51 protein-coding genes (2 of these 51 only partly in view) are annotated in these 56858 nt (G+C 72.2%); 22 read left to right on the top strand and 29 right to left on the bottom strand.

Translation table 11 applies throughout. The annotated features are described in order from the left end of the window. Both cynR and QIS96_RS15710 read left to right on the top strand, forming a co-directional pair. Positions 1–73, top strand: partial view of a transcriptional regulator CynR gene (gene cynR, locus QIS96_RS15715; RefSeq protein ID WP_282543200.1) — the 3' end only. The gene continues 866 nt to the left of window position 1, outside the view; only the last 73 of its 939 coding nucleotides appear in the window; the start codon falls outside the window, past its left edge; the stop codon is at positions 71–73. Positions 74–268: 195 nt separating this feature from the next. Continuing rightward, entirely contained in the window at positions 269–919 is a 651-nt protein-coding gene (locus tag QIS96_RS15710) for a GntR family transcriptional regulator (RefSeq protein WP_282543199.1), read from the top strand. A gap of 123 nt (positions 920–1042) precedes the next feature. On the opposite strand, the gene QIS96_RS15705 is transcribed toward QIS96_RS15710, so the two are convergent. Then, entirely contained in the window at positions 1043–1972 is a 930-nt protein-coding gene (locus QIS96_RS15705) for a carbamate kinase (RefSeq protein ID WP_282543198.1), read from the bottom strand. Between the two features lie 112 nt (positions 1973–2084). Between QIS96_RS15705 and QIS96_RS15700 the strand changes: the two genes are divergently transcribed. The 6 genes from QIS96_RS15700 (at position 2085) to QIS96_RS15675 (ending at position 11714) form a co-directional block, all read left to right on the top strand. Continuing rightward, positions 2085–3122, top strand: a complete 1038-nt coding sequence (locus QIS96_RS15700) for an oxamate carbamoyltransferase subunit AllH family protein (RefSeq protein WP_282543197.1) — start codon at positions 2085–2087, stop codon at positions 3120–3122. After that, a complete protein-coding gene (fdrA, locus tag QIS96_RS15695) occupies positions 3119–4663 on the top strand; it encodes an acyl-CoA synthetase FdrA (RefSeq protein WP_282543196.1) in 1545 nt (514 codons plus the stop codon). Before QIS96_RS15700 ends, fdrA begins: the two co-directional genes overlap by 4 nt. Further along, positions 4660–6099: a YlbE family protein gene (locus QIS96_RS15690; RefSeq protein ID WP_282543195.1), complete on the top strand. Its 1440-nt coding sequence runs from the start codon at positions 4660–4662 to the stop codon at positions 6097–6099. The genes fdrA and QIS96_RS15690 overlap by 4 nt, the downstream gene beginning before the upstream one ends. Before the next feature lie 33 nt (positions 6100–6132). Then, positions 6133–7461: a purine-cytosine permease family protein gene (locus QIS96_RS15685; protein ID WP_282543194.1), complete on the top strand. Its 1329-nt coding sequence runs from the start codon at positions 6133–6135 to the stop codon at positions 7459–7461. Further along, positions 7462–8871, top strand: a complete 1410-nt coding sequence (locus QIS96_RS15680) for an MFS transporter (protein WP_282543193.1) — start codon at positions 7462–7464, stop codon at positions 8869–8871. 212 nt (positions 8872–9083) lie between these two features. Beyond that, on the top strand, positions 9084–11714 hold the full coding sequence (locus QIS96_RS15675; RefSeq protein WP_282543192.1) for a DUF6333 family protein: 2631 nt from the start codon (positions 9084–9086) through the stop codon (positions 11712–11714). A gap of 27 nt (positions 11715–11741) precedes the next feature. Here the strand turns inward: QIS96_RS15675 and QIS96_RS15670 are convergent, their stop codons facing one another. The 3 genes from QIS96_RS15670 to QIS96_RS15660 form a co-directional block, all read right to left on the bottom strand. Continuing rightward, positions 11742–12077 carry a YnfA family protein gene (locus tag QIS96_RS15670; protein WP_282543191.1) on the bottom strand — a complete coding sequence of 112 codons (336 nt, stop codon included), beginning with the start codon at positions 12075–12077 and terminating at the stop codon, positions 11742–11744. A 60-nt stretch (positions 12078–12137) separates the two neighbouring features. Further along, on the bottom strand, positions 12138–12497 hold the full coding sequence (locus tag QIS96_RS15665) for an ArsR/SmtB family transcription factor (protein ID WP_282543190.1): 360 nt from the start codon (positions 12495–12497) through the stop codon (positions 12138–12140). A 73-nt stretch (positions 12498–12570) separates the two neighbouring features. Further along, a complete protein-coding gene (locus tag QIS96_RS15660; RefSeq protein ID WP_349017384.1) occupies positions 12571–13647 on the bottom strand; it encodes a LacI family DNA-binding transcriptional regulator in 1077 nt (358 codons plus the stop codon). Positions 13648–14065: 418 nt separating this feature from the next. Between QIS96_RS15660 and QIS96_RS15655 the strand changes: the two genes are divergently transcribed. From QIS96_RS15655 to QIS96_RS15640, 4 genes are all read left to right on the top strand, one after another. Then, positions 14066–15418: an extracellular solute-binding protein gene (locus tag QIS96_RS15655; protein ID WP_282543189.1), complete on the top strand. Its 1353-nt coding sequence runs from the start codon at positions 14066–14068 to the stop codon at positions 15416–15418. Beyond that, positions 15415–16449, top strand: a complete 1035-nt coding sequence (locus QIS96_RS15650) for a carbohydrate ABC transporter permease (protein ID WP_282543188.1) — start codon at positions 15415–15417, stop codon at positions 16447–16449. Before QIS96_RS15655 ends, QIS96_RS15650 begins: the two co-directional genes overlap by 4 nt. Next, complete coding sequence (locus tag QIS96_RS15645) at positions 16446–17294, top strand: carbohydrate ABC transporter permease (RefSeq protein WP_282543187.1); 849 nt, start codon at positions 16446–16448, stop codon at positions 17292–17294. Before QIS96_RS15650 ends, QIS96_RS15645 begins: the two co-directional genes overlap by 4 nt. A 110-nt stretch (positions 17295–17404) precedes the next feature. Then, on the top strand, positions 17405–19048 hold the full coding sequence (locus tag QIS96_RS15640; protein ID WP_408907191.1) for a glycoside hydrolase family 13 protein: 1644 nt from the start codon (positions 17405–17407) through the stop codon (positions 19046–19048). A 99-nt stretch (positions 19049–19147) separates the two neighbouring features. Here QIS96_RS15640 and pstS read toward each other — a convergent pair whose 3' ends face one another. From pstS to QIS96_RS15625, 3 genes are all read right to left on the bottom strand, one after another. Continuing rightward, positions 19148–20233: a phosphate ABC transporter substrate-binding protein PstS gene (gene pstS / locus QIS96_RS15635; RefSeq protein WP_282543185.1), complete on the bottom strand. Its 1086-nt coding sequence runs from the start codon at positions 20231–20233 to the stop codon at positions 19148–19150. Positions 20234–20467: 234 nt separating this feature from the next. Then, positions 20468–21067, bottom strand: coding sequence for an O-methyltransferase (locus tag QIS96_RS15630; protein ID WP_282543184.1), 600 nt, complete (start codon positions 21065–21067; stop codon positions 20468–20470). Positions 21068–21144: 77 nt separating this feature from the next. Next, positions 21145–21504, bottom strand: coding sequence for an ArsR/SmtB family transcription factor (locus tag QIS96_RS15625; protein WP_282543183.1), 360 nt, complete (start codon positions 21502–21504; stop codon positions 21145–21147). A gap of 157 nt (positions 21505–21661) precedes the next feature. Between QIS96_RS15625 and QIS96_RS15620 the strand changes: the two genes are divergently transcribed. Further along, positions 21662–23023 carry an MFS transporter gene (locus QIS96_RS15620; RefSeq protein WP_282543182.1) on the top strand — a complete coding sequence of 454 codons (1362 nt, stop codon included), beginning with the start codon at positions 21662–21664 and terminating at the stop codon, positions 23021–23023. A gap of 46 nt (positions 23024–23069) precedes the next feature. Here QIS96_RS15620 and QIS96_RS15615 read toward each other — a convergent pair whose 3' ends face one another. Further along, the gene (locus QIS96_RS15615) at positions 23070–23207 is read right to left on the bottom strand and encodes a hypothetical protein (RefSeq protein ID WP_282543181.1); all 138 of its coding nucleotides are present in this window, start codon (positions 23205–23207) and stop codon (positions 23070–23072) included. A gap of 428 nt (positions 23208–23635) precedes the next feature. Further along, positions 23636–24208 (bottom strand): GNAT family N-acetyltransferase, encoded by a 573-nt coding sequence (locus QIS96_RS15610; RefSeq protein ID WP_282543180.1) that lies wholly within the window; start codon positions 24206–24208, stop codon positions 23636–23638. Positions 24209–24300: 92 nt separating this feature from the next. On the opposite strand from QIS96_RS15610, the gene QIS96_RS15605 reads away from it, so the two are divergent. Both QIS96_RS15605 and QIS96_RS15600 read left to right on the top strand, forming a co-directional pair. Further along, the gene (locus QIS96_RS15605; protein ID WP_282543179.1) at positions 24301–24849 is read left to right on the top strand and encodes a GNAT family N-acetyltransferase; all 549 of its coding nucleotides are present in this window, start codon (positions 24301–24303) and stop codon (positions 24847–24849) included. Positions 24850–25184: 335 nt separating this feature from the next. Continuing rightward, positions 25185–25766 (top strand): TMEM165/GDT1 family protein, encoded by a 582-nt coding sequence (locus tag QIS96_RS15600; protein ID WP_282543178.1) that lies wholly within the window; start codon positions 25185–25187, stop codon positions 25764–25766. Positions 25767–26010: 244 nt separating this feature from the next. Here the strand turns inward: QIS96_RS15600 and QIS96_RS15595 are convergent, their stop codons facing one another. From QIS96_RS15595 to QIS96_RS15580, 4 genes are all read right to left on the bottom strand, one after another. Further along, a complete protein-coding gene (locus tag QIS96_RS15595; protein ID WP_282543177.1) occupies positions 26011–26868 on the bottom strand; it encodes an NAD(P)H-binding protein in 858 nt (285 codons plus the stop codon). A 516-nt stretch (positions 26869–27384) separates the two neighbouring features. Further along, complete coding sequence (locus tag QIS96_RS15590; RefSeq protein WP_282543210.1) at positions 27385–27567, bottom strand: DUF6193 family natural product biosynthesis protein; 183 nt, start codon at positions 27565–27567, stop codon at positions 27385–27387. Between the two features lie 51 nt (positions 27568–27618). Continuing rightward, on the bottom strand, positions 27619–28470 hold the full coding sequence (locus tag QIS96_RS15585) for an NAD(P)H-binding protein (RefSeq protein ID WP_282543176.1): 852 nt from the start codon (positions 28468–28470) through the stop codon (positions 27619–27621). A 75-nt stretch (positions 28471–28545) separates the two neighbouring features. Then, positions 28546–29241: an ArsR/SmtB family transcription factor gene (locus QIS96_RS15580; RefSeq protein WP_282543175.1), complete on the bottom strand. Its 696-nt coding sequence runs from the start codon at positions 29239–29241 to the stop codon at positions 28546–28548. Between the two features lie 64 nt (positions 29242–29305). Here QIS96_RS15580 and QIS96_RS15575 point away from each other — a divergent pair, with 64 nt between their 5' ends. Both QIS96_RS15575 and QIS96_RS15570 read left to right on the top strand, forming a co-directional pair. Continuing rightward, entirely contained in the window at positions 29306–30178 is an 873-nt protein-coding gene (locus QIS96_RS15575; protein WP_282543174.1) for an isocitrate lyase/PEP mutase family protein, read from the top strand. 55 nt (positions 30179–30233) lie between these two features. Further along, positions 30234–30737 (top strand): DinB family protein, encoded by a 504-nt coding sequence (locus QIS96_RS15570; protein WP_282543209.1) that lies wholly within the window; start codon positions 30234–30236, stop codon positions 30735–30737. A 22-nt stretch (positions 30738–30759) separates the two neighbouring features. Here the strand turns inward: QIS96_RS15570 and QIS96_RS15565 are convergent, their stop codons facing one another. From QIS96_RS15565 to QIS96_RS15535, 7 genes are all read right to left on the bottom strand, one after another. Further along, entirely contained in the window at positions 30760–31227 is a 468-nt protein-coding gene (locus QIS96_RS15565; protein ID WP_282543173.1) for a GNAT family N-acetyltransferase, read from the bottom strand. Continuing rightward, positions 31224–31847, bottom strand: coding sequence for a maleylpyruvate isomerase family mycothiol-dependent enzyme (locus QIS96_RS15560; protein ID WP_282543172.1), 624 nt, complete (start codon positions 31845–31847; stop codon positions 31224–31226). The genes QIS96_RS15565 and QIS96_RS15560 overlap by 4 nt, the downstream gene beginning before the upstream one ends. A 59-nt stretch (positions 31848–31906) precedes the next feature. After that, positions 31907–32620 (bottom strand): TetR/AcrR family transcriptional regulator, encoded by a 714-nt coding sequence (locus QIS96_RS15555; RefSeq protein WP_282543171.1) that lies wholly within the window; start codon positions 32618–32620, stop codon positions 31907–31909. A gap of 205 nt (positions 32621–32825) precedes the next feature. After that, positions 32826–32945 carry a carboxymuconolactone decarboxylase family protein gene (locus QIS96_RS15550; RefSeq protein ID WP_282543208.1) on the bottom strand — a complete coding sequence of 40 codons (120 nt, stop codon included), beginning with the start codon at positions 32943–32945 and terminating at the stop codon, positions 32826–32828. Between the two features lie 15 nt (positions 32946–32960). Then, complete coding sequence (locus tag QIS96_RS15545) at positions 32961–33872, bottom strand: SDR family oxidoreductase (RefSeq protein ID WP_282543170.1); 912 nt, start codon at positions 33870–33872, stop codon at positions 32961–32963. Positions 33873–33942: 70 nt separating this feature from the next. Continuing rightward, positions 33943–35535: a DUF6114 domain-containing protein gene (locus tag QIS96_RS15540; protein ID WP_282543169.1), complete on the bottom strand. Its 1593-nt coding sequence runs from the start codon at positions 35533–35535 to the stop codon at positions 33943–33945. 71 nt (positions 35536–35606) lie between these two features. Beyond that, positions 35607–36236, bottom strand: coding sequence for a DUF6230 family protein (locus tag QIS96_RS15535; RefSeq protein WP_282543168.1), 630 nt, complete (start codon positions 36234–36236; stop codon positions 35607–35609). 424 nt (positions 36237–36660) lie between these two features. On the opposite strand from QIS96_RS15535, the gene QIS96_RS15530 reads away from it, so the two are divergent. Together QIS96_RS15530 and QIS96_RS15525 are read left to right on the top strand one after the other, a co-directional pair. Further along, positions 36661–39084, top strand: a complete 2424-nt coding sequence (locus QIS96_RS15530) for a LuxR C-terminal-related transcriptional regulator (RefSeq protein WP_282543167.1) — start codon at positions 36661–36663, stop codon at positions 39082–39084. Between the two features lie 136 nt (positions 39085–39220). After that, the gene (locus tag QIS96_RS15525) at positions 39221–40444 is read left to right on the top strand and encodes a low temperature requirement protein A (RefSeq protein ID WP_349017385.1); all 1224 of its coding nucleotides are present in this window, start codon (positions 39221–39223) and stop codon (positions 40442–40444) included. Positions 40445–40565: 121 nt separating this feature from the next. On the opposite strand, the gene QIS96_RS15520 is transcribed toward QIS96_RS15525, so the two are convergent. Then, positions 40566–41702 carry a DUF4436 family protein gene (locus QIS96_RS15520; RefSeq protein WP_282543165.1) on the bottom strand — a complete coding sequence of 379 codons (1137 nt, stop codon included), beginning with the start codon at positions 41700–41702 and terminating at the stop codon, positions 40566–40568. Between the two features lie 226 nt (positions 41703–41928). Here QIS96_RS15520 and QIS96_RS15515 point away from each other — a divergent pair, with 226 nt between their 5' ends. After that, the gene (locus QIS96_RS15515) at positions 41929–43272 is read left to right on the top strand and encodes a tetratricopeptide repeat protein (RefSeq protein ID WP_282543164.1); all 1344 of its coding nucleotides are present in this window, start codon (positions 41929–41931) and stop codon (positions 43270–43272) included. A 363-nt stretch (positions 43273–43635) separates the two neighbouring features. Here QIS96_RS15515 and QIS96_RS15510 read toward each other — a convergent pair whose 3' ends face one another. Continuing rightward, positions 43636–45834 carry a hypothetical protein gene (locus QIS96_RS15510; protein ID WP_408907189.1) on the bottom strand — a complete coding sequence of 733 codons (2199 nt, stop codon included), beginning with the start codon at positions 45832–45834 and terminating at the stop codon, positions 43636–43638. A 306-nt stretch (positions 45835–46140) separates the two neighbouring features. On the opposite strand from QIS96_RS15510, the gene QIS96_RS15505 reads away from it, so the two are divergent. Beyond that, on the top strand, positions 46141–47508 hold the full coding sequence (locus QIS96_RS15505) for an alpha/beta hydrolase (protein ID WP_282543206.1): 1368 nt from the start codon (positions 46141–46143) through the stop codon (positions 47506–47508). Positions 47509–47581: 73 nt separating this feature from the next. On the opposite strand, the gene QIS96_RS15500 is transcribed toward QIS96_RS15505, so the two are convergent. Beyond that, positions 47582–48556 carry a zinc-binding dehydrogenase gene (locus QIS96_RS15500; protein ID WP_282543163.1) on the bottom strand — a complete coding sequence of 325 codons (975 nt, stop codon included), beginning with the start codon at positions 48554–48556 and terminating at the stop codon, positions 47582–47584. Positions 48557–48894: 338 nt separating this feature from the next. On the opposite strand from QIS96_RS15500, the gene QIS96_RS15495 reads away from it, so the two are divergent. Continuing rightward, positions 48895–49368 carry a carboxymuconolactone decarboxylase family protein gene (locus tag QIS96_RS15495; RefSeq protein WP_282543162.1) on the top strand — a complete coding sequence of 158 codons (474 nt, stop codon included), beginning with the start codon at positions 48895–48897 and terminating at the stop codon, positions 49366–49368. Between the two features lie 97 nt (positions 49369–49465). On the opposite strand, the gene QIS96_RS15490 is transcribed toward QIS96_RS15495, so the two are convergent. The 6 genes from QIS96_RS15490 to QIS96_RS15465 all read right to left on the bottom strand — a co-directional run. Beyond that, a complete protein-coding gene (locus tag QIS96_RS15490; protein WP_282543161.1) occupies positions 49466–50686 on the bottom strand; it encodes an LLM class flavin-dependent oxidoreductase in 1221 nt (406 codons plus the stop codon). Between the two features lie 354 nt (positions 50687–51040). Further along, positions 51041–52543 carry a hypothetical protein gene (locus QIS96_RS15485; RefSeq protein ID WP_282543160.1) on the bottom strand — a complete coding sequence of 501 codons (1503 nt, stop codon included), beginning with the start codon at positions 52541–52543 and terminating at the stop codon, positions 51041–51043. A 313-nt stretch (positions 52544–52856) separates the two neighbouring features. Further along, positions 52857–53645 carry a thioesterase family protein gene (locus QIS96_RS15480; protein WP_282543159.1) on the bottom strand — a complete coding sequence of 263 codons (789 nt, stop codon included), beginning with the start codon at positions 53643–53645 and terminating at the stop codon, positions 52857–52859. Between the two features lie 244 nt (positions 53646–53889). Beyond that, the gene (gene alc, locus QIS96_RS15475) at positions 53890–55005 is read right to left on the bottom strand and encodes an allantoicase (RefSeq protein WP_282543158.1); all 1116 of its coding nucleotides are present in this window, start codon (positions 55003–55005) and stop codon (positions 53890–53892) included. A 182-nt stretch (positions 55006–55187) separates the two neighbouring features. After that, the gene (locus QIS96_RS15470; protein ID WP_282543157.1) at positions 55188–56729 is read right to left on the bottom strand and encodes a hypothetical protein; all 1542 of its coding nucleotides are present in this window, start codon (positions 56727–56729) and stop codon (positions 55188–55190) included. A gap of 87 nt (positions 56730–56816) precedes the next feature. After that, on the bottom strand, positions 56817–56858 hold the final stretch of the coding sequence (locus tag QIS96_RS15465; protein WP_282543156.1) for a branched-chain amino acid transporter permease. Its footprint extends 288 nt past the window's final position; only the last 42 of its 330 coding nucleotides appear in the window; the start codon falls outside the window, past its right edge; it ends in the stop codon at positions 56817–56819.

Below are 56858 nucleotides of genomic sequence, written 5' to 3'. Positions count from 1 at the left end.
GAGCGCGGCGGCGCGAGCCTTCACGAAGCTTGCACACCGCCTGGTGCAGGAACGGGGATATGCGCCCGCATGACCGGTTCGATCGCCCACTTCTGCCGCCGCGGCACCGGCACGGCCGAACTTCCGCAGGATCCCGCCGGGTTGAGGGCTGAATGAGGCCCGATTGAGGCCGGAATGAGGCCGGACCGGGGTCCGATCGGGGCCGGACTCCGCACAGGATTTCCGTGGTATACAAAACTGGCTTCTCCCTGATGAGAGAATGTGCGGCATGGCAGGTAGTGAAGGCTTCGAGCCCGAATCGGATCGGGTCACGCGTCAGCTTCGGGACGAGATCCTCGACGGCGTGCGCTGCCCCGGCAGCAAGCTTGTCGAGCGTGAGCTCGCGGCCGAGCTCGGTGTGAGTCGGCTGCCCGTCCGTGACGCCCTCAAGGCGCTCGTGAACGAGGGGCTCGTCACCCCTCGCCCGCGAACGTGGGCGGTCGTACGGGAATTCAGCCCCACCGACATCTCGGATCTGGACGAAGTGCGGTGCGCGCTCGAGACGCTCACGTTCCGGCTCGCGGCGCAGCGCAGCACTCGCGCCGGCCTCGAACGGCTCCGCGCCGACCTCGACGCCGAGTTGGCGGCCGCGCGCGAGGGCGACGCCGTACGAGCGCGCCGGGCCGCGGCGGACTTCCACGAGACGGTGACCTGGCTGGCGGCGAACGAGCTGCTCAGCGAGTTGGAGCGGACCCTGCGCAGCCGGATGCGCTGGCTGCTCAGCAGACACGACGACCTGCTCGCCGTGGCACAGGAGCACGAGGAGCTGTACGACGCGATCGCGTCCCGGGACGTGCCGCGCGTCGAGGAGCTGGTGCTGAAGCACCTGGAGACGGGCCGCAGCGCGGCGGCCGCACATATGCGGGCCGCGAAGGAGTGAGCGCGCCCCGCCCTGCGGGAAGACGACTGGGCCGCCACCGGAGAATGACCGGTGGCGGCCCAGTCGTATGCGCGGCCCGGCCACCCGCGCCACGGACGTACGAGGCGCCAGCGTGCGCGCTGCTCAGACGAAGACGATGCCTTCCGGCACGTCGGGGCGGATCTCCGTGCCGACCCGGCGCTCGAGCAGGTCGTCGAGGCGGTCCAGGGGGCCGATGAGAGCGCGGCCGCCCGCCTGCGCGACCCGGATCGCCGCGTCGACCTTGGGCTTCATCGAGCCCTCGGCGAAGGCGAGTTCGGAGATCGCCTCCGGGGACGCGGTCAGGATATCGCGCTGCTCGGGCGTGCCCCAGTTCTCGCTGACGTAGTCGCCGTCCGTCAGCATCACCAGCATGTCCGCCTCCAGCTCGGCCGCCAGGGCCGCGCTCGCGGCGTCCTTGTCGACGACCGCCTGGAGCCCGGTCTGCCGGCCCTTGCTGTCGGTCTTGACGGGGACACCGCCACCGCCGACGCACACCACGAGCCGGTCGTTCTCCAGCAGAGTGCGTACGAGCGGGGCCTGCATGATCCGCACCGGGTGCGGCGAGGGCACGACCCGGCGGAAACCGGCGCCGTCCCGGGCGATGGTCCACCGGTACTCGGCCGCGGCGTCGGCCGCGTCGTGTGCCGAGTACATCGGGCCGATGAGCTTGGTCGGCAGGCTGAACGCGGGGTCGGACTCGTCGACCTCGGTCGTGGTGAGCACCGCCGCGACCTCACGGGCGCCGCCGAGCGCGTTGCTGAGCTCCTGCTGGATGACGTACCCGATCATGCCCTGCGTCTCCGCGCCCAGGATGTCGAGCGGATACGCGGCCACGTCCTGGTAGGCCAGGTTCTGCAGCGCGAGCAGGCCGACCTGCGGGCCGTTGCCGTGGGTGATGACCACCTCGTGCTTCCCGGCCAGGTCGGCGAGCGCCTCGCAGGACGCCTTGACGTTGGCCCGCAGGTGGTCCGCGGTCATCGGTTCGCCCCGCCGGGCCAGTGCGTTGCCACCTAGGGCCACGACGATGCGCATGTATGTCCTCCTTGACTGGTTCGCTTCTGGCTGCGAAATGGTATACCAATTTCTTGTGAGGTGACCGAAGGGTGGACAGCGACCCGGTGGTCCGTTCGGAAGGAGAGTGGCGATGGGGCCGGTGCGCGCATCCGTGGTGCTGCGCTCGCAGTCGGGCGACGCGGTGCTGCTCGCGCGACTGCGCGCGCTGCGCGGGCGCGGGCGCGTGGAGAGCGTGTTCCGCGGCGTCCTCAACCTGCTGCTGCCGGACGGCGAACTCATGGCGCTCGCCGCACGCGGGCGTGCGGACGCACCCCGGACCCTCGTCGTGGACGTCCCGCACTGGGGCGACAGCGGGGTGCGCCCGGGGGAGCCGGTCGACTTCGCTCCGAGCGGCGTCACGCTGCCCGGAGCCGACGGTGGCATCCGGATCTGCATACGGGAATCCGAAGAATGGAATCCCATTTTGCCGAGCCTTGACCAGCTGACGTCGGCCGAACTCGACACCGCGGCTCACGCCCTCAGGCAAGTGACGTACGCGCACGGAGAGTTGGGCGGCATGCTCGGCGCATCGCCGACCGCCGCACCGATGGAGACGGCCGTCTGCGCCGCACTCGACCACGGCCGCCGACGGCTCGTACGGGCGGTCCGCTCGTCGTGCGGGGACACTCCCCACGCCGACGGCCGCACCGCTCCCGCCGAGCCGCTGCACGAGCACGACGGCGGGCCCGCCTTGAGCGTTCCCGCCTCGCACGACGGGGCACTGGCCCTGCGCGAAGCGGTCCTCGCCCTCCTGGGCCTTGGCCCCGGCCTCACCCCGGCCGGCGACGACTTCCTCGTCGGCATCGCCGTGCTGTCCGCGATCGACGGCAGCAGGCTCGACCTGTTCGCCCAGACCCTCGGTCAGGTCCTCACCGAACACCCGGGCCGCACCACGCTGTTGAGCACCACCACCCTGCGTGAGGCCCTCGCGGGGCGCGTCCGCGCCCCGTTCGTCGACGTACTGCACTCGCTCGCCGCCACCCGCGGCCAGAGCGAGGCGCAGGCCGTCGACACCATCCGAAGCCCGGTCCGCCGCGCGTTGGCCCATGGCCATACCTCGGGCGCCGACACCCTGTCCGGTCTGGTGACCGGGCTCCACCTGGAGAAAGAACTGCGAGGTTCGCTGTGAGCAGCACAGCAGTCGTCAAGAAGAACACCTACTTCGACTCCGTGTCCCTGATGGCCATCTCGACGAAGGCCAACGGCCTCGACGACGTGGAGCAGGCCTTCGTGGCCATGGGCACGGAGATGAACAAGGGGGTGCTGGGCAACCTCGGCCTGCTCACACCCGAACTCGAGGCCGCCGGCAACGGCGATCTCATGGTCGTCGTGGAGGCCCGTGAGGGTGCCGACGTCGACGCGGTGCTCGCCGCTGTCGAGGAACTCCTCACCCGCAAGGCGCCCGCCGCCGGCGACACGACGGTCACCCACCGCACCATCGCCGCCGCCGCGCAGGACAACCCCGCGGCCAACCTCGCCGTCATCGCCGTCAACGGCGCCTACGCCGGCCGCGAGGCCCGCAAGGCCCTGGAGAACGGCCTGCACGTCCTGATGTTCAGCGACAACGTCTCCGTCGAGGAAGAGATCTCCCTCAAGGAACTCGCCCACGACAAGGGCCTGTTGATGATGGGCCCCGACTGCGGCACCGCGATCATCAACAACGTCGGCCTCTGCTTCGCCAACGCCGTCCGCCCCGGCTCGGTCGGCATCGTCGCCGCCTCCGGCACCGGCTCGCAGGAAGTCAGCGTCCGCATCCACGCCCTCGGCGCGGGCGTCTCGCAGCTCATCGGCACCGGCGGCCGCGACCTCAGCGAGGAGGTCGGCGGCATCATGATGATCGACGGCATCCGCGCGCTCGCCGCCGACCCGTCCACCAGCGTCATCGTGCTCGTCTCCAAGCCGCCGGCCCCCGCCGTCGAGCAGAAGGTGCTCGCCGAGATCGCCACCGCCGGCAAGCCCGTCGTCGTCTACTTCGTGGGCGGCTCCGAAGAGGCCGTCGTCGCCGCCGGCGGACACTTCGCCGCCGGCAGCCAGGACGCCGCACTGCAGGCCGTCCGTCTCGGCGTGGACCCGAAGGCAGAGGTCGAGCCCCTCGACACCACCCGCGTCGACGAGGTGGCCGCTCTCCTCAAGCCGGAACAGCGGTACGTCCGCGGCCTGTTCTGCGGCGGCACCCTCTGCGACGAGTCGATGTACGCCATGTTCGACCTCGGCGACGAGGTGTGGAGCAACATCCAGAAGGACCCCGAGCGCCGCCTCACCGCCGACAGCGCCAGCGCCGCCCACACCTTCCTCGACTTCGGCGACGACGACTTCACCAACGGCCGTCCGCACCCGATGATCGACCCGTCCCTGCGCCTCGCCCGTCTCGTGGAGGAGGCCAAGGACCCCGAGGTCGCCGTGATCGTCATGGACTTCGTCCTCGGCTTCGGCGCCCACGAGGACCCCGCCGGCGTCACGCTGCCCGCGATCGAGCAGGCCAAGCAGATCGCCGCCGACGCCGGCCGCCACCTGGAGATCGTCGGATACGTCCTCGGCACCGACCTCGACACCCCGGCCCTCGACGAGCAGATCGCCGCTCTGAAGGCGGCCGGAGTCACCGTCACCCGCAGCAGCACCGAAACGGGCCAGTTCGCCCGCGCCATCGCCCGGAAGGCCTCGAACGCATGAGCAACCCCCTGACCACCCCGATCAACGACCTCTTCGCCGGCGACCTCGACGTCGTCAACGTCGGCCTCGCCATGTTCGAGCAGGACATCGCCAAGCAGGGCGCCAAGGTCACCACGCTCGACTGGACGCCCCCGGGCGGCGGCAAGCCCGAGATCCTCGCCGCGCTCGACGCCCTGGAGGTACCCGAGGTCGCCGCGCGGATCGAGGCGGCCAACGCCGAGGCCGTGCAGCGCATCGCCAACTCCCAGCCGATGCTGACCGGCTTCGGGCGCGCCATCGACGTCGTGCCCGGCATGACGCCGACCACCATCCTCCACTCGGGCCCGCCCATCACCTGGGACCGCATGGCCGGTGCGATGAAGGGCGCCGTCACCGGCGCGCTGGTCTTCGAGGGCCTCGCCGCCGACCTCGACGAGGCGGCCGAGCTCGCCGCGTCCGGCGCGATCACCTTCTCGCCCTGTCACGAACACGACTGCGTCGGCTCCATGGCGGGCGTCACGTCCGCCTCCATGTACATGCACGTCGTGCACAACGAGACGTACGGCAACACCGCGTACACCAACCTCTCCGAGCAGATGGCGAAGATCCTCCGCATGGGGGCCAACGACGAGTCCGTCATCGAGCGGCTCGTGTGGATGCGCGACGTCCTCGGCCCCATGCTCAAGGAGGCCATGGAGATCGGCGGCCCGATCGACCTGCGGCTGCTGCTCTCGCAGGCCCTCCACATGGGCGACGAGTGCCACAACCGCAACATCGCGGGCACCGTGCTGCTTCAGCAGGCGCTTGCCCCGTCGCTGCTGCAGACCAGCTTCACCACCGAGCAGAAGAAGGAAGTCTTCGACTTCATCGCCTCCTCGGACTACTTCTCGGGCCCGACCTGGATGGCGCTCGCCAAGGCCGCCCTGGACGCCGCCCACGGCATCCCCGGCTCCACCGTCGTCACCACGATGGCCCGCAACGGCGTCGAGTTCGGCATCCGCGTCAGCGGCCTCGCCGGCAACCAGTGGTTCACCGGACCCGCCCAGCAGGTCATCGGCCCGATGTTCGCCGGTTACAAGCCGGAGGACTCCGGCCTCGACATCGGCGACAGCGCCATCACCGAGACCTACGGCTTCGGCGGCTTCGCCATGTCGACCGCGCCTGCCATCGTCGCCCTGGTCGGCGGCACCGTGCAGGAGGCCATCGGCTTCACGCGCGAGATGGGCGAGATCACCACGGCGCAGAACCCCAACGTCACCATCCCGGTGCTCGACTTCCAGGGCATCCCCACCGGGATCGACGTCCGCAAGGTCCTGTCCACCGGGATCATGCCGGTCATCAACACCGCCATCGCCCACAAGGAAGCGGGCATCGGCATGATCGGCGCCGGTATCACCAACCCGCCCGTAGAGGCCTTCGAGAAGGCCGCCAAGGCCCTCGCAGCCTCCTTCAACTGACCCGCGCGCCAGCCCACTTCGGAGACCCTTTCCATGGACAGTCGTGAACCCCTCGCGGACGATGCCGCACACGCGAGTGCTGAGCCCGAGCTCGACTCGGAGTACGAGCACAGCCCTGTTCCCCCGGAACGCCGCAAGTCCCTGCTGACCGTGTCGGCCGTCTGGTTCGGATTCCCGATGATCCTCACCAACGCCGTGCCCGGCGGGGTCGTCGTCGCCGTCCTGGGCTTCTGGCGTGGGCTGGCCGCCATCCTTGTCGCCAACCTGGTGATGTTCGTCTACGTCGGGCTGCTCAGCCACCGCGCGGGCAGCACCGGCGAGAGCTTCTCCCTCCAGGCCACCAAGACCTTCGGCCGCGTCGGCTACATCGTGGCCTCCGGCTTCCTCGCCACCATTGTGGTGGGCTGGTTCGCCTTCAACACCGGCGCGACCGGCGCCACGCTGCACCAGGCCTTCGGCTGGCACGAACAACTCGTCGCCGTCGTCGCGGGCGCCGCGTTCGTCGCCATCACCTACCTGGGCATCCGCGCCCTGTCCTGGCTCGGCGCGGTCGCCGCCCCGCTGTTCATCATCGTCGGCGTCATAGCCATCGTCCTGGTGGCCCGGGACCACGACCTCGGTTCGATCCTCGACTACCAGGGCGTCGGCTCGGCCGGCGGCGCCATGACCTTCGGCGCGGCCGTCTCGCTCATCATGGCGACGTTCGCCGACTCCGGCACGATGACCGCCGACTTCACCCGCTGGTCGAAGAACGGCAAGCAGGCCGTCATCGCCACCGCCACCGCGTTCCCCCTGGCCAGCCTCGTCGCGCAGATCACCGGCGGCGTCGTCGTCGCCGCCGGAGCCATCGCCTCCGCCGAGACCGTCGGCGGTAACTTCCTGCCCATCCTCACGGGCGACCACGGAGCCTTCCTCGACGCCCTCGCCGCGGTCTTCGTCTTCGTCAACCTCGGCTCCGTGTGCAGCCACTGCCTCTACAACGGGGCGCTCAGCTGGTCGCACCTGACCCGCACGAAGATGCGGATCATGACGCTCATCCTGGGCGTCATCGGCACGGCCGCCGCCCTCGCCGGTGTGTGGAACCACTTCCTCGACTGGCTGGTCATCCTCAGCGTGTTCGTCCCGCCGCTCGGCGGTGTCCTCATCGCCGACCAGGTGATCCTCCGCCGCAACGTCGAAGGCCGGCCCACGGGCGCTGTCCGCCCCACCGCCTTCGTGGCCTGGGGCGCCGGCGCCCTGGTCGGCGGGCTCGTCCACTGGTACGCCCCGCAGTTCTCGGACGCGGTCAGCGGACTCGTCGTCGCCGTGATCGCGTACGTGATCCTGGAGCGCACCGTCTCCAAGCCGACGGCAGCGCTGTAGATGGCCGCCGAGGATCAGCGGAAGACGGGACTCCAAGGAGAGCCGGGCCCGGCGGACGAGCCGGGTCAGCACGGCACGCCCGGCCGAAGAGGCACCTCGGGCAAGGCAGGCAAGGCGGGCAAGGCCGGCAGGACGGACGGGCCGGGAACGGTGGGCGCGCCTGCGGCCACCGGGGCCCTCTCGTCCCTGCGGAACAGCCCGCCGTTCCGCCGCCTGTGGGTCTCCAACCTGTTCTTCTTCTGCGGCACTTGGACGCAGACGCTGATCCTCGGCTGGCTCGTCTTCGAGTCCACGCACTCGGAGATGCTGCTCGCCGTGTTCACGGCCGCGCGCCTGGCGCCGATGCTGCTCGGCCCGTTCGCCGGGGTCCTCTCGGACCGCCTCGACCGGGTCCGGCTGCTCACCTTCGCCTGTTCCTGGGCGCTGGTGGCCGTGGCCACGGTGGCGACCATGGAGTCCTTCTTCCATGTGCCCTACTGGGCGCTGGTCCTCGGCGGCCTCGCCATCGGCCTCGCCCAGTCCCCGTCCCAACCGGCCCGCTTCGCCCTCGTACTGGACCTCGTGGGCCGCGAGAGCCTCAGCAACGCCAACGCGCTCAACGCGATGGCGATGAACATGACGCAGGTACTCGGACCGGCCATCGGCGGCGCCATGATCAGCGCCGTCGGTGCGCCGATCGCCCTGTGGATCTCCACCGCCTGGTACGGCATCTCGCTGATCGCCCTCTGGCCGCTGCGCCACCAGGCCCGGCGCACCCCGCACTCCAGCCCGCGCGAGCGACCCGAGTCGGTGGGCCGCATGCTCACCGAGGGCTTGCGCACCGTCCTCACCAACCGGCTCGCCGCCGGCGTCCTGTTCGTGACGCTGGCCGCCAACATTCTGCTGTGGCCCGTCTACCAGGGCTTCATGCCGGTGTTCGCCGACGAGGTGCTGCACCTCGATGCCGCCGGCCTCGGCTGGCTGCTGACCTGCAGCGGCGCGGGCGGCCTCGCCGGATCCCTGATCATCGCGGGCCTCGGTGACTTCCGCGCCAAGGGCGGCCTGTTCGTCATCGGCACGGCCACCTGGGCTGCCCTGTGGGCACTGTTCTCGCTCTCCCACCACACTGCCCTTTCCTTCGTCCTGATGGCGTGCATCGGTCTGACGAGCGCCACGTTCGGTGTGCTGCAGTCCACGCTGCTGCTGATGGTCACGGAACCCTCCGTGCAGGGCCGCGCCCTCGGCATCCAGGAACTCGCCATCGGCGTCATGCCGTTGGCGTCCCTGGTACTCGGCGCGGCAGCCCAGCAGTTCGGCGTGGGCACCACCACGTTCGTCAGCGCAGTGCTGCTCGTGGTGTTCCTCAGCGTCCTGGCACTCCGCCTGCCGCAGCTCCTGCGCTACAGCGGGCGCGGGGACTCACAGGCCTGAACGACCCGACGGTCCGCACGCGGCGGCTTCGATATCTGCTGCTCGATGTCCTGCTGGTGACGTGTGAACGCACCTGATCCGTACGAGAGTTCCCGCCCTCGAAGAAAACTTTCGGAGATCCGGAACGGGCCGCGAGCCGGACGGAGCGATCGATCGGCGGTCCGGTTCGGCCCGTCGGGGGATTGTCAGTGCGATGCCCTACGTTCGGATGCATGGACGCCTATCTCGCGGGCCTGCACGCTCAAGAGGGCTCGCCCGCCCACACGTTGTACATCTGGATCGAGACCCTCCATGAGCGGATGAACCTGCTCGTGGACGAGTTCACCGGCGGGGACTGGAAGCACGACTATTCGATCGACTCGCTCAGAGAACTCGAAGAGGAACTGGTCGAGCAGGGACTCGACGACGGCACGCACGCGCAGGGTTTGTTCATGGAGTGCCTCGCGGGCTACGTCGGCGAGGTCCTGCTCGACGAGGGCGGCGGACGCTGGGTGTGGGACGCCGACGCGGGCTCCGTGGGCCTGCCCGCGATCCAGCCGGACCCGGTGCTCGGCCTTGAGCCCATCGTGCCGATCCTCCTGGTCGGACAGGCGGCCTACGAGAAGACGGAGAGTATTTTCGCGACGGTCGCCCTGCGCCTGCGCAAGGCGGTGATCGAACGCAAGAAGGCCGAGCCGGGCTGGAAACCCGACCGAGTCCCCACGCCCTGGGTCCAGTTCGACGAACTGGAAGCCTTCCGCCACACCTGGAAGTACTGGCCCCCTGACCGCTTCCGCGACTACCACGACTGGTGGGCGAAAAAGGCCGGCGGCGGCCGCAAGCGCTGGAACTTCACCCCCGACTCCCTGGACGCCCTGGAGGAGCTGCTGCGGGACCGCCTCGGCACGGTCGAGGCCTACGACAGAGTCGCGCACCGCCCCTTCTGGGTCGTAGTCGCCTGGTACCTGGGGGAGTACGTGGTCCGCCGCAAGGAGGCCAGCTGGCAGATGCGCTACGTCAACCCCGAGGCCCCGCCCGGGACTTGGTACGCGGAGGACTCGTACTGGACGGGTTCCATATACGTCACCCAGCCGCTGCGCTACGAGGGATGGTCCGAGCACCCCGCCGAGATGATCCGGGCTGTCCTGCGCGGCGAGAGCGTGCGCGATGTGGTCGACAAGTTCCCCGATCCCGGCGAGGAGCACCGGCCCGGCGGCCGACCGAGGTGGAGGACGTCGGGCGAGCCCTGGCCCGAGATCCTCTGGCCGCTGGTGGCCCCGGAACACCTGCCGCCGCCCCTCACCGACGAGCAGCGCCAGGAACTTGCCGACGAACTGCGGGAGTTGGAGGCAGACCCGGAACTCAAGGAACCGGGCTGGCACCACAACCTGCGGCTGCGCGCTTACCTCGCCGAACGCCGCGAAGCCTTCCCCGCCTGGGCGGAGGAGGCCGGCGGGGGAGTCGAGGCCTGGGACTTCTCACCGGAGAGCCTGGACCGCCTCGGCGTCCTGATCCGAGAACGCTTCTCCACAAGCGAGGACTTCGTGGCCGCACAGCACGAGCCCTTCGTCCGGGGCGCGGGCTGGTACCTCGGCGAGGTCCAGGTCATCCACCGCGACGCCCACTGGAAACTGCGCCCCGAACCGGACGAATGCGACGACCACGACGAGCCCACGGTCACGGAACGGAACTGGGACGAGAGGGACTTCGACTCGGAGGACGACGAGTTCGAAGAGCGGGACGAGGACCTGGACGAGGACGCGGGCGACGACGAGGGCGACGACGATGAGGGATACGTCTGCGAACCGGTGGGCCACCTGTGCGACTTGCTCGCCCGCAACAATCCGGAGGAGCGCCTCAGTGCAGTCCTGGACAACTACAGGACCCGCGCCAGTGGTCGCGATAGCACCGGAAGTGCGTTGTCAGTGGCCGGAGTTAGCCTCCCAGCAGGGGTCGCAGCAGCGGGAAGCACGGGGGACGCAATGAGTGACACAACGCGAGACACAACGCGAGACACAGCGCATGAAACGGCGCACGGCACGGCGCGCGAAACAGAGCCATGCGTGACGGCGGCGAAGTACGGCAGCGAAGCCCGGGGTGCCGAGGAGGTGGTCCCCAAAATGGGCAGCAGGGCCACGCTGACGCTGCAGTTCCCACCGTTTCCCGAGCCGGACGCGGACGCGGACGTGGGCGCTGGCGCGGGTACGGGCGAGGGCGCGGAAGAGGACGGGCAACGCTCGGTGGACGTGTCCCGGACGCCGCACGACCCGGAGCGGGCAAGGCAGTTCGTGGCGGCGCTGGGCACCGTGGAGGCGGTCGTCGAAGAGCTGCCGTCCGTCTCCCTGCAGGACTTCCCGGACCCGGAGACCCGGGCAGACCTGGACCGGGTCGCGGTCGGCTGCTGGGGCAACGTCGTGCACATCATCGAGCCGGCGCTCGGCAGTGACCTGCTGACGGAAGCCCTGACCAGTGAGATAGACCGGCAACGAACGCAGCACCCCGAGGCCCGCATCGTCGGCTCGGTGGAGATGGACTACGGCAACAGCTATCTCCAGGACGCCGTGATCCTTCCCGACGGCGAGGAAGTGATCGCCGGAGGCTGGGACTGCGACGACGACTGGGAGATCGTCGGCGACGCCGCAGCGGTGTTGCGCAAGCTCGGCGTGGATCCGGCGAGAGCGGAAGAGGCGGGCTTCGACCTCGACGAGGAGCCCAGCCAACGGGACTGGTCGGCACTCGGATCCCTGGCCCTCGGCGGAGACGGGTACCAGGCCTCGAGCTTCGGCGAGAAGGTGTCGGTGTTCCACGTCCGCCGTACGGAGTCGGCCGAATTCAACCTGGACGAAGTGTGGTTCTGCGAGTGAGACCTGTGCCGTGACAGGGCCGGTGGTTCAGTGGCCGCGCGGCGCGTACATGATGACGGCCATCCCGGCCAGGCAGATCAGAGCTCCGATGACGTCGAAGCGGTCCGGCCGGTAACCGTCGGCGACCATGCCCCAGGCGATGGACCCGGCGACGAAGATCCCGCCGTACGCGGCAAGGATCCGACCGAAGTTGTCGTCGGACTGGAGCGTGGCCACCACGCCGTACAGGCCGAGGGCGATCACACCCGCGCCGATCCAGACCCAGCCCTTGTGCTCACGGATCCCCTGCCACACCAGCCAGGCACCACCGATCTCGAACAGGGCGGCGACGACGAACAGAGCCACAGAACGGGCGACGAGCACGACGGAACGATCCTTAGCGAGGGGAGCAGAGCGGAACAGGGGGCGCAGCCGCCGAGGGGCTCAGGGAGCGGCCGGGGTCAGAAGATGCCCCATCGAGGCGAGCACAGCCGGTTCGACCCGGTAGTAGACCCACGTGCCCCGGCGTTCGGAGGTCAGCAGTCCGGCCTCCTTCAGCTTCTTCAGGTGGTGGGAGACGGTCGGCTGTGAGACGCCGACGTCCGAGATGTCGCACACGCAGGCCTCGCCGCCCGCGTGTGAGGCCACGAGGGAGAACAGCCGCAGCCGTACCGGATCGCCGAGGGCCTTGAACATGGGTGCCGCTCGCTCGGCCTCCTCCGCCGAGAAGGGGCGCTCGGTGAGGGGAGGGCAGCAGGGAGCGGAAGCCACGCCTTCCAGGGGGACCGCCTCAGCATTCGACATACATCTATTTTGGCATACGTCGAATCAGCGCCCCCGGTGAGCGCCGCCCGCCCGGCCTGTCGCCCTACCCCGCCTACCCCTCAGAGCCGGGCTCGACCGAACCGACCGACTCGCCCGCGCCGACCGACCCGACCGGCCCCGTGCTTCCGCGGGGGATGAGGCTGGTGGGGAGTTCGCGGTGGGCGGTCGGGTCCGCGTTGGGGTCGTCGATGAGGGCGCGGGCCAACTCGCCTGCGACACGGCCGAGTTCGACGGCGGGCTGGGCGACGGTCGTCAGCTCCATCCACTGCGCCATGTCGTGGTCGTCGAAGCCGAGGACGGAGATGCGGTCAGGTACGGGGATGTGGGCGGATCTGAGGACGCCGATGGCCTCGATGGCTATCTGGTCGACCTCCGCGAACACCGCGGTCGGCGGCTCGCGCAGGCCGAGGAGCGTGCCGATCGCCTCTTCGGTGCCGCGGCGGCCGGGCGCTGAGACATCGACGACCAGCTCGTCGGACGGTTCGACGCCCGCCTCCCGGAGGGCCTCGCGGTAGCCGTCGATGCGGCGTCGCGAGCTGAACGTGAAGCCCGCGGCACCGCGCCTTGACCGTAGGAACGCGATGCGGCGGTGGCCCAGGTTGACCAGGTGCCGTACGCCCGCGCGCGCACCCGCGACATCGTCGACGTACACGCTGGGCCGGCCAGAGGAGCGCTGGCTGACGTAGACGACGGGTACGCCGAGGCCGTCCAGGCGGGCGCTCTCCTCGGCGGTCAGGTCGAAGGACACCACGAGGAGCGCGTCGGCGTTGCGCCGGGCGGGCAACTGCTCGAAGAACTCGGCGCGTTCGGCCAGGTCGGAGGCGCTGTAGACGAGCAGGTCGAGGCCGGCCGTGCGCAGGACGGGGCCGAGCCCGGCCAGGACGGAGCCGGTGAACCAGGAGTTGAGGGTCGGGGCGAGGACGGCCACCGAGCCGGTCTTGCCGGTGACGAGGCTGGACGCCTGCCGCGAGATGACGAACGACAGCTCGCGGGCGGCGTCCTCGACGCGGCGCTTCGCCTCGGGGGAGACCGTGGCGAGACCGCGCAGGGTGCGCGAGACGGTGGAGACGGAGACCCCGGCGCGCTCGGCCACGTCGGCCATCGTGGGGTGACGCTGAGCTGGCGGCATGGCGGCATGGCGGCAACGTAACACAGGGTTGCCGGTTCTGAACCCGTACCGTGACAGCGCTGTCACGGTAGCCAGTCACCCTCCTCGGCCGCGCAAGCGACGTGAACACCCGCCTGCACCAAGCACACAGGCGAAGCCCACCTCAAGATTCCCCCGTGCGCGATCCATTGACACCGACCCGTCACCTTCCTACCTTGCAAGCGTTGTCACGCAGCACGCAGCACGCAGCACGCAGCACGCAGCACGCAGCACGCAGCACGCAGCACGCAGCACGCAGCACGCAGCACGCAGCACGCAGCACGCAGCACGCAGCACGCAGCACGCAGTCATGCCGAGCGCCGAGCGCCGAGCGCCGAAACGAGGCCGCAGCCCGCAGATCCCCTGGACCGGAGCCGTCTGGAGTCCCTCCCGTATGACGATGAGCCGCAGAACCCTTCTGGCAGCCGGAGGGGCGGGTGCGGCGGGTGCGGCCGCAGCCGCCCTCGCCGGCTGTGGACCCGCAGGACCCGCAGGAACCGCCGCCCGAACCGGACCCGACCTCGCCGCGGCGGCAGTCGTGCCGAAGCGTCCGACCACCGTCCGATGGTGGGCCGCACGCGTGGCCCGCAAGGACGGCGGAGACCTCCGACCGCTTCTGATCAGGGAGTTCAACAAGAAATACCCGCACATCACGGTCCGCATGATCGGCGCGCCCGCGCAGACCGACACGGCCCGTGCAGCCCTCGCGACGCAGATCGCCAGCGGCAGTCCCTCGCCCGACGTGTTCATGGGGGACTCGGTGTGGCCGGCGCAGTTCGCGTACAACGAGATGGCGCTGCCGCTGCGTTCGCTGGTGGGCGAGGACTACTGGGGGCGCTATCCCGGACCGCACGTGGACGCGCTCAGCTACGAGGACGAGGTCTACGCCTTCCCGCTCTACCAGGACCAGCCCTACCTCTTCTACCGCAAGGACCTGCTGCGCAAGCACGGCCTTCCGGTGCCGCGGCACTGGGAAGAGCTGGCCGACAGCGCAGCCGAGGTGCAGCGCGCGGGCGACGCCGACTACGGCTTCGTCTGGCAGGGCTCGGTCTACGAGGGACTGACCTGCAACGTCACCGAGTTGGTCGCCGACGCGGGCGGCAGCATCCTCACCGAGGACGGTGCGGGCGTCACGTTCGACGGGCCGGCCGGGGAGCGTGCGCTGACGTATCTGCGCGACCTCGTAGCGCGCGGCATCACGCCCGGATCGGTCACGACCTTCATCGAGCAGGACAGCCTCGACGCGTTCACCAGCGGCCGCTCGATCTTTCTGCGCAACTGGAGTTACGCGTGGGGCGTCGCCAACAACCCCGACTCCTCCGCAGTGGCGGGGAAGATCGGCTGCGTCGTACGACCGGGGTTCGAGGGCGAGGAGGGCGGCTGGGGCTGTCTCGGCGGCTGGTGCAACTTCGTCAATCCGCACTCGCGCAACCTGGGCGCGGCCGTCGCGTTCGCCCGGTTCCTCTCCGACGAAGAGGGCCAGATGGTGCTCGCCCGTGAGGCTGCCGTACTGCCGCCGCTGGACGAGGCGTTGGGGAGCCGCTTCGTGCGCGGCTCCGACAATCCGGCGTTCTCCGAGGCGCACCGGGTGCGCCTGGTGGCCAGGCCGGTGCACTCGCCGCACTATCCGGCGGTCAGCAAGGCCGTCTACACCCGGGCCAACCAGGTGATCAGCGGCGGGAGTTCGGTGCGGACGGCGCTCGCCTCGGCCCGCCGTGATCTGCAGGCCGCGCTGAAGGGGGAGGCGCTGTGAGGGCAACGCCGGACTTCGTCACGGACGCGCACCGCAAGGGCGGCGTGCACCCCACGGCCCGGTCGGCCAAGCGTTCAGGAAAGGGCCCACGGCGCGCACCGGAACCCCGCCCCGGCGGCAAGAGCATCCGCGACCGCCAAGCCCGCACCGGCTGGCTCTACACCACCCCGGCCCTGCTGGTGGTCGCCGCCGTGACGATCTTCCCGGTCGTCTACTCCGTGGTGATGAGCTTCACCAAAGTCCGCCTCACCCACGCGGGCACCCAGGTCACCGACTGGACCACCGCCAACTACACGACGATGCTGGGGAGTTCGGCCTGGCGCGAGGCGCTCCTGTTCACCGTCGGCTACACCCTGGTGACCGTCGCCGTGGAGCTCGCCCTCGGCACCGCCGTCGCCGTACTCCTGGAGCGGCTCGAAGCCGGGCGCGGCTGGCTGCTTGCGCTGCTGCTCATCCCCTGGTCGCTGATCACCGTGGTCTCGGCGCAGCTCTGGGACTATCTGTACGACGCCACGTACGGGGCTGTGACCTGGCTGTTCGGGCTCGTGCTCGCCGAGCCTCCGGTGATACTCGGCACGCCCGTCCCCGCCATCACGGGCATGGCCGCCGCGGACATCTGGAAGACGACCCCATTCGTCGCGGTCATCGTGCTCGCCGGGCTCGTCCGCATCCCGCGCGAGCAGTACGAGGCGGCCGAGATGGACGGCGCGAACGCCTGGACGACGTTCCGGCGGATCGTGCTGCCCGCGCTGCGCCCCGTCGTGGCCGTCGCCGTGCTGTTCCGGGTGCTGCAGGCCTTCGGCATCTTCGACCTGCCCTTCGTCCTCACCCAGGGCGGTCCGGGAACGGCCACGCAGTCCCTGGCGATCCTCGGCTACCGCGCGCTGTTCCAGGACCTCAACATCGGCCTCGGCGCGGCCATCGCCACGAGTACCGGGCTCCTCGTCGTCCTCGGCTGCCTGCTGTTCCTGCGGGTCTTCCGCTCGCAGGTCGACTCGGCCGCAGAAGCCGGAGAAGGAGGTGCGGCATGAGCCGCTACCGTCGCCGCACCGGGGTGCGGCGCTATCTGAACGTGGTCAACATCGGTGCGCTCGTCCTTGCCGCGGCCACCTCGCTGCCGCTGATCTGGATGGCCCTCACCTCCTTCAAGAGCCCCGTCGAGGCCGGTGCCGTACCGCCCACGTTCTTCCCCGACGACCCCACCCTCGCCAACTACGGCAACGCACTCGGCTCCGCCGGATTCGGCCGCTATCTGCTCAACAGCACGATCGTCAGCGTCAGTTCGACGGCGATCGTGCTCTGCCTGGCCCTGTTCGCCGGGTACGCGCTCGGCCGGCTGCCACTGCGCGGACGCGGCCCCATCATGGTGGCGCTCCTCGTCATCTCGGTGTTCCCGACGATCGCCGTGGTCACCCCGCTCTACCTGGTGGAACGCCAACTCGGCCTGCTGAACGGCTACTGGGGCCTGATCATCCCGTACGTCGCGTTCCATCTGCCGTTCGCCATCTGGATCCTGCGGAACTCGCTGCTCGACATCCCGTACGAGCTGGAGGAGTCCGCGACCGTCGACGGGGCCTCGCCCGCGCGCACCCTGCTCTCGGTGATCCTGCCGCAGGCCAGGCCCGCCCTGTTCACGGCCGGGGTGTTCACGTTCACCGCGACGTGGACGGAGTTCCTGATGGCGCTCACCTTCAACGCGGAGGACTCGCACCGCACCGTGCCGGTCGGCATCGCGCTCTTCAGCGGCCTGTACGAGATCCCCTTCGGCACGATCTTCGCCGGAGCGATGGCCGCCACCGTGCCGATCGCCCTGCTCGTCCTGATCTTCCGCCGCTCGGTCCTCTCCGGACTGACGGACGGCGCGGTGAAGGGCTGACAGCCCGGCTGTCCCTCGCGAGCACACCGATTCCCGTACGAGACAACCCTCTTGAAGTACGAGACAACCCTCTTGAAGGAGTACGAGTGACCGAGCGCACGCCCCTCGACATGTCCCCGCAGGACCCCGACTGGTGGCGTCAGGCCGTCATCTACCAGGTCTATCCGCGCAGTTACGCCGACGCCGACGGGGACGGCATCGGTGACCTCCCCGGACTCACCCGACGCCTGGACCACCTCGCCGCGCTCGGCGTGGACGCGGTGTGGCTGAGCCCCTTCTATCCGTCCGAGCTGAAGGACGGCGGCTACGACGTCGCCGACTTCCGGGACGTCGACCCGCGCCTCGGCACCCTCGACGACTTCGACGCGATGGTCGCCGAGGCCCACGGTCTCGGCATCAAGGTGATCGTCGACATCGTCCCCAACCACTCCTCCGACCAGCACGTCTGGTTCCAGGAGGCGCTGAAGTCGCCGCCCGGCTCGGCCGCCCGCGACCGGTACGTGTTCCGGGACGGCCGCGGCGAGCACGGTGAACTCCCGCCCACCGACTGGGAGGCCAACTTCGGCGGCAACGCCTGGCGGCGCGTCCCGGACGGGCAGTGGTACCTCCACCTGTTCACGCCCGAGCAGCCCGACTTCAACTGGGACAACGAGGAGGTGCGCGCCGACTTCCGCACCACCCTGCGGTTCTGGTCGGACCGGGGCGTCGACGGCTTCCGCGTCGACGTCGCCCACGGCCTCGCCAAGGACCTCGCGGAACCGCTCCGCGACCTCGGGCCCGCGCAGTACCGCGGCCTGCACGACGATCTGCCCGACGGCACCCACCCGTTCTACGACCGCGACGCCGTCCACGAGATCTTCCGCGACTGGCGCACCGTCCTCGACGCGTACGACCCGCCCCGCATCGCCGTCGCCGAGGCCTGGGTGAAGAACTCCCGCCGGGTCCTGTACGCGAAGCCGGACGAACTCGGCCAGGCCTTCAACTTCGAGTATCTGGAGACCGGTTGGTCCGCGCCCAGGCTGCGCGAGGTCATCGGCGCCTCCCTGGAGACCGCCCGAGCGGCGGGCGCCTCCGCGACCTGGGTGCTCTCCAACCACGACGTCGTACGCCACACCTCCCGCCTCGCCCTGCCCGAGGGCGCCGATCTGCAGGCGTGGCTGCTCTCCGACGGCACGGAACCGGCGGTCGACGCGGCGCTCGGCCTGCGCCGGGCACGGGCCGCGACGCTCCTGATGCTGGCGCTGCCGGGCTCCTCGTACCTCTACCAGGGCGAGGAGTTGGGCCTGCCGGAGGTCGCGGACCTCGCGCGGGCCGACCTGCAGGACCCGGTGTGGGAGCAGACCGGGCACGGGCGCAAGGGCCGGGACGGCTGCCGGGTGCCGCTGCCGTGGACCTCGGACGCGGCCGGCTCGTACGGCTTCGGACCCGGCGGCTCGTGGCTGCCGCAGCCGCCGGTCTTCGCCGAGCTGTCGGTGGAGGCGCAGGACGGGGTGGCGGGTTCGACCCTTGAGCTGTACCGGGAGGCGCTGAAGCTGCGCCGCAAGGTGCAGGGCGACGAGTCCCTGACCTGGTTCTCGTCCCCGGACGACGTGCTGCACTTCGGCCGCTCCTCGGGCTGGCAGTGCGTCACCAACCTGTCGTCCGCGCCGGTGCCGCTGCCGGAGGGCGAACTGCTGCTCAGCTCGGGCGAGAGCCCCGCCGACGGCGAGCTGCCCCCCGACGCCACGGTCTGGCTGCGGGCGCCGGGCGTCTGACGGCACCTGGCCGTACGGTCCCGGAGCGTGCGACCGGCACAACTCCGGGACCGAACCGCCCACTTGGCCGAGGGGCGCGGGCGGAGGGGCGAGGTCTGCCTACTTGAGCGTCCGGATGACCTGCCGCACCTCGGACGCCAGCTCCTTCGGCAGTGGCGCGTAGTGCAGTCGCGGCAGTGCCCGCTGGCCCTCCTCGCTCGCCGTGTACGCGAGGAAGGACTTGAGGCCCGGCAGGGTGGCGGGCTCGCTGCCCCGGTCGCAGACGATCTCGTACGTGACGAGGACGATCGGGTACGCGCCCTCGGCGGACGTCCCGTAGTCGAACTCCAGGGACAGGTCCTTGCCGCGGCCGACGGTCCGCGCCTCGGCGATGCCCTTCGACGCGCTCTGCGGAGTCGGCTCGACGGGCCGCTCTGCGCCGGTGTCGACGCTGACCGTGTCGACGTGCCGCTCGACGGCCACCGACAGGTCGAGATAGCCGATGGCGCCGGTCGTCGACGCCACCGACGAGGCCACGCCGTTCGATCCGGACGCCGAACTGCCGCCGCGTCCCTGCCAGTTCTTCTCCGCCGGGTACGGCCAGGAGTCCCCGGCGGTCTCCGACAGATACGACTGGAAGTTCTCCGTCGTGCCCGAGTCGTCCGAGCGGTGCACCGGGTGGACGGGCGTGGCCGGCAGGTCGACGCCCGGGTTGAGCGCCTTGATGCGGGCGTCGTCCCAGCTGTCGATGCGCCCGTCGAAGAGCTTGGCGAGGGTCGGCGCGTCGAGGACCAGCTCGGGAACGCCGGGCAGGTTGAAGCCGATCGCGACGGGCCCGCCCGCCATCGGCAGATTGACGGCGCGCCCGCCCGTGCAGGTCTTCTCGGAGAGCCGCACCTCGTCGTCCGTCAGGGCGCTGTCCGAGCCGCCGAAGGCCGTCGCCCCCCGCAGGAACTGCGCGACGCCCGCCCCGGAGCCCAGCGGGTTGTAGGCGATCTGCACGCCGGGGCAGGCCCGTTGGTACTCCTTCATCCAGTACGCCATGGCGTTCTGCTGCGCGCTCGACCCCGCGCCCGCGACCTGACCCCGCTCGGCGCAGTCCAGCTCGACGACGGAGGCGGGCGACGCGGCGGGCGGCGGTTTCGCCTTGTCGTCGGACGACCCGACGAGGCCGCAGCCCGCGAGGAGCAGGCCCCCCACCACCACGGCACTCGTGCTCGAAACGGCCCTGGGGCTGCTGCGTACCCTGCGACGGCGCTGCACCTGTGTCCTCTGTCCTCTTGTCCTCATCGGTCCTGTGATCGATCACGGATGATCGCGGACGAGGGGAGCGGGGGAGCGGCATCCAGGGAAACGCAAGGTTACGTACACCTCAATGACGGGTGCCGTGGGCGGGTGCTGCGCCCCGCGAGGTGGCCATCGGGCGCGCGAACCCCCTGGTCAGCGGGTTGTCGCCCGTACGGCCAGATGCAGGCCCTTGCCGACCGCGGCGGTCGTCGAGGTGAACTCCGGGTCGGCCTCCACGAGCCCGAGGAACTCCGCTGCCTCGTCCGCGTGGGACAGGACGTTGTCGACGATCAGGAGCCCGCCCGGCCGCAGCACCCGCCGGGGGTGCGGCCACCAGGCGGCGTACTCGGTGCGCTCGGAGTCGAGGAACAGCGCGTCCAGGCCGCCGTCGGGCAACTCCCGCAGCACCGTGCCCCCGTCGGCCTCGCGCAGTTCCACGTACCCGTCGAGCCGGGCCGCCGCGAGGTTGGCGGCGGCCTCGCGCTGCGCCGCCCCGTCGAGGTCGACGCTGAGCAGGGGTTGGCCGCCGGTGGCGCGCAGGGCGTCGGCGAACCAGATCGCGGAGTAGCCGTTCGACGTGCCGATCTCGACCATGCGTCGCGCGCTCATGGCCCGAAGCAGTACGGCGAGCAGTGCGGCCGACTCCGGTTCGAGGTTGCGCCGCCGCCGCAGCCGGTCGCTCTGCGCCGCGTCGTGCTCGACCCCGGAGCGGTGCAGTGCGCGCACGAGGTCCATGTCCAGGTGGGTGTCCATGAACAGCCAACGTACGCGGGGGAGTTGAGGTACGCCGGAAGCTGCGGGTTGTGGTCCGTGGGTCGTGGGCCAGGAGGTCAGGAGTGCCAGGGTTCCCCGGTGACCTGGTGGTCGGCATGGCTCAGGGCCTCGACGACCAGGCGGCGCAGATGCCCGTCGGTGAGGGCGTAGACCGCGCGCCTGCCCTCCTTGCGGGCGTGCACGAGACCCGCGAGCCGGAGTTTGGCGAGGTGCTGGCTGACGGCGGTGCGCGCGGCGCCGCTCGCGGCGGTCAGCTCGGTGACGTCCCGCTCGCCCTGCGCCAGGAGCCACAGCAGATGCAGCCGGGTCGGGTCGGCGAGAAGCGCGAACACGGACGAGGCGGTCCGCAACTGCTGGGGCCCCGGCGCGCGTTCATGCGCACTGCTCGCAACTGGGGTCTGTTCGCGTCCTGGCATGGCCTCATCGTAGACCGCCCGCATCCTCGGATGCATACGTGCGCAGTTGCGCACATGTCGTTATGGTGGAGGGGTCCCGCTCGTTCGAGATCCGACATTCGACACTCGATATCCGAGTTCGCCGGCGCCGCTCGCTCCCGGCGCGAGAGGAGTCCCCGTGCTGGACGTGCTGCGGCACCGCACCTACCGCCGCCTGTTCACCGCCCAGGTGGTCGCACTGGTCGGCACGGGTCTCGCCACGGTGGCGCTCGGCCTGCTCGCCTACGACATCGCGGGCGAGGAGGCCTCGGCGGTCCTCGGCACCGCCCTCGCGATCAAGATGGTGGCGTACGTGACGGTCGCGCCCCTCGTCGAGGTCGTCGCGCACCGCATATCCCGGCGCACCCTCCTCGTCACCATGGACCTGACCCGCGCCACGGTCGCCCTGGCCCTGCCGTTCGTCACCCAGGTCTGGCAGGTCTACGCCCTGATCCTGCTGCTGCAGGCCGCCTCCGCCGCGTTCACGCCCGCCTTCCAGGCCTCGCTGCCGACCGTCCTTCCGGACGAGCGGGACTACACCCGCGCCCTGTCGATGTCCCGGCTCGCCTACGACCTGGAGAGCCTGTTCAGCCCGGCCCTGGCGGCGGGGCTGCTCTCCCTGGTCTCGTACAACTGGCTGTTCGCGGGCACCACTTCGGGCTTCCTCGCCTCCGCTGCCCTCGTCGTCTCCTGCGTCCTGCCGAAGCCCGCCCCGCAGGAACGCGGGACGCGCGGGGCCGTCGCCAGAGCCACGCTCGGGGTTCGCCTCTTCACGGCCACGCCCCGGCTGCGGGCGCTCCTCGCACTCGATCTCGCGGTGGCCGCCGCCGGTGCGATGGTCATCGTCAACACGGTGGTCCTGGTCCGCCACGACCTCGGCCGCTCCGCCGGCGCGGTCTCGGTCGCGCTCGCCGCGTACGGGGCCGGGTCGATGCTCGTCGCCCTGCTGCTGCCTTGCGTACTCGACCGGGTCGGCGACCGTGCGGTGATGCTGCCCGCCGCGTTCGCCCTGCCCGCCGTGTTCGCCGCGTACGGGATCGCCACGCTCGCGGGCCCGTCCTGGCCCGCGCTGCTCGCCGCCTGGTTCACGTTCGGCGCGGCCTGCTCGGCGCTGCTCACTCCGACGGGACGGCTGCTGCGCCGCTCGGCCGCACCCGGCGACCTGCCGGCGGCGTTCGCGGCGCAGTTCTCGCTGAGTCACGCCTGCTGGCTGGTCACCTACCCGCTGGCCGGCTGGCTCGCGGCGACCGCGGGGCAACCGGCCGCCGCGTGGACGCTCGGCGCGCTCTCCCTCGTGGGCGCGCTCACCGCCACGCTCCTCTGGCCCGCGCGCGACGCCGCCCGCCTCCCGCACCACCACCCGGACCTGCCGCCCCACCACCCCCACCTGGCATCGGCCCACGCGACGCCCACCGGCTTCCGCCGCACCCACACCCACACGTACGTCATCGACGAACTCCACCGCCGCTGGCCGCACCCGTACGGGGCGGCTCGGGGGTGAGGGCTCAGTCGTCGATCGGCGTGAGCGGATCGGGCCGGGCGAGCACCTAGGCCCACGGCAGCCCGTACCGCTCCGCGACGACCCGTCGGGCCCGCACCTCGGCCCGCGCCCGCGGCCGGTACTCGGGCTCCTTGCCGCAGCCGCACCCGCTGAGCCCGTCGTACCGCAGCCCCTCGTCGAGCACCGCCCCCACCACCGACCACGCCCGGACGTCCCGCCTCCGCGGCGCGGCGCAGTCATACCCGGCACACCGCAGTCGGCTTCCGCAGTTCGGGCATGGGTGCCCCCACATCCGGACACGGTACGGACGGGGGCTTCGCGTTTGTTTTGATCCCCTTCCCGCCCCTTCCCGCCCCTTCCCGAAAGCCTGCCGTCGGCACGGGGGCCAGCCCCCGGACCCCCGCTCCTCAAACGCCGGAGGGGCTGGATTTGCCGGGGTGGGGCGGGTTTTTAAGGGGCGCGGGGCTGTGACATCAGCGGCTCCGCCGCGGGGCGCGACCAGCCACGACGGTGGGGCAGCCGAACACCAGCGCCGCAGGCTTTTGGGAAGGGGCGGGGAGGGGATCCGGTAGCGACAGCGTGACCCGGTCGCCGGCTCGCAGCCGACGATGCTCAGCGCAGATCGAGCCGCATGATCACCCGAGGATGTCCGGCCAGGACGGACGTCGTGTCGGCGGCGTGGGTGAAGCCGGCTCGTTCGAAGTTCTTGCGCAGGCCCGGGTACGCCATCGTCAGGTCGACCTTGGCGTTCCCGTTGTCGAGGGGGTACGCCTCGATCGCCGGGGCGCCGTGAGCTCGGGCGAAGTCGACGGCGCCCGCGATCAGGGCGTGCGAGATGCCCTGCTTGCGGTGGCCGGGCCGGACGCGGATGCACCACAGGGACCACACCGGCAGATCGTCGACGTGCGGGATCTTCCGGCTGTGCGCGAAGGCCGTCGCCGAGCGCGGCGCGACCGCCGCCCAGCCGACCGGCACGTCCCCGTCGTACGCGAGCACCCCCGGCGCGGGCTCGGCGCGGCACAGCTCGGCCACGTACGCGCCGCGGGCCGGGCCGCGCAGCTCGTTGTTCAGCTTCGACGGGATGCGGTAGCTGAGGCACCAACACACGTTGGCCTGCGGCGACTTGGGGCCGACCAGGGCACGGACGTCCTCGAAGGCGGCGGCCGGGCGGACTTCGACGGTCATGCCGTCACGATGCCACGGCCCGCGCCCCCACGCCGCTCCGCCCGCTTCGATATCCCGTCGCGTCCCGTGCCGGCCCCGACTACCTTGGCCCGATGCCAGAGATCCGTACCGACCGTCTCCTGCTGCGCAGTTGGCGCGAGTCCGACCTCGCGCCCTGGGCCGCCCTCAACGCCGACCCGGTGGTCCGCGAGCACTTCCCCGAGGTGCTGACGCCCGAGCGCAGCGCGGCTTCCGCGGCCGCCTTCCAGGCCGACCTCGACGAGCGCGGCTGGGGCTGGTGGGCGGTCGAGGCCGTGGACACCGGGGAGTTCATCGGGTTCGCCGGGCTCGACCCGGTCGAGGATGGCCTGCCGTTCACCGGGGTCGAGGCCGGCTGGCGGCTCGCCCGCTCCGCCTGGGGGCACGGGTACGCGACCGAGGCCGGCCGCGCCGTCATGGCGTACGGCTTCGAAACGCTCGCCCTGCCGGAGATCCTCGCCATCACCACCGTCAGCAACGTCCGCTCGCAGGCGGTGATGCGGCGCCTCGGCATGACCCACGACCCGGCCGAGGACTTCGACGACCCGACCGTCCCGGAGGGCCCCTGCCGCCGCAGCGTCGTCCACCGGCTCCATCGCCAGGAGTGGCGCCGCACCGGGTAGTGGCCGGGAGGGGCGGGAGTCGCGAATACCGTCCCTGACCTGCGCAGACCTCGGCCGGGTGAGGGGACGGCGGCAGGGCTGTGTAGCATGGATGTTCGCGAAGGGGAGTAGTCCCGAGAACCGTTGGTCGACACACTGGCCGTCCCAGGACGTCCCGGCCACCGGGCCGCCGCACGCAGTGCGGGGGCGGACGAGACCTTCGACCAGGCAGGACCCTGCCCGCACCACCGTGCGGGCGGATTCGTCGTGCCGGGTCGAAAGGGTTCTCCCCGCCGCCCTACTGGGTGCCGTACGAGCCCGCCGGCCCGGCCCCAGCAGAAAGCACCCGTACCGGAATGACACTCGACCCCCTGGCGATCCTCACCGCCTTCGGGCTGATCTTCCTCGCCGAACTGCCCGACAAGACCATGTTCGCGTCGCTCGCCATGGGCACCCGGATGCGCCCCTTGTACGTGTGGTTCGGCACATCCACCGCGTTCGTCGTGCACGTCGCCATCGCCGTGGGCGCCGGCAGCCTCCTCGGACTGCTGCCGACGATGGTCGTCAAGCTCGTCTCGGCCGCCCTGTTCGCCTTCGGTGCGTTCGTGCTGCTGCGCGGCGGGGACGACGAGGACGAGGACGGCGCGAGCCGCGCCGTCACCGGGTTCTGGCCCGTCTACACCACGGCCTTCATGGCGGTCTTCATCAGCGAGTGGGGCGACCTGACGCAGATCACCACCGCCAACCTCGCCGCCACCAACGGCTGGCTGCCCACCGCCATCGGCTCCGCCATCGCCCTGATGTCGGTCTCCGCCCTGGCGCTCCTGGTCGGCAAGTTCATCGCGCAGCGCGTCCCGCTGAAGACCGTGCAGCGCATCGGCGCGGCCTGCATGGCGGGCCTCGCGATCTGGACCCTCGTGGAGGCGTTCACGGGCTGAGGCCAGGGCCGGGTCGAGGTCACGCGCCCCGCCTGACCGGCGCGCGACGACTCCCGCCCCCCCCGTACGCCCCCCCCGGGACCCCCGGACCACCCTGGTCCGGGGGTTCCGTCGTTGCGCCTTCGCTGCAGGGGCACGTAGAGCGGGAGAAACGTGACCGGTTCCCGCGCGCGGGTATCCGTCGCCGGTCGCCGGTCGCCGGTCGCCGGTCGCCGGTCGCCGGTCGCCGGTCGCCCGTCGTTCGTCAGTGGAAGAGGTCCGCGTGCTCCTCGGCCCAGGAGCGGAAGGTCCGGGCGGGCGTGCCGGTGAGGTCCTGGACGGTCGACGTGACGAGGTCCGAGGCCGGGCGGTCCGTGGCGGCGGCGAGCAGGGCCTCGACGAGGGCGGGCGGGCGTCCGTCGGCCAGCATCCGCTCGCGTGCGAGCTCGACCGGCACCGGCTCGAACCGCGTCGGGCTGCCGATCGCCTCGCCGATCGCGTGCACCAGGTCGGCTCGGCTCAGCACCTGTGGGCCGGTCAGGACGTGCCGGGCGCCCTTGTGGCGGTCGTCGGTCAGTGCGAGCGCCGCCGCCTCGGCGACGTCCCGCTCGTGCACCACCGCGGTCGCGGGCGTGTCCGGCCCGCGCACGGCCCGCGTGGACCGGATCTGTTCGGCCCAGCCGCGCGCGTTGGAGGCGAGCGTGTCGGCCCGCAGGAAGGTCCACTCCAGGCCGGAGGCCTCGATCGACTGCTCCATGTCGGCGTGGAGTTGGTTGATGGGGTCGCTCTGCCGTGCGGCGCGTGAGTCGACGCCCGACGAGGAGACGTACACGACGCGGCGCACGTGCCGGGCCAGGACGTCGAGCACGGCGGGTGCGTGCTCGGCGGTGAGGAACGGCCAGACGAGGAACACGGTGTCGCACCCCTGCACCGAGCCCTCCAGGCCGCCGCCCGGCGCGGACAGGTCACCTGCGGCGAGGGTGACGCCGGGCAGTCGGGCGGCGGTCCCGGGTTCGCGTACGAGTGCCCGTACGGACACGTCGTACGCCGTGAGGCGGGCCACGACTTCGCGGCCCAGGTTGCCGGTCGCGCCGGTCACGAGAATGTCGCTCTTTATGGTCATGACGGGGACAGCCCGGAGGGAGGGGAAGGTATTCCGCACCGGCAGTCGCGGCACGGCGGCGCGGTCAACGCGTCGGCCAGGCAGGCGGGTTGAGGGCAGTGCCGCTCGGCTGCACGCGGTACGGCGACCACGGTCCGGGCGGCTGCCGCGGCGAGCGCCGCGCGCAGGAGCGCGCGCCGGGTGGGAGCGTTCAGGGTCGGTCTCCTCACGGTGGTCTGACGCGCGCGGCGCACACAACGGGCATGCGGGGGTAGGGAGTTGACGTACGAGGGGATGGGGCCCGGCGCCGCTCGGGGAGGGGAAGGGGACGCCGGGCCGGCTGCGGTGCGGGTATGTCGCCTGGTTGCTCAGCTATTTGCTCAGCTATTTGCTCAGCCGGTTGCTCAGCTGGTCGTCGAGTCGGTCACTCGGATGGTGCCCCGGAAGATCGCGTACGGAGCGTCCGGTACGCGGGTGATCCGTTGAATGCGTTGAACCAGGGCGGGGAGCAGCGCCTGGCCCGGCGGGAAGGGCAGGTCAAGCCCTCTGCTCGAACGCCGCCAACTCCTCCGGCGTACCGACGAAGGCCGCTCCACAAGGCGACGGCAGGCGCTCGACGACCAGCGCCACAGCGGCCGACGCGCTTCCCGTCTCGGCGATGCGCGGGCTGCTGCGGCTCGGCCCTTCGACGTAGTAGCGGCCGTCTTGGAGCGTGCCGATGTAGTGCCGGTGAGGTCAACCAGCAGCTCCGGTCTGTCCGTTGACGGTCCCTCAGTGGAAGGATGCGACGTTCTCCCTGGCCCACTGGTGGAACGGGCGGGCCGGGGTGCCGGTGATGTGGGGGACCGTGTCGCGGACTGCGAGGAGTTCGTCGTTGACGTCGCCGCCCGTGACGTCGAGCACCGCGTCCGCCGCCTCCTCGCCGAAGACCGCGGCCATCTGCTCGTACGCCTCCTGCCGGCTGATCTCGACGAAGGGCAGGGGCGTCCGGCGTCCGAGGGCCGTGCCGATCGCCTCCACCTGCCCGCGGGCGCTGATGGGTTGCGGGCCGGTCAGGGCGTACGTCCGGCCGCAGTGGCTCGGCTCGGTGAGGGCGACGCGGGCCACCGACGCGATGTCCGCGGGGTGGATCGTCGGCAGGCCCGTGTCCGCGTACGGCGCACGGATCGGCGTGCCGTCGCGGATCGACGCCGCCCACATCAGCGCGTTGGACGCGAACTGCGTCGGCCGCAGGATCGTCCACGCCATGCCGCTGTCCTTCAGCAGCCGCTCGACCGCGAGGTTTTCCTGCGCGGGTCCGAGGTGCGGATGGGTCTGGGCCGTGATGGACGAGACCAGCACCACATGCTCCACACCGGCCTGCCGCGCGGCCGCGACGACCTCCGCGTCCGGCCCGAGCCGCGACACGAGGAACAGCGAACGCACCCCGTCCAGTGCGCGCTTCAACGACTCCGGCTCCTCGAAGTCGCCCTCGACGGCCTCGACCCCGGCAGGGAACGCCGCGAGGGACGCGCTGCGTGCGGCATCCCGCGTGAGGGCTCTCAAGGGACCCGCGCCGCGGGCGTGCAACTCGCCGAGCAGGGCCCGGCCTGTGTTCCCGGTGGCTCCGGTCACGAGGATCATGCGCGTTCTCCTGTCGTCCGGTGATCGACCTGTCCAGTGATCAACTTGACGACACGCTAGAAACTCAAGCGCACTTCAGGTCAAGGCGTCGCCGTCGTCGACCACCACGCCGAGCAGCTTCTCGAACGCCTCGCGCCCCGCACCGGTCACCCGTACCGCCCGACCGGAGCCCACACGTCGTACCCAGGAACGCTCCAGCGCCGTGGCGCACAACGCGGCGCCCAGCGCACCGGCGAGGTGGGGGCGGCGTTCCGTCCAGTCGAGGCAGCTGCGGACGAGGGGGCGCCGGCTGCCCGCCGGGTGGTCGTAGCGCAGGGTGCCGGTCAGCCAGGCGCGGCCCTCCGGGGTGACGGCGAGGCCGGCGTCGTCGGCGACCAGGTTCCGGCCGATCAGCGCGTCCGCCAGGGCCACGCCGAGGCGCCCGGCCAGGTGGTCGTAGCAGGTGCGCGCCCTGGCCTCGGCGCTGAGGCGCACGGACTGGCGCAGGCTGCGCGGGCTCGGGCGGTCCGGGGCGTACGCGGCGAGGGCCTCGATCAGCGCGGCCGCCTCCGGGCCCGCGAGCCGCACGTACCGGTGCCGGCCCTGGCGCTCCTCGGCGAGCAGGCCGCCTTCGACGAGCCGCGAGAGCTGCTCGCTCGCGGTGGACGGCCGCACCCCGGCGTGCCGGGCGAGCTCGCCCGCGGTCCAGGCGCGGCCGTCGAGCAGGGCCTGGCAGAAGGCGGCCCGGGTGGGGTCGGCGAGGAGCCGGGCGGTATCGGCGAGGGGCGACATACGGCCATGGTGCCGCAGCCACGGTTCGGCCCGCGCCGAACTGTCCCGGGCCTACGGTCGGGGCATGACGTACACGAGGGGTGCAAGGGACGAGACGGGTGCGGTCGAGGGGGCGCGGGCGGCGTTCGCCCGGCTGCACCACCGCGGCGAGCCGCTGCTGCTCCCGAACGCCTGGGACCACGCCTCGGCGGCGGCGCTCGCGGCGGCCGGGTTCGAGGCCGTCGGCACGACCAGCCTGGGCGTCGCGGCGGGGCTAGGCGTGCCGGACGGCGCGGCCGCCAGCGCGGACGCGACGCTTGTGCTCGCCCGCAGGCTCGGCCGCGACGGCTTCCTCTTCAGCGTCGACGCGGAGGGCGGGTTCAGCGACGATCCGCACCAAGTGGCCGCGTACGCACGGCAGTTGGCGGATGCGGGCGCGGCGGGGATCAACCTGGAGGACGGCCGCCCGGACGGCACGCTCGCCCCGGTCGAGCTGCACGCGGCGAAGATCACGGCCGTCAAGGGGGCCGTACCGGACCTGTTCGTGAACGCCCGCACCGACACCCACTGGCTGAGCCGCGACAGCCGGAACGGTCCTCGCGGCAGCCGCAACGGGCCTCACATCCAAGGCGGGGGCGCCACGGCCGAACGCCTCGGCCGCTACGAACAGGCAGGCGCGGACGGCGTGTTCGTGCCCGGCCTCAGCGACCCCGACACGATCGCCGCCCTGACGGCCGCCCTCCGCACCCCGCTGAACATCCTCGCCAGCCCGGCAGGCCCCACCCTCCCCGAACTCGCCGCGCTCGGAGTGCGCCGCGTCAGCCTCGGCTCACTCCTCTACCGCAGCGCTCTGACGGCCGCCCTGCACACGGCCAGGGAGGTACGGGCCGGCCGGCCGGTCGACGCCGGCGTCATCTCCTACGGGGAGGTGCAGCAACTGGGCGTGGCCTGCCCGTAATTGAGGTTCGCCTCCGCCGCGTACCTGCGATCATCCCGGCATGCCACGTACCGATATGCCACGTACCGATATGCCGTCCACGTGGGACGAGCGCGCCATGCTGACCACGTTCCTCGACTACGCGCGGGCCACCGCCGTCGCCAAGTGCGACGGGCTGTCCGCGGCAGGCGTCGGGAACGCTCCGTTGCCCGGATCGCCGCTGATGACTCCCGGCGGGCTGCTCAGCCATCTGCGCTGGGTGGAGCACTACTGGCTGGAGGTGGTGTTCCTCGGCGAGGAGGACCGGGGCCCGTGGACCGACGAGGACCCGGACCGGGAGATGCGCATCGGCGCCGGACTCCCGCTCGCGCAGCTCGTCACGGAGTACGAGGAGCAGGGCGCCCGCTTCCGTGAACTGATCGCCGCCCACGACCTGCGGGACCTCGCCGAGCGGCCGGTGCGGGACGGGACCAGGGTGACCCTCGGCTGGATCCTGATGCACCTCATCGAGGAGACCTCACGGCACAACGGCCACCTGGACGTCCTGCGCGAGCTGACGGACGGCTCCACCGGCTCCTGACCGGATCACCGGATCCCCTCGGTCAGTGTGCCGGGGCCCTCGGACGGCGGACCATGAACACGTCCACCGGGTCCTCCGACTCCGGCGTGAACCCGTGCCGTGAGTAGAGGCGGCGGGCCGGGCTGCCCTGGAGGACGTTCAGGCGGACCGTGACGCCGTCGCGGTCCCACCCGGCGAGGAGGCGTCGCAGTACGGCGGTGCCCAGGCCGGTGCCCTGCAGGTGCGGGGAGAGGTAGAAGTGCTCCAGCCAGTGGGCGTCGTCGGCCGGGCGGAGGGCGACGCAGCCGGCGAACGCGCCCTCGGCCTCGATCACCCAGGTGTGCCCCGGCTCGAACCCGTCCCGCAGCCGTTGCCGTACGCGCCGCTCGTCGTACCGGCCCAGGCGTTCCAGGTCCGGGCGGAGCACCACCGCGCGCAGTTCGGCGACGGGCTCGACGTCGGCGGGCGTCGCGGGGCGCAGGGACCAGGACGCGGGGCGCGACCGCCTCATCCGCACCGCTCCCGCAGCAACTCCGCGCCCTCGCCCCGGAGTTCGTCGCAGTACGCGGCGCGGCCCGTCATCGCCATGATCAGGGCCAGGGTCGGACCGGTCACGAGCGAGCCGGCGCCCGCCGCGAACGGGCCGTCCGTCGCCTCGAGGCGGAGCGCGCCGATGCGGCCCTTGGCGAGGACCACCTGGTCCGTGGACGCGTAGTACGCGGCGAGGCGCGTGAGCGCGTCCACGGGGTGCGCACGCCGGATGCCCAGGGGTCGGCGGATGTCCTCGCCGTGGACGACCGTCTCGCCCAGCATCGCGAGCAGCGGCAGCGGGGGCTTCGTCCTGCTCCCGACGGACTCGCGGAAGCGCGCCAGGGTCTCGGCCCCGTCCGCGCCCAGCTGTTCCGCGAGGCGCATGGCCACGTGCCGGTCGAAGTCGAAGCGGCAGCGGACCACGCCCGCGAACCAGCGCACCGCGTTCAGCCGGGCCGCGGCGGTGAGATGTGCGAGCACCTCGCGCACCGTGAGCCCGGCGCAGAGCGAGGCCGTGGCCCACTGCTCTTCGCGCAGCCCCGCGAGGTCGTCGGCGAGTGCGGCGCGCTCGGCGTGGACGATGTGCCAGAGGTCGGTCATCTGTCGTGGGTGTCCCGTCGTCGTACGTGGGCCGGTCGGCCGTCGGCCGGTCGCCGTGCTCAGGCCAGCATGCGTGCGGCCAGGGCGACCAGGGGGTCTTCGAGGGCGCGCAGCCCTTCGAGGTCGTCGGCGACGAGGCGGACCTCCACGAGCTGGGCGACGGCGGCGACCAACGCCTCGCAGGCGAAGCGCTGTTCGGCGGAACGGGCGTCGAAGATGTCGGCGACGGCGTCCCGGAACCGGGCCTGGATCGCGTTGCGCCGGTCGACGGCCTCGGGCCCGACCGCGTAGATCTCCACGAGGAACAGGCGTGCCAGGGCGGGGCGTTCGGCGAGCGTACGGAGATAGATGTGCAGGAGCGCGCGGAACGCGTCGAGGGGTTCGGGGGCGGGTTCGCCGTCGGGATCGGGCACCCGGGGTGACGTCGAGGGCGCTGGGTCGTCCATGGCTGTCACGGCCCCGCAGACCCCAGGTGGCGAGTCGGCGTCCCGCGGCCCCTCCATCAGCTGCACGAGCAGCTCCGCGGCCGCGTCGAGCGCCTGGATGAAGCAGTCCTGCTTCGAGCGGAACTGCTGGTAGAACGTCTCCCGCGAGACCCCGGCCCTGCGGATGACCTCCGCGACCGGCGTGCCGATGTACCCCTTCTCCTGCATTGCCTCGGCGATCGCCATCAGCATCCGCACCCGCTGCGAGGCCACCACCTGTTCACGGGCCAGGCGGTGCCGGCCGCTGGGCAGGGGGCGCGGCGGGGGATCGGTCGATGCGTGCGCCACGTCTGCCTCCGCCTCAGTCTCTGCCTCTGCTCAGGCCTCTGCCTCTGCCTCCGCGCTCCCGGTCCGGGTCGGGCTCAAGGCGCAGTGTAATGACGGCCGTCGCGAGCATCTCGCATTGGTCGACGAGCAGCAGGAACTCCACCGCGGCCGGTTCGTCGACCACCCGCCGTACGTCGTCGGGCCCGATCCCGAAGCGTCGGCCGAGTCACTCGTGGTGCGTGAACTCGTAGGCGCAGTCGCAGAGTCGGGATACCCGCAGAATGATCAGCTCGGTGTCGCGGCGGGGCAGGGTGCCGCGCGGCATCAGGCGGGCGGCGAAGCGCAGCCAGCCGTGCCCCGCTCACCACCCTCTCTCCGTACGTGCGGTACGCGTCCTGCTCCTGCGCGCGGCCGCCTCAAGTACGTGCTGTGCGCGCCGGTTGAGCAGCCGCATCAGGGCCACGTACACGGGCGGGCAGAACCGTTGCGCGCCGTGGGCGAAGCGGACCAGGCCGGAGGTGTGCACGAGGTAGCGGTTGCGGCGGACCGCGTCGAGGATCGCGGCGGCCACCTGCTCGGGCGTGGCCGCGTGCCGCCGGAAGCGGGCGCGGAGGCGGCTGATCGCGGGGTCGTCCGGGTCGACGCCGACGATCTCGACGGTCTCCGTGAGCGGCGTGTCCACCGCGCCGGGCACCACCAGGCTCACCCCGATCCCGTACCGCCGCAGGTCGAAGCGGAGCACCTCGGAGACGCCGCGCAGCCCGAACTTGCCCGCGCTGTACGCCGCGTGCCACGGCAGCCCGAGCAGACCGGCCGCCGAGGACACGTTGACGAGGCGCCCGCCGCGGCCCGCCTCGACCATCGGCGGCACGAACTCCTCGATCACATGGATCGGCCCCATGAGGTCGGCCTCCACAACCGACCGCCAGTGCCGGTTGCGGAGGCTCGTCACGGAACCCCACACGGAGATCCCGGCGACGTTCATGACGACGTCCATCGGCCGCCCGCTCTCCGCGTGGATCTCCTTCGCCATGGCGCGTACGGCCTCGTGGTCGGTGAGGTCCACGGCCCCGGCGTACGCGACGGCCCCGCCGGACGACCGGATCCGCGCCGCCGTCGTGGCGAGCCGGTCCGCGTCCTTGTCCGTCAGGAACAGCAACGCGCCCTGCGCGGCGGCCAGTCGGGCGGTCGCGCCGCCGATGCCGCCGCCCGCGCCGGTGATGAACACCCTCCGGCCGGTGAGGTGTCGACGGTCCCGGTCCGAGGTCGTCATGGCTCGGTCCCGTCTGCCCGCCCCTCCTCTGCCCGCCCCTCGTCGGCCGGCGCCCCGACCGCCGCCCCGGTCATGCATCGGGGGTGCGCGGTACGTCGATCCGCTCCGAGCGGCCGTCGGCGTGCACCGCGGTCGCCTGGTGTTCCAGGTGGCTCCCGAACAGCAGCCCAGCGGCGTGGCGTTCGGGCACGCAGACCCGCGAGCTGAAGGTGCGGCCCGTACCGGCGTCGAGTCGGCCGGGCACGTCCCGCCGTGCGGTCTCCGTCGCCCAGACGTGACCGAACGCGCCGACGACCTGCGTCTCGAAGACGACCTCGGCGCCCGACACCGCCCGGCCGCCCGTGTTGCGGACGGTCAGCGTGACCTTCTCGCACCACGGCACGTCGGTGGCCTCCCGGCGGGGTTCGCGGAGAGTGAGCAGCCCGTCGAGCACGTCTCCCGGCCCGTCACCGGGACTGTCTCCCGGTCCGTCACCTGGCTTGTCACCGGGCCTGGTCGGGTCGTCGGACGGCCTGCCCTGGTCGTCCCCCGAACCATCGCCGTCCCCGTCCCCGCCGCCTTCGCCCGCTTCCCCCGGCAGCGGCCCGTCCGGTACTTCGACCGTGCGGGGAGCGCCGTCGGCGGACCGGATGCGGAGCCCGTCGACGTTCAGGGAGTCCGTGGTCACCAGGGCCTGTTCCGCCCGTACGCGGGTCATGAAGACGAACGGCGGGATCACCGGCGGCGTCGGCAGCCCCGCGGGCGAGAAGGTCACGCACAGCGGGCTGCCCTCGATGCAGCCGTGGAACTTGCGCATGTACAGCGTGACGTCGCCCCGCAGCTCCAAGTTGTCGGCGCTCAGGGACTGTTGGGCCCGCTGCGGGTCCCTCGTCGTGCTGACGTAGTCCGTCAGCGTTGCGGCCTTCATGCGCAGCACGATGACCTTCATCGGACCGTCGGCGGTGTCGATCTCCTCGACGCCCGCGAAGAGGAAGCCCTGCGGGCTGAACCGCGACGTGGTGATGACGGTCGGCACGGCCCCCGGCCGCACGGTCCGGGCACTCGCCTGCGCTTCCCTCGCCTGCGACGGCTCCGCAGCCTGTGCCGGGGGCGCCGCGAACCCGCCGCCGAGCCCGGCCAGCAGCATCAAGGGCACGAGCACGGAGAGGGCCCGCCGCGCACGGCCTGCGCTGCCCGGCCCGTCGCGCGTCTCCGCGCCCTCGACCTCGTCCGCCCCCTCCCCGGGCGCATCCCCAGCCCGAGTCCCAGACCCAGACCCGGTCCCAGCCCCAGCCCGTACGGGAGTCCAAGCGAACCCCAGCGCGCTGCCCGCCACGCCCAGGAGCGAGCCGATGACGAAGCCGCCCAGGTTGGTCACGGCGAACGCGGCCACCGACAGGAGCAGCGCGTTGAGGCTGACGTACGCCCGCGCGTGCGGCGCTCCCCACAGGAAGCCGCCGGCAAGCATCAGGGCGAGCCCGATCACCACGGCCGCGATGCCGCCGACGCCCAGGCTGAGCAGCACGCCCAGCGGGGACAGCGGGGCGAGCAGCAGCTCTGCCCCGGCGGCGATCAGCAACAGGCCGCCCCAGAACGGCCGTCGGCGACGCCAGCCGCGCAGTGCGGCCCGCCGTTCCGGCCACGGCAGCACGGCCTCGACCTGCGCCCCGACCCGTGCGCGCACACCGCCGACGGCGGGAGGCTCAGCCGTACGACCGTCCCGGCGGGCCCCTTGACCCGCACGGTCCCCGCGGCTCAGAAGCACTCCTCACCGCCCGGCCCGACCGAGATCCGCAGGCCCTTGAGCTTGAAGTTGCCGCCCATCGCCGACCAGGCGCGGGACTGCACCCCGGACACGTTGACGTCCTGGACCTGCAGGCCGAACTGGCCGGGCTTGCCCTGGGCGTCCGGTACCGCGTCGAGCGTGGAGGCGTCGCGGCCGATCTGGGCGGAGCCGAAGCGGGCGTCACCGGTGAGGTCGTCGGCGTCGATGACGAGACGGTCGGCGGTGACCGCGCCCGCGTCGCCGCCCGCCGTGAGCCGGAACACCATGGTGCCGATGGGGGTCTTGACCTGCGTCGACTGGCAGATGTCAGTCAGGGTGACGTCCTGCAGTGCGAGCAGCGACACCGGATGCTTCTTGCCGTCCCCCGACGAGTCGACGTCGACGTACGAGGCGAGGCCCGAGCTGGACAGCTTCCCCGAGCCGACCTTGAAGTTGCTGCCCGACACCGCGAAGCTCGCGGCCATCGCGCCCTGCGCCATCAGGACGCCCAGCACGGCCAGGGCGGCGACACCGGGGGCGCCGACGAGGGCGGCCTTCTTCCAGACGACTCGTCCCTCGGACTGTGCGGCCACGCGGCCGCCGTTGCGCTCTTCGGTCACGGTTCCTCCTGTGCGAATGGGCGGCGTGGTGCAGGAGGTGCTGGAGGTGCAAGAAGTGCTGGAGGTGCAGGAAGTGCTGGAGGTGCAGGAAGTGCTGGCGTCGGGCAGCGGCGTACGCCGGGTCCGGCGCGGGGAACGCTAGCAGTGACGAACAACGTTGTACATCAATCACTCGTGCTGGATTCAGCCGATCGACAGAGACCGTCAAGTCCCCTTCCGCCCAGGGGAGATGGCCCTGGCGGGGTCCGATCCCGGCTACTCCCGGCTACTCCCGGCCACTCCCCGGCCGCCTCGCCCCGGCCCGCACCCCGCCCGAACTCGGCGTCTTTAAGATGAGCACCGCATCCGGCCGGGGTGCCCGGCGCTCACGGTGGCCGGGCGTCGAGGCGGCCGCCAGGGGTACGGGAGAGGCGCAAGGGGATCCATGGCCGACAGTGCACGCACCGCCTTCGCCGGTGGCCTACCGGTCGAACTGACCCGCCTGGTCGGCCGCGAGGCCGAACTGGCCGAGGTCGCCGAGGCGTTGGGGCGGGAGCGGCTCGTCACGCTGATGGGCGTGGGCGGCGTCGGCAAGACCCGGATCGGGCTGCGCGTGGCCCGGCGGATACGGGAGTCCTTCCCGGCCGGCGTGCACTTCGTGGAGCTCTCGGGCCTGCGCGACCCTGAGCTGCTGCCCAACGCCGTAGCGGCCGTCGTCGACCTGCCCGAGCAGACCGACGCGGCCGACGCCCCCGACGTCCCCGACGCCTCCCAACTCCGTACGCTCATCTCGTACTTCTCGGACAAACAGCTCCTCATCGTCCTCGACACCTGTGAGCATCTGGCCGACGCCTGCGCACAGTTCGCGCGCGCCGTGCTCCAGTCCTGCCCCGGCGTGCGCATCCTCGCCACCAGCCGCCGGCCCCTCGACGCCCCCGGCGAGCTGCTGCTGCAGATCCCCCCGCTGGACGCACCCGACCCGGACGCCGAGCGGGCCGACGCGGGCCGCCTCGGGAGCCCGGTCACCGACGCCATGGAGCTGTTCGTCGAGCGGGCAGCGGCCGTGGCCCGGGGCTTCCGCCTCACCGACGCCAACCGCGGCCAGATCGCCCGCCTCTGCCACCGGCTCGACGGCATACCGCTCGCCATCGAACTCGCCGCCGTACGTGTACGGGCCCTGCCGCTCGAAGAGATCCTGCGCCGCCTCGACAACCGCTTCCGCCTCCTGACCGGCGGCAGCCGCGCGGCCCTGCCCCGGCACCAGACGCTGCGCACCGCCACGGACTGGAGCCACGAGCTGTGCTCGGGCCCGGAGCAGATCCTGTGGCGCCGTCTCTCCGTCTTCGCCGGGGAGTTCGAGCTGACCGCGGCCGAACAGATCTGCGCAGGCGAGGACTTGTCAGAGGACGACGTCCTGGACTGCCTCATCGGACTCGTCGACAAGGCGATCGTGCTGCGCGTCGAGTCCGACGACGTCTACCAGTCCGATGCCGAGTCCCACGACGTCTCCGAGTCCGACGGCCGCGCCCGCTACCGGATGCTCGACACCCTCCGCGAGTACGGCCTCGAACGCCTCCAGGCCGCCGGTGAGGAGCACACGTACGCCGCCCGCCACCGCGACCACTGCCTCGCCCTGGCGAGGGAGTTCGGCCTGAACTGGCTCACCGGCGCGCAGGCGCCGCGGATGCGCGCGATGTGGCGGGAGCGCCCCAGCCTGCGCAGCGCCCTGGAGTTCTGCTGCGCCGACCCGCGGGAGGCGGCGGCGGGCCTGGAGATGGCGACCGCGCTGTGGGGGCTGTGGCTCGGCATGGGCCGGATCGTCGAGGGCCACTACTGGCTCGGCCGGCTCCTGCCGCTCTGCCCCGAGCCGAGCCCCGTACGGATGCGCGCCCTGTGCGCACTCGGCGACCTCACCCTGATGACCGGCCACCACCGGCATGGCCTCGCCCTCTCCGACGAGGCGGCGGGCCTCGCGGAGGCGTACGACGACCGGCTCGCCCTCGGCTACGTCGCCAAGAACCGCGGCCTGTACGCCACGCTCACCGGCGACGCCGAACGCGCCCTCAAACACGTCACCGAGGCCCGCACCCTCTTCGCCGCACTCGGTGAACGCGACCTGGAGGGCTGGGCGTTGGCGACCCTGTGCGGCGCGTACGCCGTCAGCGCGCAGCAGGAGAAGAGCCTTGAGCTGTACGACGAGGCCATCGCCCTCATGGACCGGTGCGAGCGCTGGGTGCAGGGCTGGCTGCGCTGGCAGAAGGGCTGCTCCCTGTGGGGTCTCGGCCGCTTCGACGAGGCCAAGCAGGCCCTGAGCACCACCGTCGTCCTGTGTCTTGAGATCAACCACACGCAGGTGCTCGCCTTCTCCATCGACACCCTCGCCTGGGTCGCCGCGGCCGAGGGCCGGTACGCGCAGGCCGCCCGCTGCCTCGGTGCGGCGGCGAAGCTCTGGGAGAAGTTCCACGAACCCCGGCTCGACATCGAGAGCATGCACGAGGCGCACCGGGCGGCCTGGTCCGAGACCGAGCGCGCCCTCGGCGTCGAACGCTGTCGGCAACTCCTCGACGAGGGCGCCGCGCTGCCCCTGCAGGAGGCCGCGGCGCAGGCGGTCGCGCCGACCCGCGCCTCGGCGTCCGCGCCCCGGCACACGTCCGCGCCCGCGCCCGCGGGGAACTGGGAGGCGCTCACCGCGCGCGAGCGGGAGATCGCCCTGCTCGTCGCGGAGGGCCTGTCCAACCGCCGGATCGCGGAGCACCTCGTCATCTCCAAGCGCACCGTCGACTCGCACCTGGAACACATCATGGCCAAGCTCGGGTACGGCTCACGGACCCAGATCGCGTCCCTGGTGCGGTCCCGGGGCGAGCCCTGAAAGGCCTTGCCGGATCGCGGAATCCCGAGTTGAAGCCGTAGACGCATCCGGCATCATGCTGCACATGAGCACCCCAGATGACAGCCCCGCCGCCGACAGCGGCGGGCGCCGCCGCGTAGCTCACACCCGGATCCGCATGGCGGGCCGCGATCCGGCCGAGCACCACCGCGCGGCCACGCCGCTGGAGCTGCTCTTCGACCTGACGTTCGTCGTCGCCGTGGGCACCGCCGCGCACCACTCCGCCGAGATGCTCGCGGAGGGCCACGCGGTGCAGGCGATCACGGCGTTCGTCATGGCGATGTTCGCCATCAGCGTCGCCTGGATCAGCTTCACCTGGTTCGCCTCCGCGTTCGGTACCGACGACTGGCTGGACCGGGTCCTGACGATGGTCCAGATGATAGGCGTCGTCGTCTTCGCGCTCGGCCTGCCCGCGTTCTTCCACGCCGTCGAGGAGGGCGACCACCTCGAACTGCGCGGCATCGTCATCGGGTACGTGGTGATGCGCGTCGCGATGGTCTCGCAGTGGTGGCGCGCGGCCCGCGAGTCACCCGACTTCCGGCACGTCGGCCGCGCCAACATCCGCTGGACCGTGATCGCGCAGATCGGCTGGGTCGCGCTCGGCTTCGCCACCGGGCTCCCGCTCGGCGCCGCGTTCGTCGCGTTCGTGCTGCTCGGCGCCCTGGAGCTGCTGCTGCCCGTGCTCAGCCAGGGCCGCGCGGGCGGCACGCCGTGGCACCCGCACCACATCGCCGAGCGGTACGCCCTGTTCGCCATCATCACCCTCGGCGAGGGCGTCGTCGGCACCGTCGCCTCCTCCGGCGACCTGCTCGGCGGCGCGGACGGCACACACTGGAGCGCGGACGCCGTCGCCGTCGTCGTCGCGGGCGTCGGCCTCACCTTCGGCATGTGGTGGGTGTACTTCGCGACGCCCTTCGGCCACATCCTGGTCCACCGCAGGGGCCGCGGATACCTCTTCGGATACGGGCACATCCCGCTGTACATCGGCATCGCCGGGGCCGGCGCGGGACTGCACGTGGCGGGCTTGCAGCTGGAGCACCACTCGAAGCTCGGCGACCCGGCGGTGGTCCTCTCCCTCGCCGTCCCCGTCGGCCTCTACGTCCTGATGGTCTATCTGCTGCACGCCCTGCTGCTCTCCACCACCGACCGCTTCCACTCGCTCCTCATCGGCCTGACCCTCGCGGTCCTCGTCGCGGCGGTCCTGCTTTCGGTGGCGGGCGTCGCCCTCGCGGTCTGCCTGCTGGTGGTGATGCTGGCGCCGTTCATCACGGTCGTCGGCTTCGAGACGGTCGGGCACCGGCGCCAGCGCGTGATGCTGGAGGGCCTGCGCGGGGAGGCCTGACCCACGGGGACGCGCCCTCCGCGGTTCTTCCCGCCGGGGGGACGGCCCGTACGAGAGCCGGGCCCGTACGAGAGTCGCGCCCGTACGAGAGTCGCGCCCGTACGAGAGTCGCGCCCCGCAATCACTCGGGGCGACGTCTGCGTACGCCCGTCCGGCCTGCTCGGAGGCGTGGGCTTGCTCGGCCCGTGCCCCTCCGGCGTCGCGTCCGACCGGGCGTACGCGTCCGTACGCGCGCCCTCGCCGCCCGCCCGCGCGGGCGGGCGCTCCCGGCCCGGGGCGGCGGGGCCGTCGGCGCGAGCTCGACCGGGCCGCCCGTGTCGTGTTCGAGGCGGGTCCCGTGGGCGACCAGGCGGACCAGGCTGAGGGCGATGAGCGCCTCGGCCCAGTAGAACGCCGCGTAGTCCAACAGGCAGCCGTTGGGCGGTGAGCCGGGGGCCGCGCCGCGCAGGCCGACCAGGGCGAACAGGCTCGCCGCCGCCCAGCCGAGTGCGCCCCACTGCAGCCCGCGACGCTGACCGACCACCAGCCAGCACGCCACCGCGACGGCGAGGCCGACCGCCCACATCGCGCCGATCATGAACCACGCCAGGATGAACGTGCTCCGGGACCGCACGGCCGTGCCGTCGAAAGCGGCCGCTCCGCCGACCGCGTCGGTGGCGCGGGGCGGGAAGCTGAAGTGCGCGTTCTGATCCCGGAACTGCAGTGCCACGGGGATCCGTTCGGTGCCCGAGGTGGCGGAGATGGCGATGCGGGTCTCGTACCGGTCGAAGGGGTAGTCCGACGGCGTGCCCTCGAAGAGCGCCACGTTGACGGTCTTCAGCCAGGCCACGCTGTCCTGCCGGAACGTCAGACGCTCCTGGCCGGGGGCGTTGGTGTGCAGCGTGATGTCCTTGACGGGCACGCCCAGCTTGTCCGCGTAGCGGCCCTTCGCGTCGACCTCCAACTGCACGGTCGCGCGCCGCATGTCGGGGTCGACCCGCTGGACGGCGGCCTTCACGTCGACCCGGTCGCGGGCGTCCGACGCCCCCGAGGCCACCACGTGCTGGCGATTCTGGCGCTCGTCCAGGTACAGGGCGATGCCGATCCCGAACAGTGCGAGCAGCAGGACGACGCCGAGGACCAGCCGACGCCACGGCAGCGGCGCCCACTGCTTCTCGGCACCGCGAGGACCGCGAAGACCGCGAAGACCGCGAAGACCGCGAAGACCGCGAGGACCGCGAGGACCGCGGGCGCGGCGGTGGGCGGACGGACCGGGCATGAGCCGATCTTCGACCGCCGCCACCGCCCGCGCCAGGCGAGGCCGCACGGGGAGGCGGAAGCGGAAGGGGAGGCTCGGACGTGAATGGCCTGAAGAGTCCGTCTGGTCGGGAATGCCCGAGGGAATGCTGGTGGCATAGCACAGGCGACTGTGTCGGCCGTGCCAAGAGCTTTCGTAAGAGCTTTCGTAAGAGCCTGCGGGAAGAGCCGAGGAGCGACAGGATCGAATGGAACGACGCCCCAACTCGCGGCTGCGCGCCCTGCTCGCCGAAGCGGGCTGGAGCAATGAGCAGTGCGCTCGCGCGGTGAACTCCGTCGGGGCCGAGATAGGCCTCGCGCTCCGCTACGACCGTACGTCGGTGGCCCACTGGCTCTCCGGTACGCAGCCGAGGCCGCCCGTGCCGCATCTCGTCGCGGAGACCTTCTCGCGCCGCCTCGGCCGCGTCATGACGCCGGTCGCCGCCGGTTTCGCCCGCTCCGGCGCGCCCGCCGCCGGGCTGCCCGGACCGCGTACGCCCCCGGCCCCGGCGGTCCGTACGCTCGGCGCGCTCACGGGGCGCGACGCCGACCCCGTCGAACGGGCCGCGCTCGCGGGCGAGCCCTACCGCGCGCTCGGCGCCCCGCCCCCCTGGTCGGACGGCGGGGACCCGGACCGACGGAGCGCGGGTCGCCGGGGGCTGGCGCGGGTCGGCGGGGCCGAGGTCGACCTGCTGCGCGGGGCGGTGCGGCACTTCGCGGCGGCCATGGACGTGCACGGCGGCGGCCACGCCCGCCCGGCCCTGGCGCACTACCTCGCCGACACCGCCACGACCTGGCTGCACGCGCCGGGCGACGACCGCGCCCACCGTCAACTCGGCACCCAGAGCGCGTACTTGGTGTTCATCCTGGCCCGGATGCACAGCGACATGGGGTGCCACGGCATCGCCCAGCGCTATCTGCACCTCGCCCTCGACCTGGCCCGCGAGGTCCAGGACCGGGTCGCCTGGGCGATCACCCTGCGCGCCATGGCCGCGCAGGCGCTGCACCTGGAGCACCGCCGCACCGCCCTGCGGTACGCGCAGGCCGCGGTGGAGGCGCTGCCCGAGCACGTCGGCGACGCCGTACGGGCCTTCGCGCTCGCGCAGTCGGCGGTCGCCCACGCGGCAGTCGGCGACCGGGACGCCGCGCTCGCCGCGCTGCACCGCGCCGAGGAACACGGCCGCAGAGCCGGGGTCGGCGACCCCTTCGGGGACTACCCGTCCGGGGCGCTCTCCTTCCAGAAGGCCGAAGTGCACCGGGAGTTGGGCGACCTGCGCGCGGCAGCACGGGCCCTGCACCGCTCCACCCAGGAGCGCCCCGCCCACGACCGCCGCGGCCTCGCCCTCACCCTGGCCCGCCGCGCCGAACTCCTGCTGCGCAGCGGCCGGATCGCCGAGGCCTGCGAGGTGTGGCACCAGTTCCTCGAAGCGGGCGGCGGCCTCCGCTCGCACAGCGTCGTCACCGCCGTACGCACGATGCGCGGCAACCTGGAGCCGCTCTCCCGACACCCTTCCGTACGTGCCCTGCTCGACCGGGAACGCTCGCTGGGGTAGGCCGACGCGGCGGTGGTGTGTGAGGGGCGGCCGGTTTCCTGTGGGAACCCGCCGCGAACTGCTGGACCTTACGCCCTGGCACATCACCTGGCCGGGTGCGCGACGGCGTCCACATGTGCTGGGCGCACATGCGGACGCCCCCGACATGTGTTCGTATGCCATGGAGTTCGGCGCGCCCCGTGCGGCCGGCCCGGTGTACGAGAGGAAGTCCGCCCATGAACGACCCCTTCGCTTTCAGCCGCCTGATCCCCGCCCCACCGCAGCCGTCGACCGCGGGGCCCGCGGCCGATCGGTGCCCGGAGCAGCCGGGCGGGAAGTTATCCGCGCCCGAAGCCGAGCCCGCGCCCGAAGCTGCGCCCGAGGTTACGGCCCCGTGGGCGACAGCGGATGGTGGCTGAACCAGGCGCGTGCCTCCGTCAGTTCGCCGGCCGTCGGCGTCGGACGGAGGCGGTCCGGGGCGCGCAGGAAGTCGTGGCGGCCGGCTGCGCCGAGGGCGATCAGGCGGGCCTCGGCGGACAGGCCGGTGTCGTCCGCGACCTGTTGTGCGCGCCGCCACCAGCTGCGGCTGAGCCGGCCCACCGCGTAGCGCCACAGCGGCTGGGCCGGGTCGGCCACACCGATCAGCACCGCCTCCAGGACGTACGGCCGGACGCCCGGCGCACCGATCAGCCGGTCCGCGATCCGCAGCGGATGCTCGCCGTCGAGCCGGGCGCGCAGCAGCACCCATGTCATCAGGTGGCCCGTGTCGTCCCCGCCGGAGGCGATGTGGTCCCACAGTTCGGCGGCCTTCGCCTCGTCGGGGGCGCCGAGGTGGGTGAGCAGGCGCAGCGGGTGCTTCCACAGCGGCTTGGGCCGGGTCCACCAGGTCTGCAGGTCGGCGGCGAGCGGGTGGCCCAGGTCCAGGACGAGGCAGGTGAGGGTGACCAGCGGGTGGCGCCACTCGGTGTAGGTGGTGCGGTACTGCTTGGTCAGCTCCCTCTTCCAGCGCGGCAGGAGCGCCGCCACCTCGGCCTCGCCCGCGGCCCCGTGCGCGTAGAGGAGTTCGAGGCAGAACCCGAGGCCCTGCATGCCGGTCTCCGGGTCGGCCACGCGGTCCTTGAGCCAGCGTGTCTGCGCGGGGGAGAGGGTGCGGTACCGGTGCCAGACGTCGCACAACGCGCCCTCGTAGCCGGTGAGTTCGGGCCCGGTGTCGGCGAGCAGGTCGTCCCGCGCGGCGGCGAAACGGTCGGCGAGCGCCTGCGCTTCGGCCGCGTCCGTGCCCGTGCGGTCGGCGTAGGCGGGGCCGAGCCGCGCGGCGTCGTCCCGCACGCGCGCGACCGCGTCGTACGCCTTCTCCGCCGCGGCCGCCCGGAGTTCGCGCGGCAGCGTCGCGTCCAGGGCGAACCGTACGGCGGCGAGCGCGGCGAACTCCTCCTGGCCGGTCTCGGCGTCGGGGCGGCCCGACCGCGCACGCCACTCCTGGACGGCGTCCGCGCGCAGGGCGGTGAACAGGGCGCGCAGGGCGAACGCGGGGGCGTCGGCCGCACGCAACTCCTCGGCGACCGCGGTCGCCGCGCGCACCGGGTCCGGCTCGTGCAGCGCGCGGTGCAGCTTCCACCAGGCCGCCACCGCCGAGCTCGCGCCGCCGCCGCGCCGGGCCTGCAGACCTTCGGCCCGGACCGCCGCGAGCGACCGCTCGGACGGGAACCGGCACAGCACGCCCGCCGCCTCCGGGCCGACCTGCTCGACCACGTCCCACACCTCCGGGTGTTCGTGCCGCAGCAGGCCGTGCAGCAGCGCGGGCCAGCCGTCCCACCGGGTGAGCAGGTCCGCGTGCTCGGCGCGCCAGGCAGGAAGGAGCCGAGCGACCTCGTCGTACGACAACTCCGCGCGCGCCTCCAGGACTTGGACGACCCGTTCGGCGGCGGTCAGGTCGACGGGGTCCTCCAGGCGTCGGTGCAGCCAGCGGGACTCGGCGGCGGTGAGCGGGCCGGACTCGGCGGCGGTGGACGGGCGGCGGCGGTCCGTGGGCCAGGCCTCGTGCGGGGCGATCCAGACCCGGTCGAGGAACTGCCGTACCCCGTCAGGGTCCTGCGGGTCGGGCAGGCCGTCCGCGTCCCGCCACGTCACCTTGTCGAGCCGGAACGCGCCCTGCGGTCCGCCGTTCACCACCCGGTAGCCGTCCGGGCCGTCGCCGAGCCCGGCCGCCACGGTCGCGTGGTCGCCGCCCCAGTGCAGGTTGAGGGGGCCGGTGAGCGCCCCGGACCTGTCGAAGGCGGCGTGGGACTGCCAGTGCCAGTACGCGAACGACGTGCCGGCCGCGATGCCGCGCTCCCCGAACAGCTCGGCGGCGTCCCCGTGGCCGTCGCTCTGCGTGTACCGGCTCCGGGTCGGCGGCGGCAGCGCCACGAAGTCCTCGCCGCGCAGGGTCCGCCACCACGCCTTGACGTGGGCGAGATCCGAACGCCGCTGCGCGGAACCGGACGAGGCGGCGGGACGTGCACCGGACACGGGCTGCTCCTTGGGCACGGACTGTTCCTTGGGCACGGACTGCTCCTTGGGACTGTGCTTCCGGGACCGCATCCTTCCAGAGCGCACACAGCAGGTTGCCAAGGCCCGTAGCCGCACCCGATCCGATCCCGGTCCCCATCCCGCTCTCGAACACTATGAACGCAACGCCCGCTCCTCTGGCCGCGCTCCTCGGCGGTTCCTAACATCCCGGCTCGCGACGCGACTTCGCGCCGTCCCGCCCGAGCAGGAGCCGTACCCGTGAACCGATCCGCCGCGCCCACCCGGGCCCCGCGCCGCCGCCCGCAGTCGCGCCGTCGATCCGCCGTGCTCGCAGCTGCCCTGGCGACCGCGATCCTCGGCACACTCGGCAACGCACCCATGCCCCAAGCCCGTCCGAATCAGGCCCGTTCCGAACAGCCCCCGAAGGCCGCCGAGTGTCCCGCCGAGCTCCCCGCAGGGGCCCGCTGCCGGACCGGTCAGGACGCGAACGGCGCGCACTTCGCGATGGCCGTACCACAGGACTGGAACGGCTCCCTCGTCGTGCACGCCCACGGCGGCCCCGACCTCGGCGAGGCCTCCGACCCGGCGCGCAGCGTCGAGGACCTGGGCCGGTGGGCGGTCCTTGTCGACCAGGGGTACGCCTGGGGCGGCTCGTCCTACCGGCGCGGCGGCTACGGCACCCGCATGGCCGCCGAGGACACGGAGAGCGCCCGCCGCGCCTTCGTCGCCGCCTTCGGCACGCCGCGACAGACCTATCTGCACGGCCAGTCGTGGGGCGGGAACGTCGCGGCCAAGGCCGCCGAGGTCCACGGCGCTCGCTCGGGCGGCGGCCCGTACGACGGTGTGCTGCTCACCAACGGCGTCCTCGGCGGCGGCTCGCGCGGCTACGACCACCGCGTCGACCTGCGCGCCGTCTACCAGTACTACTGCCGCAACCACCCCCGCCCGGACGAGCCGCAGTACCCGCTGTGGCAGGGGCTGCGCGCCGACTCCACCCTGACCTCCGCCGGACTCCGCGCCCGCCTGCAGGAGTGCACCGGGTACGCCTCGGACCCCGCCGACCGCACCGCGCTGCAGCAGCGCAACCTCGACGACATCCTCGCCGTCACCGGCATCCCGGAACGCGCCCTGGAGTCGCATCTGCGCTTCGCCACGTTCACGTTCCGCGACATCGTGCACGCCCGTCTCGGCGGCCGGAACCCGTTCTCCAACCACGGTGTCCGGTACGAGGGTTCGCACGACGACGAGGCCCTGAACGCGGGCGTCGCGCGCTTCTCCGCCGACCCGACCGCGCGCCGCGACCTCTCGTACGACAGCGACCTCACGGGCAAGGTCGAGGTCCCGGTCCTCACCCTGCACGCGATCGACGACCCCACGGCGTTCGTGGAGCACGAGTCGGCCTACCGTGCCACCCTCGACGGCGCGGACCGGGACCAGCACCTCGTCCAGACCTTCACCCGGGAGGACGAGCACAGCGGCCTGAGCGCGTCGGAGTACGCCAACTCCCTTGCCGCCCTGGACCGTTGGGTCAGCACCGGGCAGCGGCCCACGCCCGCTTCGGTGGCCGCGTCCTGCCCCGCCTTCGACGCCGCGTACGGCACCGGCTGCTTCTACGACCCGACGTTCCGCCCCGAGCCGTACGCCTCTCGTGTCAGGCCCCGGCCGGGCGGGTACGACTGGCCCGCGATGAGCGCCGAGCAGGAGCGGGCCTGGAGCCGGATCGACGGGGTGGGGATCGCCCCCTGAGCCCCACTGCCCGAGCTGGCCCTGGAGGCCCGCTCCTCTACCCGCTCCATTAGGCCCGCTCCCTGAGTCGCCGTCAGGCCGTCGTGAGCAGCGACTTCCCCACCGTGGCCCGCCCTTCGAGGGACGTGTGCGCGTCCACGGCGCGCTCCAGCGGGTACGTCGCCCCGATCGCCGGGCGGATCCGGCCCTGCGCGGTCAACGACAGGGCCTCGCCGAGCAGTTCGCGTACGACGGCCGGGGTGTGCGGGCCGGCCTCCAGGGTGTTGACGACCCGCACGCCGCGCGCCTCGGCCGCGGCCGGGGCGATCTCGGTGAGGCCGCCGTCGGCCGTGCCGTACGTGAGGAACCTGCCGCCCTCCGCGACCGTCTCGAACACCGCCCGGCCGAGCGCGCCGCCCGCACCGTCGAAGGCCAGGTCGACGCCCGCCCCGCCGGTGGCCTCGCGGACCCGCTGCTGCCAGTCGGGCTCGGAGTAGTCGAGCACCACGTCCGCGCCCAACTCCCGGGCGAGGGCCAGCTTGCGCTCGCCGCGCGCGGCGGCCACCACATGCGCGCCCGCGTCCCGCGCCAACTGCACGAGCAGCGAGCCCGCCCCGCCCGCGGCGGCCGCGACCAGGACCCACTCACCGGGCGCGATCTTCCCGGTGCGGGCCAGGGAAAGGGCGGTCACCCCGTCGTGCACGAGGGCCGCGGCATCGGTGGCCGACACCCCGTCCGGCACCTCCACGAGTTCGTCGACCGGGGCGACGAACTGCTCGGCGTACGCGCCCGACGCCGCGCGGGCCACGACCTGCCGCCCCACAAGGCCGGCGTCCACGCCCTCGCCCACGGCCGTCACCGTCCCCGCACCACCGCCGCCGGGCACGTACGGCGGCTCGATCGGGAAGTAGCCGCCGCCCCAGCCGCTGCGCAGCAGCGTGTCGAGGTAGATGACGTCCACGGCGGCCGGCCGCACCACGGCCTGCCCCGGCCCGGCCACCGCATCGGGAACCTCCGCGATGAGCAGTACCTCGGGCCCGCCGAAAGCCTCCACCTGAATCGCACGCATCGTGATCACACCCCTGTCCATCGATGGTTACCGCCGCCGTGATCGACGACATGCCTGAAACGTAGAACCTCAAGCGAACTTCAGGTCAACCGCGGCCGGGGCTCGACGTACTCCCCACGGCGGTACACGCAGGCGGGCGGCGCGGCTTAAGACAGGGGAGCACCGTTCTCGCGTACGTCCGTCGGGGCCGCGACCAGGGTCGATCGGGTCGATGTCACATCCGGGACAGGCCGGTACGTCGAGAGGGTGTGGTCGACGGAAGCGCCCGGTCGGGCGTGGGCGTCGGCCCCGACAACGGCACAGCAGAGCAACGGCACATCAGAGCAGGGGAGTTCATCATGGAAGCGCGACTGCCTCTTTTCAGCGGCGAGGTCGGCCCCAAGGTCCTCAGGCACATCAACTCGGCGAGCAAGACGGTCACCGACTCGGCGCTGCCCGCCGCGACGCAGGAGCTGGTCAAGCTCCGGGCCAGCCAGATCAACGGCTGCGGCTTCTGCACCGACATGCACTCCAAGGAGGCGGCCGCCGCCGGCGAGACCTCGCTGCGCCTCAACCTCGTCGCCGCCTGGCGTGACGCGACCGTCTTCACCGAGGCCGAGCGCGCCGCCCTGGAGGTCACGGAGCAGGGCACCCGCATCGCCGACGGCGCGGGCGGCGTCACGGACGAGGCCTGGCGGGAGGCCGCCAAGCACTACGACGAGGAGCAGCTCACCGCACTCGTCTCGCTGATCGCGCTGATCAACGCGTACAACCGCGTCAACGTGATCGTGCGGAACCCCGCGGGCGACTATCAGCCCGGCCAGTTCGGCTGATCCCACGGGGTTCGGACCACCCGGCGCGCCCCGCCCGCGCCTGAACCGCAGGGCGGGGCGGCGCGGGGCGGGGCGACGGGCGCCGGATGGTGGGGGCTCACTGCTGCAGCGGCAGGATCGCGCTCTCCGGGATCACCTGGTGCTTCAGGTCGGCCGGGACGGGCCCGTTGTGCGAGGGGTACTTGGGGCCCTGCGCGTTCCGTCGGTACTTGGCGGTGGAGTGCTCGGGGTCGGTGTCGAACTCGGGGATGACCTTGTCGCCGAAGACCTCCAGCATCTCCAGGTGCTCGTCGAACGTCATGCCGCCGGTGAGCCCGAACACCACCTGGTCGCAGCCGACGGTCTGGTACGCGGACACCTGCTCGCACACCTCCTCCGGCGTGCCGCACAGCATCAGGCCGGCCTTGATGACCTCGTCGAGGATCTCCTCGCCGCCCAACTGGCTGAGCGCGATGGGCGGTTCGGGCCAGGTGATGGCGTCCAGGGACTTCGGCATCGTGTCGTGGTAGAGGTTCACCAGCGTCACCAGATAGCCGAGCCCCGCGTTCATGGCGATCTCACGCGCCCGCTTGCGGTCGTTCAGGCAGATGACGGTGTTGGTCATCATCACGTTGTTGTTCTGGTAGTCGCCGAGGATCTCGACCGGGTTCTCGGCGGCCTCCTTGTACGCGTCGATCCGCCCCTTCAGCTCGAAGATCGGCTCGAAGTTGAAGGCGATCGCCCCGATGCCGAGCGAGCCCGCCTTGGCGAACGAGGGCGGGTTGCCGCAGGCCATCCAGATCGGCGGGTGCGAGTGCCCGTACGGCTTCGGCAGGATGTTGTGCGGTGTGGGCACGGTGAAGTGCTCGCCGTGGAAGGAGTAGTCGTACTGCTCCCACATGCGCACGATCTCCGGCGCGACCTCGTCCCACTCGGCCTTGGTCGAGCCGGTGTCCATGATGTTGAACGACGCCACCTCGTGGCTGCCCGCACCACGTCCGGTGCCCCACTCGAAGCGGCCCTCGGTGATGTGGTCGAGCATCGCCGCCCGCTCCGCGTACCGCACGGGGTGCTCCTTGCGCGGCGAGAGGCTGTTGATGCCGGTGCCGAGGTGGATGCGCTCGGTCTTGCCGGCCACGTAGCCCATCAGGACCTCGGGCGCCGACATATGGCTGTACTCGGTGAGCGAGTGGTGCTCGCCGAACCAGACGTACTTCCAGTTGTGCTTGTCGGCCTTGATCGCCAGGTCCAACTCCCGCTTCAGGGCGAGGTGTTCGGAGGGCCGGTCGTGCGCGGCCGGACCGGGGACGAATCCGTTCAGGAAGATGCCGAACTCCATGAGGAGCCTCCTAGCTCGTCACGGTGCGCGGGGGAGACCCGACACCACTGCGCGGCTGCCCCGCAGCGCCGGCGACGTCCGTCCGCGCGGTCGCGGCCGTCGACTCCGTGTTGCGTACGGCAGTACTGGGTGGGCGCAGGATGCACCACAGAACGTGAAGGATCCATGGGTTCGGCGAATCTGGATCAAAGTCGTCCGGGCCGTTCCGCGACGCGCCCCCGCGAAGCGAAAAGGCCTGACCAGACCATGAAGTGACGAAGTGTCAGGTCAGAGCCTGATGGAGCGTCAGGAGCGCTGTCGCCGGGGCCTCGCCCGACTGGCTGCCGAACACGGTGCCGCGGCCCGGCCGCAGGGTCAGTCGGAGGCGGGCCGGCCCGCCAACCCCACCGTGCTGAACGCCGACTGGTCCTTCGCCGTCGTGCCCTCGGTGATCCACCAGTGCGTCGGGTGCTCCCCGTACAGCGCGAACAACGTGCCCGCGCCCCAGTGCAGGACCAGCTCGTCCTTCCCGTCGCCGTCGAAGTCGCCCGCGCCGGCAGGGCGGGCGTGCCGCCACTTCGCGGACGTCTTCTCGCCGGCGCTCTCGGCCGGGCCCTCGCGCAGTACGGGCGTGCGCCGGTCGCCGTCGATCAGGGTCGCGCCCTCGTACGTGGCCACGAGCAGGCCGTCGCGCCCGTCGCCGTCCGGGTCGGCCGCCACGAACCCGCCGGGGCCGTAGTCGGTGCTTCCACTCTTCGGCGGCTTCGGCAGCCGGTGTGTGACGGGCGCGCCGCCCTTGCCCGGGTACACGGCGAGCGAACCGGAGACGTCCGGGGCCTCCGTCTCGTAGCCGGGCTCGTCGTTGCGGCCGCCGTCGTCGCCGATCGCCACGTCCCGTACGCCGTCGCCGTCGAAGTCGCCGAAGGCGTGCGCGCTGCCGATGCGCAGCTGCTCGCCGTCAGTGTCGAGGCCGCTGCCCCGGCGGGCCCGGTACAGGGTGTTCTCGGACTGCTCGCCGTCGTTCGCGGCCTGCACGAGCAGGGACGTGGCGCGCGGCTCGCCGGACGGGTCGATGGCGTCGGCGATCAGCGTGCCGTCGGCGGGCGGCAGGCTCACGTCGCTGCGCGCGGGGGCGCCGGCGCGCGTGAACGGCCCGTACAGCACGACCGGCCGGGACCCCTCGTTCTGCGCGAGCCCCGCCAGGTCGTGGTGCCCGTCGCCGTCGAAGTCGCCGCGCACCAGGGACTCGACGCCGAGCTTCGCCACGTCCTGAGGAAGGGATATCCCGGTCGCCTTCCCCGCTGCCTTCGGGCCGTTCGGGCCGCCCCACGTGACGTGCGGGATTCGCCGTGCCGTGGACACCTGGCCGTCCGTGGCCGTCCCACCCGCCACGGACGACACGAAGTCCGGGAAGCCGTCCCCGTCCAGGTCGGCGGTGAGCACCTCGGAGACCGAGAGGGCGTCCCGGCCGCCGCCCTCGGGCGACGCGGGCAACCCCAGGTCGCCGCGGCCGAGAACTGTACGCGTCACCGGGTCGAGGCCCTTCGCCGAGCCGTACACGACGGCCACCCGCTGATCCGCCCCCGGCTGGTCGGCCGGCCCGGCCAACACCGGTACCAGCAGGTCGCGGTGGCCGTCGCCGTTCACGTCGTCGGGGTCCTTCGTGCCGTTCCCGGCCGCCGGCGGGCGGCTCTCGCCCGGCACGGCGGGCTCCTTCGCCGCGGGCTTCCCACCGCCCGCGGCCGACGAGCCGTCCGCCCCGCCGCCGCAGCCCGCGAGCGGCCCGAGCAGCAGGGACACGGCGCAGACCGCCGCCGCCGAACGGGCGGCACGCGAGGCGGAGCGTGAGGTGGGGCGGGAAGCGGGGTGAGGGATCATGCGGATCACCTTCACATCCCGGGGTACGGCTGCTCAAGGCGGGTGCGGCATGGCGGTCCGTTCCCGGTCGCTCACGGTCGCTCATGTCCAGACGGTCGACGCTGAGACGGCCGGGCACGCGTACGCCGCACGCCGCGCTTCTCGGCCGGGTACGCGTTGCGGTCGCCGCCGTCAGCCGGACCCGTTCGAGCAACGCGTCGTATTCGTACGGGAGTTGGCGACCCCCTGCCGCCCCGACCGACCGCCTAGCCCGAGTCCCCGGGCCCGCCCCGAGCGGCTCGTACCGGAGCACTCACCGCTCGCGGCGGTGCGCTCACATCGGTCGGACCGTGAGGATCTGCTGCGCGTGGCCGACAGCGCCCTCCACGTCATGCAGGACGGTGCTGGTGACGCCCTGCCCCGTCGGCCCGAAGGCGACAGTGGTGTCCAGGCCCGTCCACCGGCCGACCGGGCGGCGGTGCAGATGAAGCGTCAGGTCGACGTTCGGGAACATCCACTCGGTCGGCGACTGGCGCACGGCGATGCCGTTGGCCGTGTCGACGAGCGCCACGTACGAGGCGAGCGCACTGCTCGGCTGACCCGCAACGAGGTCGAGGGGCGTGGAGATCCAGGCGGTCGTCCGGCCCGGCTGCGGGGGAGCCAGCGGCCGCACGTCGATGGACGCGATGTACCCGCCCGGCCACACCGACTTCATCGGCCAGGGCTCGACTTCGTCGGGCGGCGTCAGCCGCTCGGCCCCGCCCCCGGCGACCGCGGAGGTGTCGGCGGCGGCGAGCCGCCAGGCCCGCGCCCGGACCACGGGGCGGCCGGCGATCAGCGCCACCGCTTCGAGGAGTTCGATGGTGCGGCCCGGCCGCAGCGTCTCCACCCGGATCTCGATCTCGTCCAGGGCGAGCCGGCCGAGGATGTCGAAGCTGATCCGGGAGAGCACGAGCCCGTCGTCCGGCTGCTCCCGCTCCGCGAGGTGCCGGTCGAGTGCGTGCACGAGGAGCCCGCCGAGCGGGCTGAAGTGCTGCTCGTCGACGTCCCAGGCACCGCTCGCATGCGTGGTGGGCTTGTAGCGGTGCTCGTCGATGGGCTCGAAGTAACTGCCGGTGTTCAACGGGTGGTTCCTTCTCGGCTGGCGGACGTTCGGGCGCGGCGACCCCTGTGGTGCGGGGCGCTGCCTTCGAAAGGGTGCTGCATACACGGGTCTTCGCGCCAGCCCTGATTTCCCGTGTGCCGATCCGTGCGCCGATCCATGTGCGGAATTGAGCGGCCGGCCGGACTCCCCTGAGATCCGGCCGGCCTGTCTCACCGTCGTCCCGGCACGCGGTACGCGCGGCCGCGCACCGGGACGACCTGCCTCAGCGCGTCAGCTCGGTGAAGCGGCGCTGCAGCTCGGCGCCGCCCTGCTCCGTCAGGCTGCCGTGCAGGCGCAGGCGGGAGATGCCGCCGTCGGGGTACACGTCGAGCCGTACGTCGGTGGCCGTGGCCGGCGCGGCGAGCGGCAGCCGGTGCAGGGTGTCGGGCTGGAGACGGGTGCGCGGGACGATCTGCGTCCACTCACCGCTCTCGCCGTCGCGCACGGACAGGCTGATCCAGCCCGCCGAGTTGCCCTTCAGGTAGGCGGTGTCCACCTCGACCGCGCGGATCTCACCCTGGGCCGGGAGGCGGTACTCGATCCAGTCGTTGCCCTTGTCGCGGCGGCGGCGGGTCTCCCAGCCGTCGTCCATCTTGCGGGACGTGCCGGGCAGGATCGTGTTGCCGGGGGAGGAGTAGAACGCGTCCGAGGCGTCCGTGACCGTACCGCCGTTGACGACCGACGCCAGGTCGAAGCTGCCGAGGAGCGCGAGCCACTCGGGGTCGGGCACGACCTCGCCGTGCACCCGCAGGCGAGCGATGCCGCCGTCGGGGTGCTGGTTGAGGCGGAGGTGCGTGAAGCGGCGCTCGACCGTGACCTCGAAGCCGTTGGCGGCGTGACCGCGCACCTCGGTGCGGGCCACGATCTCCTCCCACTTCACCGAGCCCGAGAGCAGCTCCTCGGGGCTGGCGTCCGGCTCGGCGCAGGCGCCCTCGATGCTGATCTGCTGCGGGTAGTTGCCGCGGAAGTGCGCGGTGTCGACGATGACGCCGCGGACGATGCCGGGCACGCCGAGACGGATGACCGCCCAGTCGTGCTCCTCCGCCTCCGGGTGCGGGGTGTCCGCGCCCGCGCCGCGGCGGCGCCGGGTCTCCCAGCCGTCCATGACCTTGCCCTTGTGGCCGAAGGCCTCCGGGTCGAACACGGCGCGGTGCGGAAGGAGCAGGTTCTCGCGCTGTGCGAAGAACTCGTCGTTGGCGGCGATGACGCCGCCGCCGAGCCGACGGTCGGCGAGGTCGGGCAGCTTGGTGAAGCCGAAGTCCCCCTCGCGGAAGTCGGCGTACGGGTCGCCTCCGCCGTACGGGTTCGCGTCGTTCTTGCGGGACGGGTCGAGGGTCATGGCCTGCCTTCCGTGCGGTGCGCGCGCTGGTCGCTGTCGCGGTGATACGACTTTCACAGATCGTGAGCAGGTAGGTCCATCGAAAGTTTCCGAACGCTATTTTCAGTTGGGCTGAATGGTTGAGTGAAGGTGTCGAGCGGGGTGCTCGGGACCGGGGGCGGGCGGAACCGGGAGCGTTCGGGTCAGTGGAGCTCCACCCCGAGAACCTTCTCCAGCTGCGCGGCCTGCTCGTCGCTCGCGAACACCATGTACGTGTCGTGGTTCGAGTCCCGCAAGCGGACGAAGTCGCCCAGGCGGAACTTGCGCCGCAAGGCCTCCCGCTCCGGGTCGACGTGGCCGACTATCTCCGGGACGGCGAGGTGGTCGAGGTACTCGTCCGACATGTGGTCCACGGACTCACGGACCAGGACGCCGTTGCGCCGGAACTCCAGGGCCTCGTCCTCCTCGTCCTCGTCGTTGCCCACCAGCCGCACGTCGGTGATCGTGACCGCGCCTTCGGTGAGCGCGGCCGCCCGCTCCAGGATGCCTTCGTAGCTCTCCTCCAGGTCGTCGACGTCGTCGCCGTGCGCCGAGACCGCCACCCCGAACGACTCCAGCGCGCCGTAGACCCAGGAGGGGTTGTCCATCGGGTCGTGGGCCCACTCCTCGAAGTCCTGGAGCACCTCGGCGACCCGGGTCGCAGGCACCATGCCGATGTCCTCGAGGACCGCGCCCACGTACGCGTACGTGCACGGCCTGAACCACCACAGCACCTGCCTCAGCGGCTCGACCTCGCCGCCCGGTTCGGCCTCGACCAGCTCGCGCAGGCAGCCCAGCGGATGTGCCGCGCCGGGAAGGCGTTTGCCCGGCTGGTCGACGAACGGCACCCCGGTCCAGCGGTGCTCCCGCGAGCCGAGGGAACCCGGCTCGGCGGACTCGTCGTACGCGACGTACTGCCACATCGCGCCCTTGTTGCGGCGGATCACCTCGCCCAGATACCAGCAGGCGCCCTGCAGGAACGGCTCGCCCCGCGCGGCGTCGAACTCCTCGACGGTGGCGAAGCGTTGACGTACGACCGTCTCCAGCCAGTCCAAAGTCTCGGGGTGGAAGTTCCACCGCCACGCGCCGCCGAACGCGTCCTTCGCCCACTCCGACAGGGCCTCTCTGCGCTCGGCCGTCCAGCGCGCCAGGGAGGGGTCCTCGGGGAGCGGCGGCACCGGGTCGACCTGCGGGGTGTGCGCCTTGACCGGGGACCAGCCCGGCACCTCGGCCTCCAGGGCGGCCACCGCCTGCCGCAGCCGGGCCACCTCCTCGCCGAACGCCCGGCCGGAACCGGACCGCAGGGCATGCGCGATGAGCAGTTTGGGCGCGATGGGTGAGAGCCCCAACTCGGCGTCAGGGCACACCACGGGCTGCCCCGGAGCGCCGTCCACGGGCCGCGTGTTCCACCCCCAGGCCCCGCCCGCGACGCCGAGGAGCACCTCGCCCAGATAGGCCGCGGCCGACTCCGTCCAGTGGGCCCGGTCCTCCGCGGACAGCGAGGCCAAGGCAGACGGCCGGAAGCGCGCCGACAGCTCTTCCTCCAGGGTGTCCAGAGAGGCCGGAGTGAAGTCGAACTGCTCGTCGGGCAGCAGCACCTTGTCCAGGAGCAGCAGCCGATACGGCAGATCGCCGGCCCACTGCCGCAGCAACTGCTCCGGATCCAGGGCCTCTTCGGGCATGTCCACACGCGTCTCACCGGTCATGCATTCACCCTAGGCGCGACCACTGACAACGCAGCCGGGAGCGTGAACGTCCGTCGCGTAGAGGAGAGTTCGCGGCGAGGGGCGGGCTCAGGCGGTGAACACCAGGCTGGCGAGCGCCACATGCACGGC

This window comes from Streptomyces cavernicola, assembly GCF_029968035.1.
Classification (GTDB): domain Bacteria; phylum Actinomycetota; class Actinomycetes; order Streptomycetales; family Streptomycetaceae; genus Streptomyces; species Streptomyces cavernicola.
This window is presented reverse-complemented; position numbering and strand designations above follow the sequence as displayed.

Bases quoted from the DNA above. Each gene is read 5' to 3' on its own strand.
- QIS96_RS15495 (WP_282543162.1), top strand. From the start codon at position 48,895: ATGGAAGCGCGACTGCCTCTTTTCAGCGGCGAGGTCGGCCCCAAGGTC.
- QIS96_RS15595 (WP_282543177.1), bottom strand. From the start codon at position 26,868: ATGACCATAAAGAGCGACATTCTCGTGACCGGCGCGACCGGCAACCTG.
- QIS96_RS15690 (WP_282543195.1), top strand. From the start codon at position 4,660: ATGAGCAACCCCCTGACCACCCCGATCAACGACCTCTTCGCCGGCGAC.
- QIS96_RS15515 (WP_282543164.1), top strand. From the start codon at position 41,929: ATGGAACGACGCCCCAACTCGCGGCTGCGCGCCCTGCTCGCCGAAGCG.
- QIS96_RS15520 (WP_282543165.1), bottom strand. From the start codon at position 41,702: ATGCCCGGTCCGTCCGCCCACCGCCGCGCCCGCGGTCCTCGCGGTCCT.
- QIS96_RS15560 (WP_282543172.1), bottom strand. From the start codon at position 31,847: ATGACCGACCTCTGGCACATCGTCCACGCCGAGCGCGCCGCACTCGCC.
- QIS96_RS15490 (WP_282543161.1), bottom strand. From the start codon at position 50,686: ATGGAGTTCGGCATCTTCCTGAACGGATTCGTCCCCGGTCCGGCCGCG.
- QIS96_RS15640 (WP_408907191.1), top strand. From the start codon at position 17,405: ATGTCCCCGCAGGACCCCGACTGGTGGCGTCAGGCCGTCATCTACCAG.
- QIS96_RS15645 (WP_282543187.1), top strand. From the start codon at position 16,446: ATGAGCCGCTACCGTCGCCGCACCGGGGTGCGGCGCTATCTGAACGTG.
- QIS96_RS15485 (WP_282543160.1), bottom strand. From the start codon at position 52,543: ATGATCCCTCACCCCGCTTCCCGCCCCACCTCACGCTCCGCCTCGCGT.
- QIS96_RS15570 (WP_282543209.1), top strand. From the start codon at position 30,234: ATGCCACGTACCGATATGCCGTCCACGTGGGACGAGCGCGCCATGCTG.
- QIS96_RS15580 (WP_282543175.1), bottom strand. From the start codon at position 29,241: ATGTCGCCCCTCGCCGATACCGCCCGGCTCCTCGCCGACCCCACCCGG.
- QIS96_RS15510 (WP_408907189.1), bottom strand. From the start codon at position 45,834: ATGCGGTCCCGGAAGCACAGTCCCAAGGAGCAGTCCGTGCCCAAGGAA.
- QIS96_RS15705 (WP_282543198.1), bottom strand. From the start codon at position 1,972: ATGCGCATCGTCGTGGCCCTAGGTGGCAACGCACTGGCCCGGCGGGGC.
- QIS96_RS15545 (WP_282543170.1), bottom strand. From the start codon at position 33,872: ATGACGACCTCGGACCGGGACCGTCGACACCTCACCGGCCGGAGGGTG.
- QIS96_RS15505 (WP_282543206.1), top strand. From the start codon at position 46,141: ATGCCCCAAGCCCGTCCGAATCAGGCCCGTTCCGAACAGCCCCCGAAG.
- QIS96_RS15680 (WP_282543193.1), top strand. From the start codon at position 7,462: ATGGCCGCCGAGGATCAGCGGAAGACGGGACTCCAAGGAGAGCCGGGC.
- QIS96_RS15630 (WP_282543184.1), bottom strand. From the start codon at position 21,067: ATGGACACCCACCTGGACATGGACCTCGTGCGCGCACTGCACCGCTCC.
- QIS96_RS15655 (WP_282543189.1), top strand. From the start codon at position 14,066: ATGAGCCGCAGAACCCTTCTGGCAGCCGGAGGGGCGGGTGCGGCGGGT.
- QIS96_RS15685 (WP_282543194.1), top strand. From the start codon at position 6,133: ATGGACAGTCGTGAACCCCTCGCGGACGATGCCGCACACGCGAGTGCT.
- QIS96_RS15675 (WP_282543192.1), top strand. From the start codon at position 9,084: ATGGACGCCTATCTCGCGGGCCTGCACGCTCAAGAGGGCTCGCCCGCC.
- alc (WP_282543158.1), bottom strand. From the start codon at position 55,005: ATGACCCTCGACCCGTCCCGCAAGAACGACGCGAACCCGTACGGCGGA.
- QIS96_RS15585 (WP_282543176.1), bottom strand. From the start codon at position 28,470: ATGATCCTCGTGACCGGAGCCACCGGGAACACAGGCCGGGCCCTGCTC.
- QIS96_RS15600 (WP_282543178.1), top strand. From the start codon at position 25,185: ATGACACTCGACCCCCTGGCGATCCTCACCGCCTTCGGGCTGATCTTC.
- QIS96_RS15625 (WP_282543183.1), bottom strand. From the start codon at position 21,504: ATGCCAGGACGCGAACAGACCCCAGTTGCGAGCAGTGCGCATGAACGC.
- QIS96_RS15500 (WP_282543163.1), bottom strand. From the start codon at position 48,556: ATGCGTGCGATTCAGGTGGAGGCTTTCGGCGGGCCCGAGGTACTGCTC.
- QIS96_RS15660 (WP_349017384.1), bottom strand. From the start codon at position 13,647: ATGCCGCCAGCTCAGCGTCACCCCACGATGGCCGACGTGGCCGAGCGC.
- QIS96_RS15665 (WP_282543190.1), bottom strand. From the start codon at position 12,497: ATGTCGAATGCTGAGGCGGTCCCCCTGGAAGGCGTGGCTTCCGCTCCC.
- QIS96_RS15610 (WP_282543180.1), bottom strand. From the start codon at position 24,208: ATGACCGTCGAAGTCCGCCCGGCCGCCGCCTTCGAGGACGTCCGTGCC.
- QIS96_RS15565 (WP_282543173.1), bottom strand. From the start codon at position 31,227: ATGAGGCGGTCGCGCCCCGCGTCCTGGTCCCTGCGCCCCGCGACGCCC.
- QIS96_RS15605 (WP_282543179.1), top strand. From the start codon at position 24,301: ATGCCAGAGATCCGTACCGACCGTCTCCTGCTGCGCAGTTGGCGCGAG.
- QIS96_RS15710 (WP_282543199.1), top strand. From the start codon at position 269: ATGGCAGGTAGTGAAGGCTTCGAGCCCGAATCGGATCGGGTCACGCGT.
- QIS96_RS15530 (WP_282543167.1), top strand. From the start codon at position 36,661: ATGGCCGACAGTGCACGCACCGCCTTCGCCGGTGGCCTACCGGTCGAA.
- QIS96_RS15470 (WP_282543157.1), bottom strand. From the start codon at position 56,729: ATGACCGGTGAGACGCGTGTGGACATGCCCGAAGAGGCCCTGGATCCG.
- QIS96_RS15525 (WP_349017385.1), top strand. From the start codon at position 39,221: ATGGCGGGCCGCGATCCGGCCGAGCACCACCGCGCGGCCACGCCGCTG.
- QIS96_RS15575 (WP_282543174.1), top strand. From the start codon at position 29,306: ATGACGTACACGAGGGGTGCAAGGGACGAGACGGGTGCGGTCGAGGGG.
- QIS96_RS15700 (WP_282543197.1), top strand. From the start codon at position 2,085: ATGGGGCCGGTGCGCGCATCCGTGGTGCTGCGCTCGCAGTCGGGCGAC.